General features: G+C 56.8%; 48 protein-coding genes and 1 tRNA gene (1 of these 49 running past the window's edge). 18 read left to right on the top strand and 31 right to left on the bottom strand.

What is annotated here, in order from left to right; translation table 11 throughout:
* Together AC2FI8_RS14950 and AC2FI8_RS14945 are read left to right on the top strand one after the other, a co-directional pair.
* A protein-coding gene (locus tag AC2FI8_RS14950; RefSeq protein WP_496736937.1) for a GNAT family N-acetyltransferase crosses the window boundary here: on the top strand, window positions 1–267 show its 3' portion. The gene continues 240 nt to the left of window position 1, outside the view; 267 of the gene's 507 nt are visible here — the last part of the coding sequence; its start codon lies off the left edge, out of view; the stop codon is at window positions 265–267.
* 113 nt (window positions 268–380) lie between these two features.
* Window positions 381–935, top strand: coding sequence for a GNAT family N-acetyltransferase (locus tag AC2FI8_RS14945; RefSeq protein ID WP_496779887.1), 555 nt, complete (start codon window positions 381–383; stop codon window positions 933–935).
* 134 nt (window positions 936–1069) lie between these two features.
* Here the strand turns inward: AC2FI8_RS14945 and AC2FI8_RS14940 are convergent, their stop codons facing one another.
* The 6 genes from AC2FI8_RS14940 to AC2FI8_RS14915 form a co-directional block, all read right to left on the bottom strand.
* Window positions 1070–1537, bottom strand: a complete 468-nt coding sequence (locus AC2FI8_RS14940; RefSeq protein ID WP_496769585.1) for an Hsp20 family protein — start codon at window positions 1535–1537, stop codon at window positions 1070–1072.
* 122 nt (window positions 1538–1659) lie between these two features.
* The gene (locus AC2FI8_RS14935) at window positions 1660–2475 is read right to left on the bottom strand and encodes a trypsin-like serine peptidase (RefSeq protein ID WP_496740034.1); all 816 of its coding nucleotides are present in this window, start codon (window positions 2473–2475) and stop codon (window positions 1660–1662) included.
* Window positions 2472–3266, bottom strand: a complete 795-nt coding sequence (locus AC2FI8_RS14930) for a trypsin-like serine peptidase (protein WP_496779885.1) — start codon at window positions 3264–3266, stop codon at window positions 2472–2474. The genes AC2FI8_RS14935 and AC2FI8_RS14930 overlap by 4 nt, the downstream gene beginning before the upstream one ends.
* Before the next feature lie 118 nt (window positions 3267–3384).
* Complete coding sequence (gene glcF / locus AC2FI8_RS14925) at window positions 3385–4701, bottom strand: glycolate oxidase subunit GlcF (RefSeq protein ID WP_496779883.1); 1317 nt, start codon at window positions 4699–4701, stop codon at window positions 3385–3387.
* A gap of 4 nt (window positions 4702–4705) precedes the next feature.
* A complete protein-coding gene (locus AC2FI8_RS14920) occupies window positions 4706–5806 on the bottom strand; it encodes an FAD-binding protein (RefSeq protein ID WP_496779881.1) in 1101 nt (366 codons plus the stop codon).
* A gap of 25 nt (window positions 5807–5831) precedes the next feature.
* Complete coding sequence (locus AC2FI8_RS14915) at window positions 5832–7280, bottom strand: FAD-linked oxidase C-terminal domain-containing protein (RefSeq protein ID WP_496769575.1); 1449 nt, start codon at window positions 7278–7280, stop codon at window positions 5832–5834.
* A gap of 80 nt (window positions 7281–7360) precedes the next feature.
* Between AC2FI8_RS14915 and AC2FI8_RS14910 the strand changes: the two genes are divergently transcribed.
* Both AC2FI8_RS14910 and AC2FI8_RS14905 read left to right on the top strand, forming a co-directional pair.
* Window positions 7361–8071 (top strand): DUF599 domain-containing protein, encoded by a 711-nt coding sequence (locus AC2FI8_RS14910; protein WP_496779879.1) that lies wholly within the window; start codon window positions 7361–7363, stop codon window positions 8069–8071.
* Window positions 8072–8106: 35 nt separating this feature from the next.
* Window positions 8107–8454: a hypothetical protein gene (locus tag AC2FI8_RS14905; RefSeq protein ID WP_496779877.1), complete on the top strand. Its 348-nt coding sequence runs from the start codon at window positions 8107–8109 to the stop codon at window positions 8452–8454.
* Window positions 8455–8457: 3 nt separating this feature from the next.
* On the opposite strand, the gene AC2FI8_RS14900 is transcribed toward AC2FI8_RS14905, so the two are convergent.
* From AC2FI8_RS14900 to AC2FI8_RS14885, 4 genes are all read right to left on the bottom strand, one after another.
* Window positions 8458–8943 (bottom strand): flavodoxin family protein, encoded by a 486-nt coding sequence (locus AC2FI8_RS14900; protein ID WP_496779875.1) that lies wholly within the window; start codon window positions 8941–8943, stop codon window positions 8458–8460.
* A gap of 1 nt (window position 8944) precedes the next feature.
* Entirely contained in the window at window positions 8945–9415 is a 471-nt protein-coding gene (gene rlmH / locus AC2FI8_RS14895; protein WP_496779873.1) for a 23S rRNA (pseudouridine(1915)-N(3))-methyltransferase RlmH, read from the bottom strand.
* A 44-nt stretch (window positions 9416–9459) separates the two neighbouring features.
* The gene (rsfS, locus tag AC2FI8_RS14890) at window positions 9460–9819 is read right to left on the bottom strand and encodes a ribosome silencing factor (protein ID WP_058276550.1); all 360 of its coding nucleotides are present in this window, start codon (window positions 9817–9819) and stop codon (window positions 9460–9462) included.
* A 164-nt stretch (window positions 9820–9983) separates the two neighbouring features.
* The gene (locus AC2FI8_RS14885) at window positions 9984–11336 is read right to left on the bottom strand and encodes a mechanosensitive ion channel family protein (RefSeq protein WP_496779871.1); all 1353 of its coding nucleotides are present in this window, start codon (window positions 11334–11336) and stop codon (window positions 9984–9986) included.
* A gap of 253 nt (window positions 11337–11589) precedes the next feature.
* Here AC2FI8_RS14885 and leuC point away from each other — a divergent pair, with 253 nt between their 5' ends.
* From leuC to leuB, 6 genes are all read left to right on the top strand, one after another.
* Window positions 11590–12993, top strand: a complete 1404-nt coding sequence (leuC, locus tag AC2FI8_RS14880) for a 3-isopropylmalate dehydratase large subunit (RefSeq protein WP_058276552.1) — start codon at window positions 11590–11592, stop codon at window positions 12991–12993.
* A 37-nt stretch (window positions 12994–13030) separates the two neighbouring features.
* Entirely contained in the window at window positions 13031–13585 is a 555-nt protein-coding gene (locus tag AC2FI8_RS14875) for an HdeD family acid-resistance protein (RefSeq protein ID WP_282152873.1), read from the top strand.
* Between the two features lie 42 nt (window positions 13586–13627).
* On the top strand, window positions 13628–14233 hold the full coding sequence (gene leuD, locus AC2FI8_RS14870; RefSeq protein WP_058273030.1) for a 3-isopropylmalate dehydratase small subunit: 606 nt from the start codon (window positions 13628–13630) through the stop codon (window positions 14231–14233).
* Between the two features lie 331 nt (window positions 14234–14564).
* Window positions 14565–15395, top strand: a complete 831-nt coding sequence (locus AC2FI8_RS14865; RefSeq protein ID WP_496726728.1) for a hypothetical protein — start codon at window positions 14565–14567, stop codon at window positions 15393–15395.
* Window positions 15392–16423, top strand: a complete 1032-nt coding sequence (locus AC2FI8_RS14860; protein ID WP_496779868.1) for an endonuclease/exonuclease/phosphatase family protein — start codon at window positions 15392–15394, stop codon at window positions 16421–16423. The genes AC2FI8_RS14865 and AC2FI8_RS14860 overlap by 4 nt, the downstream gene beginning before the upstream one ends.
* 166 nt (window positions 16424–16589) lie before the next feature.
* Window positions 16590–17693, top strand: coding sequence for a 3-isopropylmalate dehydrogenase (gene leuB / locus AC2FI8_RS14855; RefSeq protein ID WP_496769567.1), 1104 nt, complete (start codon window positions 16590–16592; stop codon window positions 17691–17693).
* 50 nt (window positions 17694–17743) lie between these two features.
* Here the strand turns inward: leuB and AC2FI8_RS14850 are convergent, their stop codons facing one another.
* Window positions 17744–19930, bottom strand: coding sequence for a transglycosylase domain-containing protein (locus AC2FI8_RS14850; RefSeq protein WP_496779866.1), 2187 nt, complete (start codon window positions 19928–19930; stop codon window positions 17744–17746).
* Window positions 19931–20189: 259 nt separating this feature from the next.
* Here AC2FI8_RS14850 and AC2FI8_RS14845 point away from each other — a divergent pair, with 259 nt between their 5' ends.
* A complete protein-coding gene (locus AC2FI8_RS14845; RefSeq protein WP_058273036.1) occupies window positions 20190–20528 on the top strand; it encodes a P-II family nitrogen regulator in 339 nt (112 codons plus the stop codon).
* A gap of 33 nt (window positions 20529–20561) precedes the next feature.
* Window positions 20562–21872 (top strand): ammonium transporter, encoded by a 1311-nt coding sequence (locus AC2FI8_RS14840; protein WP_496779864.1) that lies wholly within the window; start codon window positions 20562–20564, stop codon window positions 21870–21872.
* 68 nt (window positions 21873–21940) lie between these two features.
* On the opposite strand, the gene AC2FI8_RS14835 is transcribed toward AC2FI8_RS14840, so the two are convergent.
* A complete protein-coding gene (locus AC2FI8_RS14835; protein WP_496769563.1) occupies window positions 21941–23125 on the bottom strand; it encodes an amino acid aminotransferase in 1185 nt (394 codons plus the stop codon).
* The gene (gene sseA / locus AC2FI8_RS14830; RefSeq protein WP_496769561.1) at window positions 23125–23979 is read right to left on the bottom strand and encodes a 3-mercaptopyruvate sulfurtransferase; all 855 of its coding nucleotides are present in this window, start codon (window positions 23977–23979) and stop codon (window positions 23125–23127) included. The genes AC2FI8_RS14835 and sseA overlap by 1 nt, the downstream gene beginning before the upstream one ends.
* A 608-nt stretch (window positions 23980–24587) precedes the next feature.
* On the opposite strand from sseA, the gene AC2FI8_RS14825 reads away from it, so the two are divergent.
* Complete coding sequence (locus AC2FI8_RS14825) at window positions 24588–25694, top strand: peptidoglycan-binding protein LysM (protein WP_496726735.1); 1107 nt, start codon at window positions 24588–24590, stop codon at window positions 25692–25694.
* Between the two features lie 130 nt (window positions 25695–25824).
* Here AC2FI8_RS14825 and AC2FI8_RS14820 read toward each other — a convergent pair whose 3' ends face one another.
* Window positions 25825–26379, bottom strand: a complete 555-nt coding sequence (locus AC2FI8_RS14820) for a helix-turn-helix domain-containing protein (RefSeq protein ID WP_496769559.1) — start codon at window positions 26377–26379, stop codon at window positions 25825–25827.
* A 107-nt stretch (window positions 26380–26486) separates the two neighbouring features.
* Here AC2FI8_RS14820 and ilvD point away from each other — a divergent pair, with 107 nt between their 5' ends.
* Together ilvD and AC2FI8_RS14810 are read left to right on the top strand one after the other, a co-directional pair.
* Window positions 26487–28319, top strand: coding sequence for a dihydroxy-acid dehydratase (gene ilvD / locus AC2FI8_RS14815; protein WP_496779863.1), 1833 nt, complete (start codon window positions 26487–26489; stop codon window positions 28317–28319).
* 115 nt (window positions 28320–28434) lie between these two features.
* Window positions 28435–28884 (top strand): NUDIX hydrolase, encoded by a 450-nt coding sequence (locus AC2FI8_RS14810; protein ID WP_496779861.1) that lies wholly within the window; start codon window positions 28435–28437, stop codon window positions 28882–28884.
* A 9-nt stretch (window positions 28885–28893) separates the two neighbouring features.
* On the opposite strand, the gene AC2FI8_RS14805 is transcribed toward AC2FI8_RS14810, so the two are convergent.
* Window positions 28894–29712: a sulfotransferase family protein gene (locus AC2FI8_RS14805; RefSeq protein ID WP_109311313.1), complete on the bottom strand. Its 819-nt coding sequence runs from the start codon at window positions 29710–29712 to the stop codon at window positions 28894–28896.
* Window positions 29713–29856: 144 nt separating this feature from the next.
* Here AC2FI8_RS14805 and AC2FI8_RS14800 point away from each other — a divergent pair, with 144 nt between their 5' ends.
* On the top strand, window positions 29857–31434 hold the full coding sequence (locus tag AC2FI8_RS14800) for a DUF5928 domain-containing protein (protein ID WP_496779859.1): 1578 nt from the start codon (window positions 29857–29859) through the stop codon (window positions 31432–31434).
* A gap of 45 nt (window positions 31435–31479) precedes the next feature.
* Here the strand turns inward: AC2FI8_RS14800 and amaB are convergent, their stop codons facing one another.
* Both amaB and AC2FI8_RS14790 read right to left on the bottom strand, forming a co-directional pair.
* Complete coding sequence (amaB, locus tag AC2FI8_RS14795) at window positions 31480–32976, bottom strand: L-piperidine-6-carboxylate dehydrogenase (protein ID WP_496779857.1); 1497 nt, start codon at window positions 32974–32976, stop codon at window positions 31480–31482.
* 18 nt (window positions 32977–32994) lie between these two features.
* Window positions 32995–34101, bottom strand: a complete 1107-nt coding sequence (locus AC2FI8_RS14790) for a saccharopine dehydrogenase family protein (protein WP_496779855.1) — start codon at window positions 34099–34101, stop codon at window positions 32995–32997.
* 417 nt (window positions 34102–34518) lie between these two features.
* On the opposite strand from AC2FI8_RS14790, the gene AC2FI8_RS14785 reads away from it, so the two are divergent.
* Window positions 34519–38145, top strand: coding sequence for a flavoprotein (locus AC2FI8_RS14785; protein ID WP_496779853.1), 3627 nt, complete (start codon window positions 34519–34521; stop codon window positions 38143–38145).
* Here AC2FI8_RS14785 and AC2FI8_RS14780 read toward each other — a convergent pair.
* From AC2FI8_RS14780 to AC2FI8_RS14745, 8 genes are all read right to left on the bottom strand, one after another.
* Complete coding sequence (locus AC2FI8_RS14780) at window positions 38142–39305, bottom strand: hypothetical protein (protein WP_496779851.1); 1164 nt, start codon at window positions 39303–39305, stop codon at window positions 38142–38144. The genes AC2FI8_RS14785 and AC2FI8_RS14780 overlap by 4 nt on opposite strands.
* Window positions 39306–39321: 16 nt before the next feature.
* A complete protein-coding gene (locus AC2FI8_RS14775; RefSeq protein WP_496779849.1) occupies window positions 39322–42585 on the bottom strand; it encodes an adenylate/guanylate cyclase domain-containing protein in 3264 nt (1087 codons plus the stop codon).
* A gap of 132 nt (window positions 42586–42717) precedes the next feature.
* The gene (locus AC2FI8_RS14770) at window positions 42718–44427 is read right to left on the bottom strand and encodes an ABC transporter ATP-binding protein (RefSeq protein ID WP_496779847.1); all 1710 of its coding nucleotides are present in this window, start codon (window positions 44425–44427) and stop codon (window positions 42718–42720) included.
* A 4-nt stretch (window positions 44428–44431) separates the two neighbouring features.
* Entirely contained in the window at window positions 44432–45382 is a 951-nt protein-coding gene (locus AC2FI8_RS14765) for an ABC transporter permease (RefSeq protein ID WP_058273051.1), read from the bottom strand.
* Window positions 45379–46356, bottom strand: a complete 978-nt coding sequence (locus AC2FI8_RS14760; RefSeq protein ID WP_058273052.1) for an ABC transporter permease — start codon at window positions 46354–46356, stop codon at window positions 45379–45381. The genes AC2FI8_RS14765 and AC2FI8_RS14760 overlap by 4 nt, the downstream gene beginning before the upstream one ends.
* A 174-nt stretch (window positions 46357–46530) precedes the next feature.
* Window positions 46531–48096 (bottom strand): ABC transporter substrate-binding protein, encoded by a 1566-nt coding sequence (locus AC2FI8_RS14755; protein WP_496779845.1) that lies wholly within the window; start codon window positions 48094–48096, stop codon window positions 46531–46533.
* Between the two features lie 126 nt (window positions 48097–48222).
* On the bottom strand, window positions 48223–49803 hold the full coding sequence (locus AC2FI8_RS14750) for an ABC transporter substrate-binding protein (protein ID WP_496779842.1): 1581 nt from the start codon (window positions 49801–49803) through the stop codon (window positions 48223–48225).
* Window positions 49804–49972: 169 nt separating this feature from the next.
* Entirely contained in the window at window positions 49973–50944 is a 972-nt protein-coding gene (locus AC2FI8_RS14745; protein ID WP_496769531.1) for an alpha/beta hydrolase, read from the bottom strand.
* Window positions 50945–51356: 412 nt separating this feature from the next.
* Here AC2FI8_RS14745 and AC2FI8_RS14740 point away from each other — a divergent pair, with 412 nt between their 5' ends.
* Complete coding sequence (locus AC2FI8_RS14740; protein ID WP_496779840.1) at window positions 51357–52517, top strand: nucleotide sugar dehydrogenase; 1161 nt, start codon at window positions 51357–51359, stop codon at window positions 52515–52517.
* A gap of 51 nt (window positions 52518–52568) precedes the next feature.
* Here the strand turns inward: AC2FI8_RS14740 and AC2FI8_RS14735 are convergent, their stop codons facing one another.
* From AC2FI8_RS14735 to AC2FI8_RS14710, 6 genes are all read right to left on the bottom strand, one after another.
* Complete coding sequence (locus AC2FI8_RS14735) at window positions 52569–52835, bottom strand: spike base protein, RCAP_Rcc01079 family (RefSeq protein WP_496769525.1); 267 nt, start codon at window positions 52833–52835, stop codon at window positions 52569–52571.
* 188 nt (window positions 52836–53023) lie between these two features.
* Window positions 53024–54472, bottom strand: a complete 1449-nt coding sequence (locus AC2FI8_RS14730) for a mannose-1-phosphate guanylyltransferase/mannose-6-phosphate isomerase (RefSeq protein ID WP_496769523.1) — start codon at window positions 54470–54472, stop codon at window positions 53024–53026.
* Window positions 54473–54654: 182 nt separating this feature from the next.
* A complete protein-coding gene (locus tag AC2FI8_RS14725; protein ID WP_496779838.1) occupies window positions 54655–55386 on the bottom strand; it encodes a metallophosphoesterase family protein in 732 nt (243 codons plus the stop codon).
* A 111-nt stretch (window positions 55387–55497) separates the two neighbouring features.
* On the bottom strand, window positions 55498–55941 hold the full coding sequence (locus AC2FI8_RS14720; protein ID WP_496779836.1) for a hypothetical protein: 444 nt from the start codon (window positions 55939–55941) through the stop codon (window positions 55498–55500).
* Window positions 55942–56844: 903 nt separating this feature from the next.
* Window positions 56845–57018, bottom strand: coding sequence for a hypothetical protein (locus AC2FI8_RS14715; RefSeq protein ID WP_496779834.1), 174 nt, complete (start codon window positions 57016–57018; stop codon window positions 56845–56847).
* A gap of 576 nt (window positions 57019–57594) precedes the next feature.
* Window positions 57595–57671 (bottom strand) — tRNA-Met (locus AC2FI8_RS14710).

Raw genomic sequence — 57671 nt, 5'->3', positions numbered from 1 at the left:
GGCTATGCCACACGCCTGATGGAAGAGGCGGAACGACAACTTGATGCAGATGTGATCTTTGTGATGGGGGAACCTTTCCACTATGGGAACCGATACAACACCCCCCACAAAGTCCTGCCACCTGTTAGAACTCGGGCTCCGCTTGAGTGTTGGTTTGCGCGCGAACTTACACCGGGCGCTATGGATGGCATCGGAGAAAGCACTTCCAGCGTGACAGGCCCATATGCTGCGCCGCTCATGTGGGGTCATCCAAGCGAGCAAGTTTAGAGCCGATTTCTGAAAACCAGAAAACGCAACTCTGCTTCGCGCACTGGAACTTGAGCTCACGACTATGGGGGCATTTGGTGCGCGAATAAACTCACTAAATCTAGGAATGAACTATGAAACAATCAGAATTCGACGCCATTTTGGAAGTCCACAGACTTGCGTTTGGCGAAGCAGAAGGCGAGGAAACCGCTCGACTCGCAAAAGACTTCCTTGATCACCCAGACACAATCTCGATCAGTGTCAGACGTGACGGGCGGATCGTAGGCAACGTGCTGTTCACACCGTTTGTCTTCGAGGATCACCCAGAAGCAAAATGCTACCTACTCGCACCTTGTGGCGTGTCGCCGAAATATCAAGGTTTTGGCATCGGCAGGGAGTTGATGGAAACCAGCATCGAACACCTAAAGTCCATTGGAACGGACGCTGTGTTCGTTCTGGGCGTCCCGACCTTCTACCCGCGATATGGTTTTGTCCCAACTGACAAACAGACGCCTTATCCTGATCTGTTGACGGCGCATGAAGCATGGATGGCCCTAGAGCTGACAGCCGGAACGGTCGAGTGCTTGAACGGCACGACGATGGCGATCCCTCAGTTCATGCAAGCGCATTGGTGGGACACCTCAGGGCGCGAGCGACGCGAATACCGAGAACCAGACATTGGGCATTGATTGTTTAATGTCTGGTTTGTCCGCAGAGCAGACATCCCGGTCTTACAAAAACAACGCCCCGCGTCTGGAGGAACGCGGGGCGTATGGTGCGATAATCCAGAGAGGAACGATTATCGCGGCGTATTGCCGTCGCCTTAGTTCACGGCTTTGGCGTCGACCACGTCCTTTTCAATGGCATTGGCCGAAGAAATCTCGATCCGGCGCGGTTTCAGGGCCTCAGGCACTTCGCGCTTCAGGTCGATGTTCAGCATGCCGTCTTCGTGGTTGGCACCGGTGACACGCACGTGATCGGCCAGCGCAAAGCGGCGTTCGAACGCGCGGGTGGCGATGCCACGATGCAGATAGCTGCGCTCTTTGTCCTCGGCGGCTTTTTTGCCAGCAACGATAAGGGCGTTTTCTTTCACTTCGACCGACAGGTCATTTTCCGAAAAGCCGGCGACAGCAACCGAGATGCGATAGGTGTCGGCATCGGTCTTTTCGATGTTGTAAGGCGGGTAGCTCGGCTGAGCCACATCATTGGTCAGCACGCGATCCATCATATCGGCGATCTGGTCGAAACCAACGGTGGCGCGGTGCAGGGGTGCAAAATCAAAACTACGCATGTGTCATATCCTCATATCAGAGCGATCTGTGTTCTGCCCTCCGTTCGGACGGGCATCTGGTTGATACGGGCCCCGTTCGTGGCGACCCGACACAGTTCACATGGGTAGCATTTTGATCGAGTTCAACCCCCGCCCGAGCTGATGAATTTTGCGCCGGAATTCGACTTGTCGGATCCGACTTGCAGCCGGCGGATCGTTGCCTGTGGGCGCGGGGCATCGCGCCGCAAGTCCGCCTTGAGTTCGGCAACAATTCCAGACAGTTCCATCCCGTAGCCGGCCACGCGGCCCCCGTAGGTTCCGATTGCTGAGACAACTGACAGGATCTGCCAGCGCGGGCCATTTCTGGCCAGCAATGCCGAACCGGACGAGCCAAAAGTGATGTCGCAGTTGAAGGTGATCAACCCTTGCTGGCGACCCAGGATACGGCAGGACCTTTCCCGCGTGATCGCCTCGGACCGGCCGCGCCCGTATGAGGCTAAGCTGACCTCGGTTCCGGCAACGCGCCCTGTGTGCAAGGCAAACGGATTGGCGATAGAATAAGGGATCGGCTGTTCCAAACGCATCAGCGCAACATCGGCGCGGACATTATTCGGTGACAGCGGGGCATTGCTGACATATTCCGGGTTCACGGCAATCTGCGTGACTTTGCGATCTGCCAGCGCCTCACCATGGCTCAAACCAGCGCGGAACGTCACCTTTCCCGGCTCGTAGGGTTTGCCGCTGGCCTTGTCCACCGCACAGTGCGCAGCAGTCAAAACCAGATCCTGCGCAATCAGCGTGCCGGTGCAAAACCCCTGATCGCCTATGTCCAGGCGTCCAACCGCCTCCCATCCGTAAAGGTCATCGCGATCCGTCAGCTTTCGCTTGGCGGTTTGGGCGTAAGTTGCGGTGGCGGAAATTGAAAGGAACAAAAGAAAATTCAGAAGAAAACGACTCATGGTTTTATGAACCTTGCTCCAATATTGCGGCGTGCCCCACCTTGAGAGGAAGACACGCCAAATCCGCGGCCAGCCGACAACTCTGCCTGCAGCAGTTCCAGTGAATCCTCGACCGCGGTGCCGATCGCCACGCGCTGCCCGTTGAATTCGGCCTTGGCCGCAACGACCGAAACGATGCGCGGCCGGTCCCCTTCAAAGGAAAAGACCGGCGCGCCGGACGACCCGAATTCGACATCACAGGACAACACTAAAACGTCTGATGTGCGCGTCATGACCGAGCACACTTCTTGCAGCGAGGGCGCCTCGGCCCGGTCCTGCGCATAGGACACGACCCCCACTTCGGCACCTCGGGCCGGGCGGTCTCCGGTCTCGAACGGAATTACGCTTGTGTTTCGGATCGGTTGCCACAACTCGATCAGCGCGATGTCATTGTATAGCCGCGAGGCCGTTGCTTCGGTGCTGTATTCGTAGTCCGGGTGAACAACAGCGCGACGCGCAGGTCGATAGGCCGATGCACGCCCAAGACGCCATGCGGCCAGAAACTCGACCTCTGCGAGGTCAACTCGCTGACCGGTCACCTTATCAAACAGACAATGAGCGGCCGTCAAAACCTGGGTCGGAGAAATCAGCGTCCCGGTGCAAAACCCGGCGCCGTCCCTGATGTCCAGGCGCCCGACCGCCATCCACGCGCGCCCCGCATCGGTGGTGTCCAGGCTTTTCAACCCGGTATCCTGGGCTGCGGCGGACAATGGCGTCAAAGCCAGTGCCAATGCTGTGATCCAGTTTCGCAAACGGCACTCCGGCTTTGCTGTTGACGTATTTTCCTACGTCTCCGGTGCGGCAAAAATAGGGCGATGACGCCCGCGTCCGTTTAACGTGGCGAGTGGTGCGCAGTTGCATCAGCATGGTCTATCTAAGGACCGGAACCTCAGATTTGGCTGGTTCACGCAAGGCCCGCGGCACCGGCCCGCCGGTTGCCCAATCCAAAAGCTCGACCGTGTGCAGCACGGGAATGTTCGTGCCAGAGCCGATCTGCATCATGCATCCGATATTGCCTGCCGCGATCACGTCCGGCTTTTTGGCTTCCAGCGTTGTGACCTTGCGGTCCTTCAGCTTGCCCGAAATCTCGGGCTGCATCAGGTTGTAAGTCCCTGCGCTGCCGCAGCACAGGTGGCTATCTGCAGGCTCTAACACGGCGAAACCAGCCTGTTTCAGCAGAGTTTTGGGATGAGCTTTGATCTTTTGACCGTGCTGCAGAGAACACGCTGCATGATATGCAACGGTCAGGCCCTTGTCTTCGCCCTGTGGCAGCTCCAGCTGGATCAGCAGTTCGCTGATATCCATTGCAATCGACGACACCCGCGCCGCGTCTTCGGCCATGGGATCATTGCGAAACATATGGCCATAATCCTTCACCGTCGTACCGCAGCCCGAGGTGTTGATGACGATGGCGTCCAGCCCGTCGCCGTTCATTTCTGCGGTCCAGGCCCTGATATTGGCTTTTGCGGCCTCATGACTTTCGCGAGTCTTGCCCATGTGATGGGTCAGGGCGCCGCAGCACCCTGCCCCTTCGGCCACGACGACTTCGCATCCCATCCTCGTCAAAAGTCGAATAGTTGCGTCGTTAATGTCTGTATTCAAAGCTTTTTGCGCACAACCCGTCATCAGCGCAACGCGCTTGCTCTGCGGTCCTTTAGCCGGAAATCTCTGCGGGTCGTCATTGCGACTAACGGGCGGGATATGTTTGGGTGCCATGTCCAGCATGGCACGCAACCGGGCATCAGGCATCAGAAAGCGGAATGGCCGCCCCAGCTTCGCCCCGATCAAAGCCCAGCGGAACCGCGTCGGATAAGGCAGGATCTGAGCCAACACCCAACGCAGCGCACGATCCGAGAAGGGGCGTTTGTAGTTCTCTTCGATGTATTCCCGCGCGTGGTCGACCAGATGCATATAGTGCACCCCCGATGGACATGTGGTCATACAGGCCAGGCAAGACAGGCAGCGGTCGATATGCTTGACCGTTTTCTCATCCGGCACACGCTCGTTTTCAAGCATGTCCTTGATCAGGTAAATGCGCCCCCGTGGGCTATCCAACTCGTCCCCCAGCACCTGATATGTCGGGCAAGTGGCTGTGCAAAACCCACAATGCACGCAGTTTCGCAGGATTTCATTTGATCTTTGGATCGCGGGATCTTGCAACTGCTTTTCGGTGAACATCGTCTGCATCGGCTTACCCCATCAACCCCGGATTAAACAAACCGCGGGGGTCGAATCTTTGACGAATACCTTTGGTTAGAGCCGCAATACCGGGCGCCTCCGGTTGAAAACGCCCCAGTTCGGTAAGTGTTTCCTGCCCTGCCCGCACGATGTTAGCGTGACCGTCAAACGCGCCTAATTGCGCCCGCAGATCAGTACCAACCGGCACCAAGGCCCAAATCAACCCGCCGCCCCAATCAAACAACGTCCGCTCTGCCCGGATGCGCGCAACGATGTCCGGCGCATCCGTTGGTTTTACTGAAATGCGCCAGACATCACCGCTTTGTTCATGGAAACCGGCTGCGTCGCGCAGGTCGGCCCACAATGTGTTGGGCTGGTCAAGTTCGGCAACCTCGCCGAAACCAGACAATAGGGATTTCAGTTGATCCGATCGGTATGTCACCGAACCCGCAAATCCTTCGAGGCGCAGTAAGGCGCTTCCCATATCCGGGTCGTACGCCGCTCCGCTGACGTCAAAAGGGGATTTCAATGCGGCGGACAGCGCTGCAACTGCCGTGGTCACATCGGGCACCTGAACGGACAGCGTAGCCGAGATTTCGGGCTTGGGTAGTACTTTCAACGACACTTCGGTCAAAACACCCAAAGTGCCCCAGGATCCCGCCATCAGCTTGACCAGATCATAGCCGGTGACGTTCTTCATGACCCGGCCGCCATTCTTGACGACCTGCCCCATGCCATCGACATAGCGCACGCCCAAAAGGAAATCACGACATGCCCCTGCCTGTATCCGCCGTGGCCCTGATATGTTGGCCGCCACGACACCGCCTATGGTCGGAATGCCGCTGGTCCCCAACAGTCCCCGATGATCCATAGGCTCAAAAGCCAATTGCTGACCTTCTGCATCTAATGCGGCCTCGATCTCTGTCACCGGCGTGCCGGCTTTCGCCACCAGCGTTAGCGCACCGGGTTCGTAAAGTGTGATGCCGGTTATTCCGCTTGTTTCAATCACCGCATCTTGTCCCGCAACACCGCGCGTACCGCCTCCCTTGATGCGGACCGGTTCGTTCAGCCCGGCCACCAACTCGGCCAGTTCGGCTTCTGTCTTTGGTTTCATGACAATTCTTCTTTGTTAGAGCCGATTATTCAGCGGCAATCTGCGCGATGCGTCGGGATTCAGACGCATTCAACGGAAAAACCTTGGCGGGGTTCAGCAACCACTTTGGATCGAACACATCCTTTACGGCCATCTGCGCCTCAAGGTCCGCAGGCGCGTATTGATGGTGCATCAGATCGCGCTTTTCGATCCCAACCCCGTGCTCACCTGTCAGGCAGCCACCCACATCAACGCAAAGCTTCAGGATATCGGCTCCGAACGCCTCACATTTCTCCAGATCACCCGGCTTGTTGGCATCAAACAGGATCAACGGGTGCATGTTGCCATCGCCTGCATGAAACACGTTGCCGACCGGCAGGCCGTATTCTTCGCTCATTTCACCAATCCGGCGCAGCACTTCCGGCAAGGACGATACCGGGATCGTGCCGTCCAGGCACATGTAGTCGTTCAACTGCCCCATCGCACCAAAGGCCGACTTGCGCCCCAGCCAGATTTTCGCGCTTTCCTCAGCCGATTGGCTTTCGCGCAGCTCCACCGGGTTATGGCGCTTGGCGATGTCGATGATTTTTGACAATTGATAGTCCATCTCGGCCTCGGACCCTTCGACCTCGACAATCAGCAAAGCGGTGCAGTCGGGGTAGCCTGCATGGGCGAAGTTTTCGCAGGCCTTAATGCACAGGGTATCCATGAATTCGATTGCAACCGGCAGGATGCCCGACTTGATAATGTCCGAGACGCATTGCCCGGCAACTTCGTTGTCATCAAATCCCATGAGCACGGGTCGTGCACCTTCGGGTTTTCGCAATATCCGCAATGTGGCTTCGGTCACCACGCCCAACTGCCCTTCTGACCCGCAGATGACTCCCAACAGGTCCAAGCCGCCAGAGTCCAGGTGCGCGCCGCCAATCTCGACCACGCTGCCATCCATCAGCACCATCTTTACGCCCAACAGGTTGTTCGTGGTCACGCCGTATTTCAGACAATGCGCCCCGCCCGAGTTCATCGCGATGTTCCCGGCAATGGCACAGGCAAGCTGTGAGGACGGATCCGGCGCATAAAAGAAGTCGTCTTCCTCGACCGCTCCAGTCACACTCAGGTTGGTGCGGCCTGATTGAACGCGAATGAAACGGTTGTCATAATCGACCTCCAGCACCTCATTCATCCGGGCGACGCCAAGGATGACGCAATCCGCCGTTGGCAAGGCGCCACCGGCCAATGACGTACCCGAACCGCGCGGAACCACAGGAACACCTTCTTCATTACAGATGCGTAATACGTCCGAGACCTCTTGCGTGGTCGACGGCAGAACCGCCAGCATCGGAGGGCACCGATATGCCGTCAGCGCGTCACATTCATAAGCACGAGTCTCGGACGGTTCGTGAATCACCGCGTCCTCGGGCAACACTTGCAACAAACGTTGTAGAACCACGGTCTTGCGGCGCAGAATGTCAGGGTTTGGCGTTGGCATTTCCATGGCTGATCCTCTATTTGGTAAAATAATATTACCAATTTCCCCATCTGGCAAGTTCTCATGTCTGGCCCTAAGGTCGCAGCATGACTTGGATTGATCGGGCACAACTGTTTTCACCGCTGGATTATGCGGCCATTGCCGTGTTGCTGATCACTTGGCTGTGGATCGGATGGCGGATCGAAAACCCGTCACCCAACAAACATTCCGTCACAGTGATGATGGATGACTATCGTCGAGAATGGATGCGGGAAATGGTCACCCGGCAACCCCGAATGTTTGACGCGCAGGTGGTCGCGGCGATGCGGCAGGGCAGTACGTTTTTTGCATCGACCACGATGATCGCCATCGGGGGCGGGTTGGCCCTGCTAGGCAATACCGAACGCCTTGCCGGTGTCGCCAATGACCTGGCCATCGGCAGCGCACCGGCCATGGTGTGGGAGATCAAGATTCTGATCATCATCCTTTTTCTGGCCAATGCATTCCTGAAATATGTCTGGGCGCACCGGTTGTTTGGCTATTGCGCGGTTCTGATGGCCTCGGTGCCCAATGAATCATCGGACCCACAAGCCTATCCGCGTGCAGCACAAGCGGCCGAGATTTGCGTCACCGCGGCGCGCAGCTTTAACCGAGGTTTGCGCGTGACCTATTTTGCCCTGGCTTCCGTTGCCTGGATACTTGGGCCTGTGGCGCTGTTGCTGGGCACTGGGATCACGTTTGGCGTTCTATACCGGCGCGAGTTTGCGTCGCATTCCCGGCTGGTCCTGCTGTCCCAGCCGCGCGACACGAATTCGTGATCGCGAAGCCGACGGACACAGCCTAGGATCGCCTCATGCGGTATTTGATTCTCAGCCTTTTTCTCGCCAGCCCAGCGCTTGCCGACCCTTCTATGATTGAAAACGTGGCGGCCAGCCAAAGCGGCGACACGTGGCGATTCGACGTGACGATCCGCCATCCCGATACCGGGTGGGATCACTATGCCGATGGCTGGCGTGTTCTGGACATGGACGGCAATGAACTGGGTATGCGCGTATTGCATCACCCGCATGAGAATGAGCAGCCCTTTACACGCTCACTATCCGGTGTTGCGCTTCCAGATGGCGTGACACAGGTTCAGATTCAGGCGCGGTGCAGTGTCGATGGCTGGGGTGACGAGACCACGCTGGTCCTGCTGAACTGATCTTCAGAACACACCCAGCGCCAGACCCGCACCCAACGCAGCCCCAATATCATGGCACTCATCCAATTGGTTTTGCGGAATGGTCTTTTCGGCCAGAATAGCCTCGGGCGTCTGCGCATGGGTGCAGATGATCAGCGGCGGCTGAACCTCTTTCAAACGCCAACCAGTTGCAATGCGCGCGGTTTGGCGGGCCGCGTTCTCGCCATCGGACCCGGCACAGATCATCTGCGCATAAGGCCGTCCTTCGATCTTGCCCAGCACAGGGTAGTAGCAGCGGTCAAAGAACTCTTTCATCAGACCTGAAATTGCCGCCAGATTCTCGGGCGCGCAGAAGATATACCCATCAGCGGCCAGCAAATCCTCAGGGGTCGCCTGATCTGCAGTTTTCAGAACCGTTTCCGCTTCGTCCCGCGCTCCAGCCGCGGCGGCTTGGGCCATTTGACGGGCTCCGCCGGTGCGCGAATGGTAGACGATCAGAAGCTGCGCCATATCAGACTCGGTGATAGGGACCGCCCGACAGGATGGTCGCGGCCCGGTAAAGTTGCTCGGACAGCATCACACGGACCAGCATATGGGGCCAGACCATCGAACCGAATGAGATGGAAAAATCGGCCTCGGCCCGTAGATCAGGGTCTATTCCGTCCGCACCGCCAATGATCAATGCCAGATCCTGCCGCCCGGCATCACGCCAGCCCCCCAGTTTCTTGGCAAAATCGGGCGAGGACATCACCCGCCCGCGTTCATCCAGCGTGCAGATCACCGCGCCTTTGGGCAGGGCCTTGCGCAGCAACGCGGCCTCGGCCCCCATGCCTGCGTTTTTCTTGTCTTCGACCTCGACCACGCGCGCAGGACCAAGGCCCAGCGCGCGGCCGGTCCGGTCAAATCGGGTCAGATAATCGTCAAGCAGGGACTTTTCCGGTCCGGCACGCAATCGCCCGACCGCACAAATGCTTATACGCATATTTCTCTCGCCTCCGGCCTGTTAATGCAGGCCGGGATGGCGCCTCAGTTGGCCGAGGCGCTGCCGCCCTGAGGCAGCCACATCTTTTCCAGCTGATAGAATTCACGCACTTCGGGGCGGAAGATATGGACGATCACGTCGCCCGTATCGATCAGCACCCAGTCGCCGGCATCTTTGCCTTCGACCTTCGAGGTGAAACCGAATTCCTGCTTGATGCGATCCGTCAGCTTTTCCGCCATAGCTGAGACCTGACGGGTCGACCGACCCGAGGCAATCACCATGTGATCCGCAACCGACGATTTGCCTTGCAGGTTGATCTGCACGACGTCTTCGGCCTTGTCATCGGAAAGTGAGGAAAGGATACGTTCAAGCAGCTTGTCGCTGATTGACTGAGAGTGGGCCATTACATTGGCCCCATCATCGGCGGGCAAACCCGCCTGTGTATGTAGAGACAGGACATAGTCCTCCTTTGTTGCGCGCCGCCAAACCCCGGCGCAGGGGTACTAATAAGGTAACAAGGGGAATGCAACATTTCAATGAACGGGCGCTTTGGGGGCCGCACAGGCGTTCACTCTTTGGCGATCTGTTGCTGCTCTGCGCCGTCCGACAGCAACCGAACCTCGCGCTGAGGGAAGGGAATCGATATCCCTTCGGCCTTGAAGGCGTCCCAGAGGGCGAGGTAAACATTGCCCCGAATATTGGTAAGCCCCTTGGTCGGATCGCTGATCCAGAACCGCAGCACATAGTCCACGCTGCTGTCGCCGAACCCGGTTATATGGCAGACCGGCTCATGTGAACCGCCGCTGAGAACACGTTTCACCGATTTAACTGCCCGGATCGCGGTTGCGCGCACCAGGTGCGGATCGTCGTCATAGCTGGTGCCGAAATCCAGATCCAACCGCACATATTTGTCCGAATGCGACCAGTTCACGACCTGATTGGTGATCAGATCCTCGTTCGGGATCAGGTATTCACGCCCATCTCGGGTGACCACTGATACATAGCGCGCGCCCAGCGCGTTGATCCATCCGAAGGTGTCGCCCAACGAAATCACGTCGCCCGGTTTGATCGAGCGGTCCATCAGGATGATGATCCCAGAGATCAGGTTCGACACCACCTTTTGAAGACCAAAACCGATGCCCACGCCGATCGCGCCTGACAACAGCGCGATCCCAGTCAGATCAAACCCAAGCGTGCGGATGGCCGCCATAAAGACAGCGCCGTACAGCAGAACCTGAATGCCTTTGGCCAACAGAACCTGCATCGAAGGCGTGATATCGTCGTTCCTCTGCAATCCCCGCTCGGCCGTGCGGGTCCCGATGCGGGCCAACGTCAGCAGCACGCCGATCAGCAATGCGGCCTTGAGAATTCCCAGTGCCGAGATGTGCAAATCACCGATGGAGATCGCTACGCCGTCCAGAAACTCGGCTACGTCATCGGTCAAATTCAGCGCAACCAGCGTTGCATAGACCCACATTGCCCATTTGAAGATCCGCCGCAGCGTACGGTTGCGGACAAGTCGCGCCACCAGCGCAATCGCCAGCCATGCGGCGGCCAATGTCGCGATCACGCCGATAATGTAACTGTGCGACGGCCAGGTCACATTCTGCATGAACAGGTACAGCGTCCAGGACAACAGAACGAAATAGACCAGTGTTAGGCGCTGCATCAGCTGAACCAGAGTGCGCAGCCGCCATTTGGGCCAGCCGGTGCGGGCACGTGCCCAGGCCTCCCACCGGTTTTGCGTAACCAGCTTGAGCACATATGCCAAAGCCCACAGGGCGAGGATGATGATCAACTGGTGCCGCCGCCAACCCGGCGTAACGATCAGATCGGCAAGTTTGCCGAACTGCACGGAAAACCCCGCGACCATGTTTTCATAGAGTTCCGACAGCGAGCTGGGGATCAGGTCTTGGTTCATACAGGTCTCCTGAACCGCAGCTTGGACAGCAACTCGGGGTGATGCAAGCCCGAGGCCGGATTGAACCTTGATTGACGGGCACACGCGATATATCTGAGGCGCATGAGAGTCTATTTGGCCCCTGCTCCGACACTGCAAGACCGCACGCGCCTGCGTGAACGGTTCTTTGGGGCCGCCCGCACGGTTCTGGCCCGCCTATAAGCGGCGCCCAGCCACTCGCCAGCTATTTCTCATTAAATACGGGAGAGGACCGATGTCCCCCAAAACACTCTATGACAAGATCTGGGATGCCCATGTCGCGCACGAAGCCGATGATGGCACCTGCCTGCTTTATATCGACCGCCATCTGGTGCACGAAGTCACCAGCCCGCAAGCCTTTGAAGGCCTGCGGATGGCGGGTCGTCCAGTACGCGCGCCGGAAAAGACCATCGCCGTGCCGGACCACAACGTTCCGACCACTGCGGATCGGGTGAACGGGATCGAAAACCCCGAATCACGCATTCAGGTCGAAGCGCTGGACAAGAACGCGAAGGATTTCGGCATTCACTATTACCCGGTGAATGACGTTCGTCAGGGCATCGTGCACATCGTCGGCCCCGAACAGGGCTGGACCCTGCCTGGCATGACCGTTGTATGTGGCGACAGCCACACGGCCACTCACGGCGCGTTTGGTGCTTTGGCCCACGGCATCGGCACGTCCGAGGTTGAACATGTTCTGGCCACGCAAACCCTGATCCAGAAGAAATCCAAGAACATGAAGGTGGAAATCACCGGCAAGCTGCAGCCGGGTGTGACCGCCAAGGACATCACTCTGGCTGTGATCGGTGAGACCGGTACTGCCGGCGGAACCGGCTATGTTATCGAATATTGCGGCGAAGCGATCCGCGATCTGTCGATGGAAGGCCGCATGACCGTCTGCAACATGGCGATCGAAGGCGGTGCACGTGCAGGCCTGATCGCGCCGGACGAGACCACCTATGAATATGTCAAAGGTCGCCCCCACGCGCCGAAAGGTGCCCAGTGGGAAGCCGCTCTGACATGGTGGAAAACGCTGTTTACCGACGATGACGCGCATTTCGACAAGGTCATCACCCTGCGCGGCGAAGACATCGCACCTGTCGTGACCTGGGGCACCAGCCCCGAGGACGTACTGCCGATCACCGCAACTGTACCGAACCCCGAAGATTTTGAAGGTGGCAAGGTTGACGCAGCCCGCCGCTCGATCGAGTACATGGGTCTGGAAGCCGGTCAAAAGCTGAGCGACGTCGAGATTGACACCGTTTTCATCGGGTCCTGCACCAATGGTCGCATCGAAGACCTGCGCGCCGCGGCCGAGATCCTGAAGGGCAAAAAGGTCAAGGACGGCATGCGTGCCATGGTCGTGCCAGGTTCGGGTCTGGTTCGGGCGCAGGCCGAAGAAGAGGGTCTGGCCGAGATTTTCAAGGATGCCGGTTTCGAATGGCGTCTGGCCGGATGTTCGATGTGTCTGGCGATGAACCCCGACCAACTGCAGCCGGGCGAACGCTGTGCAGCGACCTCAAACCGCAACTTCGAAGGCCGTCAGGGCCGGGGCGGACGTACCCATTTGCTGAGCCCTGCAATGGCTGCCGCTGCGGCAATCACAGGACGGCTGACAGACGTCCGTGAATTGATGTAAGGTCCCATCACATCTAGATATTTGAGGGATTGAAAACATGAGTGACTGGGTCAAATGGCTCCTGCTGGGGCTTCTGTCCATAGCGTTCGGTATCTTTGTACTGGGCGCGCCAGTTGTGGCGTCTGTCGCCGTGACGGTTGTAACCGGTGTGTTGCTGCTGGTCTCGGGCGCGCTGCAAGTTGTTGGCGGCTTTACGGTTGAAGGTACCGGCAACAAAATTCTGTCACTCATCATGGGTGCGGTGATGCTGTTTCTGGGCTGGTCCTTTCTGGATCACCCGCTGCAGGGAACCCTGACACTGGCAACCGTGATGCTGATCCTGTTCATGGCAGGCGGCATCGCGCGGGTCATTCTGTCGTTCCAGATGAAAGGAACACAGTTTTTCTGGCCCACGATGATCTCGGGCGTCTTGTCGATCGTCCTCGCGGGTATCATCTGGACATATGTGGGAAGCGATCCTCAGGTGCTGCTGAGCATTTTGGGCATTTTCCTGGGCATTGAGATGCTGTTCAACGGGTTCGGATTGGTCTTCATGGCGTTCTTCATCAGAAACGCACCCAACGACGCAACAACAGAAGCGAAACAAGCTTAAACGCGGGATACGGGCGCGGCCCTCTCTCGCAGGAGTGTAGACATGGAAAAGTTTGACAAAGTCCACGGGGTGGCCGCCCCAATGCCGCTGATCAATATCGACACCGATATGATCATCCCGAAGGTGCACCTGAAAACCATCAAACGGTCCGGCCTTGGTGTCGTGCTGTTTGATGAGATGCGCTACCATGAACATGGTGGCGAAAACGAAGACTTCGTGCTGAACAAACCCGCCTATCGTCAGACAGAGATTCTGGTTGCCGGTGACAATTTCGGCTGCGGCTCGTCGCGCGAACACGCACCCTGGGCAATCAAGGATTTCGGCATCAAGGTTGTGATCTCGACCAGCTTTGCCGACATCTTCTTCAACAACTGCTTCAAGAACGGCATCCTGCCCATCGTGGTCGAAGAAGAACACCACGCGATCCTGATGGAAGATGCGCATAAAGGCGAAAACGCCCGCATGACCGTGCATCTGGAAGATCAGCAGATCACCACCTCGGATGGCGTTGTGATCGAATTCAGCGTCGACCCACATCGCAAGCATTGCCTGCTGAATGGTTTGGACGATATCGGCCTGACGATGGAGAAAGATCACCACATCGACAAATTCGAGGACCACGCAAGCCAGGCCCGCCCCTGGGTGTGATTCCAAGAACGAATCTGTGGATACTCAACCTATCGGGGTCGCCTAGGCGGCCCCTTTCGCGTTCTTGGGGTTGAAGTCCCGGCAATCACAACATGTAGCGGCCACTCCCCAATACACGCCTAATTTGCGGCACGGATGATGCAAAGGTGCACCAGTTTTGCCATCATTTTGCCCAAAATCACATGTTTTCTACGCCTTGGCTTGAGCGGATTGTCGCTTATCGTCAATGTTGGCGGTATTGGTGGTCTCTGGCAAAAAATGTCGGATGCAAGATGGGACAAAGCCGTCAAAGAAATAGAAACGGTCAATCCGTTTTGAAAGGGTTTGGATAGTGATTGCGCGCACAACAGGGGCGGCGATTCGGGGAGTTTTGGTCGCACTACTGGTGCTGACACCTGCGTTGTACCTGCCAGTAACGTCTACGAATGGGACCGAGATTGTCGTCTTTCTCGCCATTCTCGCGTTTTTCCTGACATTCGCTGAATACAACTCTGCCTTTCCCAGCTTTATCGAGTTCCGCGACGCGCCGCCCGTGAACCGTTTGCGCTTTGTCGGGCTGATGTCGATGGTCACCTTCCTGACGTTGATCTGCAAAAATGCGTATACGCCGACCGGCCTGACGACGACCTTCTATTCCTTTGGCTTGGGCGTCGCAAATGTGGTCGACTTTCCCTATTCGCCAGTGCGGCTGATCATCCTAATGCTGCCGACTGATGCAAGCGCGCCCCTGATCGAACTTGTCCGTATTTCTGCCAGCGTCGCGTATGTCGCTGCTTTGGTGACGATCGCCAGCTTTGCCTACGCGGTGAAAGTGCGCGGCTGGCCGACCGGAAACGGCGCCTTCAATGTCTGGACTAATCTTCCGCTGTTCGACCCCACCAAAGGCGGTGATGTGGTAACGCGCCTGCAGCGCGACGGACGACTGAACATTTGCATCGGCATTCTGCTGCCGTTCCTGATCCCGGCCCTGATCAAACTGCTGACTGACTATGCCGATCCGATCTCTCTGAGCAATCCTCAGACGCTGATCTGGACGCTCAGTGCTTGGGCTTTCCTGCCCGCCAGCATGATCATGCGTGGCATGGCGACCCTGCGCATCGCCAATTTGATCGTCGAAAAACGGCGCGCTTATTCCACAGCCGAGTCTACCCAGACCGCATGATCCGCATCCTGATCTTGCTGCTGTTGCCCGTTATGGCGCAGGCAGAGACGATCCGTATTGCCACCTTCAACACAGAGCTCAGCCGCGATGGCCCGGGGTTGCTGTTGCGCGATATTCGCCGCGGTGATGATCAGGTGATGGCGGTTGCTGCGGTTCTAGCGGAAACCCGCCCCGATATCATTGCTTTGCAGGGGATCGATTGGGATTTTGAGGGGCTGGCGCTGGCGGCACTGGCAAATCGGCTGCGCGAGGCCGGATTGGACTATCCCCACACACTCACAGCCCAACCAAATTCCGGCCTGGAAACGGATCTTGATCTGGACGGAGATGGTCGAACCCACGGCCCCGGCGACGCGCAGGGTTGGGGTCGCTTCACCGGACAAGGTGGGCTGGCCGTGATGTCTCGTTACCCCATCACTTCGGATCAGGTTCAGGACCTGTCCAACGTGCTATGGCTGGAACTGCCCGGCGCTGAACTGCCCCAACATGACGCAGGCCCCTACCCGTCAGAACCGGCGCAGAATGTCCAGCGGCTTTCATCCGTGGCGCATTGGATTGTGCCCATTGAAACTCCGGCGGGGCAGCTGGATTTGATGACTTTTCATGCCTCACCCCCCGTGTTTGACGGACCCGAGGATCGCAACGGCCTGCGAAACCGGGATGAAATTCGCCTTTGGTCCGCAGTCATGGACGGGCAAGTCGGGCGCAAACCCGGTCGTCTGTTTGTCATCGCGGGTGACGCCAATCTGGACCCAGTGCGGGGTGATGGACGCAATGAGGCGATCCAAGAGTTTTTGAACGACCCCCGCCTTCAGGACCCGTCACCCGAAGACCCCTCAGGCGACTTGACCACGGTGGTCTGGAAAACGGTTGGTCCAATGCGGGTCGATTACGTCCTGCCATCCGCCCAATGGCAAGTGTTGGATTCCGGGGTGCACTGGCCCGCCGCAGGCACTGAAGAACGCAAAACCGCCGAACGCGCAAGCCGTCACCGGCTGATCTGGGTCGACCTGACACTGCCTCGCTAATACGGCCTTTTGCGCCATGATCTGGCCCGCAAAACAGACCTGACGCAATTTTCAGACGCTAACGGAAACAAACCTGTATTTTCCTTGCCCTCTGGCGGGATCGTCTCATTGACCCGATGCCGAACAGGCGCTAGGGCCTGTGCTGTAAAACGCAAGGAGATCCTTCATGTCCAACCCCTCGCTCCTCATCCTGCCCGGAGACGGAATTGGCCCCGAAGTCATGGCCGAAGTGCGCAGAGTCATCGACTGGTTTGGTGCGAAACGCGGCCTGGAATTCGACGTGAGCGAGGATCTGGTCGGCGGTGCAGCCTACGACGCGCATGGCAAGCCCCTGTCGGACGAGACCATGGCCAAAGCGCAAGAGGTCGACGCGGTTCTTCTGGGTGCCGTTGGCGGCCCGAAATATGACGATCTAGACTTTTCACTGAAGCCCGAGCGCGGCTTGCTGCGCCTGCGCAAAGAGATGGACCTGTATTCCAACCTGCGCCCGGCACAGTGCTTTGACGCGTTGGCCGATTTCTCGTCGCTGAAGAAAGACATCGTTGCCGGTCTCGATATCATGATCGTGCGCGAGTTGACCTCGGGCGTCTATTTCGGTGAGCCGCGGGGCATCTTCGAGGAAGGCAATGAGCGTGTTGGCATCAACACCCAGCGCTATACCGAATCTGAGATCGAGCGCGCCGCGCGCTCGGCATTTGAGCTGGCAATGCGCCGGAACAAAAAGGTCTGCTCGATGGAGAAGGCCAACGTCATGGAATCGGGCATCCTGTGGCGCGAAGTTGTGAACCGTGTGGCCAAGGATTACCCCGAGGTCGAGCTGAGCCATATGTATGCCGACAATGGCGCGATGCAGTTGGTGCGTGCGCCCAAGCAGTTCGACGTCATCCTGACAGACAACCTGTTTGGCGACATCCTGTCGGATTGCGCGGCGATGCTAACCGGCTCGCTGGGTATGCTGCCGTCGGCAAGCCTGGGTGCCCCGATGGCGAATGGTCGCCCCAAAGCGATGTACGAACCGGTCCACGGTTCGGCCCCGGATATCACCGGTCAGGGAAAAGCTAACCCAATCGCCTGTATCCTCAGCTTTGCCATGGCGCTGCGCTACAGCTTTGATCAGCTTGAGGAAGCAGATCGTCTTGAAACAGCGATCGAGAAAGTGCTGGCCGACGGTGTTCGCACGGGCGACCTGCTGGCAGATGAAGGCGTCACGCCGGTTTCGACCACGGAAATGGGTGATGCGATTTTGGCCGCCCTTGACGACAGCCTCTGATCAGGCGCTCATTCAATTCAAAAGGCGGTGCCCAGCGCACCGCCTTTTTTTTAATTTCCACCGAATATGTTGTTCAGCAGATTGTTGATGGCCCGATCCAACCCGGTTTGGGTCTTTCGGCGCTGCTGCTGCGGTTGCGCTGTTCTGACCGGTGGGTCCGGCGCCAACATCGGCAACGGCGTCGGTGTCATGCCTTCGGTCACGCGCAGCATGGTTTCTTTCCAGATTTCAGCCGGCAACCCGCCTCCGGTCACACCGGATAATGGGGTGTTGTCGTCATAGCCCATCCAGATGCCCGTTACGTAATCGGCCGTGAACCCGATGAACCACGCGTCCCGCGCAGCCTGCGTCGTGCCGGTTTTACCCGCCACCTGCCAACCAGGCAATTGTGCACGCGCACCGGTTCCCTCGGACACAACACGCTCCATCATCCAGGTCAGTTGTTTGGCGGCTTTGTCGTTGATGACCCGCTCACCAATGCCGGTTGTCGTCACCATGACCGGGGTTTGATCGCCCAACAGCTTCAATTCGGTCAGCCCATAAGGTTCCACCGCCGAGCCACCGTTCAGGATGCCGGCGTAAGCCCCCGTCATCTCGATCAGCGTGCTTTCCGACGCGCCCAGCGCCAGAGCGGGGCCTTGCGCCAGATCACTATCGATGCCGAATTCGCTGGCCACCGTGCGGACATTGTCCAGTCCTGCGATCTCAGCCACTTTCACCGCCGGGATGTTTAGCGAGTTTTTCAATGCATCTGCCAGTGTGACGCGCCCGTAAAACTTGTTGGTGTAGTTCTTGGGACACCATTGGCCAGAGCCTGGAATGTTCACGCAGTAGGGCTCATCCACCACCGTATCCAATGGCGAATAGCCAAGCTCAAGCGCGGTGGCATAAACGAAAGGTTTGAAGGAAGACCCCGTTTGCCGCAGCGCCTGCGTGGCTCGGTTGAATGCGCCGGACACGCGGGTCTTGCGCCCGCCAACCATGCCGCGCACAGCCCCGTCCGCCGACATCACCACGATCGCGGCTTGCGCCTTTGATCCTTCGCGGACCTTCTCCTGAAAGATGAACTTCAGCGCCTCTTCGGCCGATTTTTGGATACGTTGATCCAGTGTGGTGCGGATCACCACATCTTCGGTCGTGTTGCGTGTAAAGAACTCGGGTCCGCTGGCCATCACCCAATCGGCGAAATAGCCCCCCGCCCGCGCAGCAGCGGCTTCGGACAGTTGCGCGGGATTGCTGCGCGCACTGCTTGCTTGTGCCGAGGTCAGATACCCCTGTGCCTCCATCAGGCCAACCACCAGCCGCGCTCGATCCTGCGAACGTTGAAGGTTATTCGTCGGTGCATAGCGCGTCGGTGCCACCAGCAGACCAGCCAGCATAGCAGCCTGCGACGGGCTGACCTCAGCCGCCGAAATCCCGAAATAGCGTTGGCTTGCGGCCTCGAACCCGCGCGCACCCGCGCCCAGGAAGGCCCGGTTCAGATAGATGGTCAGGATCTCGTCCTTGGAATACTTGACCTCCATCGCCATCGCATAGACCGCCTCTTTGGCCTTGCGCCAAAGCGAGCCTTGACGGCAATCGGACTCGTAGGCAGCTTCGGATTCCCATTCACTGGGCTCATAAGGCACACCCAGACACAACAGCTTGGCCGTCTGCTGCGTGATGGTCGACCCACCATGCCCCGACAGTGGTCCGCGCCCTTCGCTCAGGTTGATGCGCACAGCGCTTGCGACACCGCGCGGGCTGACGCCGAAATGGCGATAGAACCGCTTGTCCTCGGTCGCGACGACCGCGTTTTTCAGATGGGGCGATACGGTATCGGCCGTGATGACACCACCGAACTGATCACCGCGCCAGGCGAAGACCTTGCCATCACGATCCAGCAGGGTCACCGACCCGCGTGCGCGACCATCCAACAAGGCATCGACATCTGGCAAAGAGGAGTAGACAACGCCGACCGCCAAAGCCAACAGCATCGCGGCCACGGCGCCCACACGCCAGGTCACACCCCAAATCAACCGCCAGATCCAACGGAACATGCGTCGAAAGAAGCCGCCGCCACCACCGGACGTCTTGCGGGTCTTCTTTCGGGCGGTTTTGCGAGTCGACGTCTTGCGCGCCGTCGCCTTTTTGCCGGCGGGCTTTGTCGTCCGCTTTGTTGCAGCGGGTTTACGCCCCTTTGAAGGGTATCTTTTGTCTGCAACAAGCGATGTCTTGCGGCGCCTGGACTCAGTCATGCTCAAACTCTGCCCGGTTATCATTTTGAGGCACCATACCCTGCCACCGGCGCGAAGTAGAGGTATGAAATTCCGCTAACCGGCCTCAATAGTTCGCCTGATTTTTGGGCATCAACATTTTTTTGTGCAAAAATTGTGCACCTAACCCCCCTTTTCCCCTGCGTTCTCCCACCCTGACCGTTTCTTACTGCGGTCAGTCACGCTCTCTTTCTGCAGGTGCAAACAAACCGGTTCCGCCGGAAAGGAAGAGGGGACAGACGTGAAACTGATCATTGCGACAATCAAGCCGTTCAAGCTGGAGGAGGTGCGCGAGGCACTGACCGAAGCCGGCGTGCGCGGCATGATGGTGACCGAGATCAAGGGCTTCGGCTCGCAATCGGGCCACACCGAAATCTATCGTGGGGCCGAATACGCGGTGAATTTCGTGCCCAAGATCAAGCTTGAAATCGTGGTGCCCGCGACGATGGCCGACCAAATCGTCGAGACCATCACCAAAACCGCCAAGACCGGCAAGATCGGTGACGGCAAGATTTTCGTCCTTGATGTCGAGCAGGCGCTGCGCGTGCGGACCGGGGAAACGAACGAAGAGGCGCTGTAAGCGCCGCCACTCACATACATTCGAGGAAGTCACATGAACCTGATGAAATCTCTCATCCCAGCCGCCGCGCTTGTCGTGCTGCCGCAGATGGGTCTGGCGCAAGAGGCCGCCGAGGGCGAAGCTGCGCTGCACACCCAGTATATTTTTACGACCCTGCTGTTTCTTATGGCAGGCTTCCTTGTCTTCTTCATGGCTGCAGGATTTGCCATGCTCGAGGGCGGTCTGGTGCGTTCCAAGAACGTCGCCATGCAGATGATCAAGAACATCGCGCTGTTTTCGATTGCCGCGATCATGTACTGGCTGGTCGGCTTCAACACGATGTATCCGGGCGACTTTAATGGTTTCTTTGCCCTTGGCGGTCCGACCGTACTTGATGCCGTGGGTGTTGCGCCCGCAGACGCGGCGTTAGACTACGCGTCTATCGGTTCGGACTTCTTCTTCCAGCTGGTCTTTGTGGCGGCAACCGCGTCCATCGTGTCCGGTGCCGTGGCCGAGCGCATAAAGCTGTGGCCCTTCCTGGTCTTCGTCATCGTGCTGACTGGTATCCTCTACCCGATCTCGGGGTCGTGGAAATGGGGCGGCGGCTGGCTGGATGCCATGGGCTTTTCCGACTTCGCCGGTTCGACAGTTGTGCATTCGGTCGGCGGCTGGGCCGCTCTGGCGGGCTGCCTGATCCTTGGCCCGCGTGTTGGCAAGTATAAGGACGGCAAAGTCCACCCTATGCCCGGTTCCAATCTTGCGCTGGCAACTCTGGGAACGTTCATCCTGTGGCTGGGCTGGTTCGGTTTCAACGGCGGATCGCAACTGGCGATGGGCACCGTAGGTGACGTATCCGACGTGTCGCGCATCTTCGCCAACACCAACATGGCCGCCGCATCTGGTGCTATCGCAGCCCTGATCATGACGCAGGTGCTGTACAAGAAACCTGACCTGACCATGGTGCTGAACGGCGCGCTGGCCGGTCTGGTCTCGATCACTGCAGAACCGCTTGCCCCGACCCTGTTCGGAGCGCTGTGGATCGGCGCAGTTGGCGGCATCATCGTGGTCTTCGCGGTTCCGATGCTGGACAAGTTCAAGATCGACGACGTCGTCGGTGCCATCCCGGTTCACCTGTTCGCAGGCATCTGGGGCACCATCGCCGTGATCTTCTACGGCGAAGCAAACCTGATCACACAGCTGACCGGTATCTTAGCTTATGGTGTGTTCACATTTGTTGGCGCGTTGATCCTGTGGACAATTCTGAAGGCGACGGTCGGCATCCGCGTCAGCGAAGAAGACGAGATCAACGGCCTCGACATGGCAGAACTGGGTATGGAAGCTTATCCAGAGTTTTCGAAAGGCTAAGAGCCTGCCACTCGAAAACAAAAAAACCCGGGCGTTCGCGCCCGGGTTTTCTGATTTATTGGCTTGAATCAGACACCGACGTCAATGATCGCCTTGGCCAGAATCGGAACTGTCGTCGCGTTCAAGCCGGCAATGTTCAACCGGCTGTCACCGACCATGTAGATGCCGTGGTCCGCGCGCAGCTTTTCGACCAGTTCCGGTGCCGCCCCCAGACGCGAGAACATGCCGCGGTGCTGGGCGACAAACCCAAAGCGATCGGACCCACTTTGGGCCTGCAGCTCGTCTGCCAGTTGTTGGCGCAAGCCCAGCATGGACAGGCGCACCTCTTCCAGCTCAGCCGCCCAGTCAGCGCGCAGGGCTTCATCATTCAGGATCGTCGTCACCACCCGTGCGCCGTGATCCGGCGGGAACGAGTAGTTCTGACGGTTGAGGAATGCCAGCGTGGACTGGTTCAGAGCTGTCTGCGCCGGGTCATCACTGATGGCCATCAACAGGCCGGTCCGCTCGCGGTAGACACCGAAATTCTTCGAGCAGGACGCTGCAATCAGGCAGCGCTTGACCGACGAGGCCACCAGTCGGGTTGCCTGCGCATCCTCTTCCAGTCCGTCGCCAAAGCCCTGATAGGCGATATCGATCATTGCCACGAGGCCGCGCTCGTTGATCAGGTTCACGACCTCCTGCCACTGCACCATGTTCAGGTTGGCGCCTGTCGGGTTGTGACAGCAGCCGTGCAGCAGGACTACGTCGCCCGCATTCGCGGTTTTCAGGTCCTCGATCATTCCGTCGAAATCAACGCCACGGGTTTCGCCGTCGAAATACCGGTATTGGACCGTCTCCATCCCCAGATAGTTCAGGATCGACAGATGATTGGGCCATGTCGGGTTCGACACGAACACGCGGGCCGAGGGGTTGGCCATGCGGATCATCTCGAATGCCTGACGGCAGGCACCGGTTCCGCCGGGCGTCGCCACGGCAGCGATGTTGCCGCGTGGAACCGAGGTGCCTAGGATCAGGCCAATCATCGCATCGGCATAAGCCGGGTCGCCCGCCAATCCGGTGTAGGCCTTGCTCTCTTGCTCTTCCAGGATGCGCTTTTCGGCCGCTTTCACCGCACGCATCACCGGGGTCACGCCCTCGGCATTTTTGTAAACACCAACTCCCAGGTCGATCTTTTGATCGCGCGGGTCTTCGCGATACGCCTGCATCAGCGCCAGAATCTTGTCGGCAGGCTGCGGTTTGAGGTTTTCGAACATCAGTTCTCTCCGGTTGCGACGGGCAGGGTCGGGAAGGCACCCCATTCGGCCCAGGAGCCGTCATAAAGCGAGTGGTCTTTCTTGCCCATGCGCTCAAGCGCAAGGCTGAGGATTGCGGCGGTCACACCCGACCCGCAGGATGTGATAGCCGGTTTCGACAGGTCCACACCTGCGGACTCGAAGATGGCGCGGCATTCCTCGGGGGATTTCATCGTGCCATTCTTGTTCAGCAAAGTGCCAAAGGGCACGTTGCGCGATCCGGGAATGCGGCCCGTTCGCAGACCTTCACGCGGTTCTGTTCCGGTTCCGGCAAAACGGTCGGCAGAGCGTGCGTCGATGATCTCATGATCTCCCAGCTTGGCGGCGGCAGATACCTGCGTGACGTCACGGACCAGATGGTTCTGGACCCGGACGGTCATGTGGCGGTCGCGGATCACCGGCGGCAGATCTTCGATCTCATGCCCCTCGGCCTGCCATTTCGGCAGACCACCATCCAGAACGGCGATGTTTTCCTGCCCCATCAACCGGAACAACCACCAGACGCGGGCGGCAGACATCAAACCGGCCCCATCATAGACGACAACCTGATGGCCGTCGCCCACGCCCATCGCCCGCAGGCGGGACATGAACTTTTCGACCGGGGGCGCCATATGCGGCAAGTCCGAGCGGTGGTCCGAAATGTCATCGATATCAAAGAACCGTGCGCCGGGGATATGAGCGGCGGCGTATTCGGCCTTTGCGTCGCGCCCTTGCTGTGGCAGATACCATGACCCGTCCAGTACCCGCAGATCCGGGTCCTTGAGATGGGCAGCAAGCCATTCGGTAGAAACGAGGGTTTTCGGATCGTCCTGCATAAAAGCCTCCCCTAAACGCGTTTGGTTTTTCCCTATACGCGCGCGCATGCGGGTTCAAGGCTGGATGGGATGATGACGCTAACGGACGCCTCTGAACCTGCATGTGCGAATGATTGGGACTATGTTGGGCAAAACCAACTGACGCGAGCGCTCTCAGGAACCAGACCTGCGCGCGCACCCGTTTGACCACATGCATACTCTGGGTTGCAAACACCCCAAATAGTGATGCGTGTAAGACTAAAGCCCCGCTTATCGGGCTTATGTCCGTGTGTAATTTATCACTCCACCAAGGGTTGAACCCAAAAAAACGCACTTTCCGCCCCAAAAAGGTCGGTTTTCCCCACGTCAATGTACCCCGGAGTATCTGTGAAAGCGCCCGAACTCAGGCCGTGGAAACAGCCAATACAAATCGGCGCTGAAGCAAAGGAAACGGGCAATCAGGAAAAGAACAAACGCTTTCCCCCGCAGTCTGTAAAATTTTAATCGGCGCGGCACATCTTTCCTACCATTTTGTAAGCGAAAGAAAAAACACAACGTCACTAGGGTGATAGAACAAAAAACCGGGACCCTGGTGCACGTTGAAAAAACTCACTCTACAGGAGAACGAAATGAACACCCCTGGAATTAAGTTTGGCCTCATGACCCTGGGTCTGGCTGCCTTGATCTCACCGATAAGTGCTGCGGCGCAGGTCGCGTGCGAATCGTACACAGTAGAAGCAGGCGAAACGCTGGCGACTATTTCCGAAACGGCATATGGCTCTCGGGATTACCAGATCATCTTCAACGCAAACAGAAACGTCATTGCCGGAAATCCGAACAATCTGACCCCTGGTACAATCCTGAACTTGCCATGCGCTGACGGCCGACTGACCGCCACATCGCAGTTCAACGAAGTTGTTGAGCGAGAGGAAGAAAAAGCCGCAAAAATTAAACCCAGAAACGTTTACGAGCCGCCGATTCGTCTTTTGGCCGGTAACGATTGGGCACCCTATACGGACGAAGGTCTTTCGGGTGGCGGCTTTTTGATGCGGTTGTCGACAACGGCCCTGCATCGTGCGGGCAACAAGCGCGAATACAACCAGGGTTGGGTGAACGATTTCAACTCGCATCTTTACACACTTCTGCCCGCCGGAGCGTATGACATCGCCGTTGCCTGGGTTGTGCCAGATTGCGCAAAAAACCCCGATGCCATGGGTGAAGACAGCCTTTATCGCTGTAACGGGTTCTACGCATCACAGCCATTGTATGAATCGGTCGTTGGGTATTTCACACTGCCCGACAGCAAATATGCTGGCGCAGCCTCCATCGAAGAGCTGGAAGGGGCCGTATTTTGTCGTATGGACGGGTTCTTTACCAATGACTTGGAAGAGGCCGGCCTGGTCGAACCCAAAATCACGCTTGTTCGCCCCCGCACCCCGGAAGAGTGCATCGAGGCGGTCATGAACGGAACCGCGGACGCCACCGGGATGGCTATTCAGCAAGCCAATGGGGCAATTGCGGCTTTGGGTATGGAAAACGAGGTGGTTCAGAATGAGAACTTCACCCATCTGTCCACCATTCGCCTGCTGGCCCATAAATCCAACCCATACGGGCTGCAGTATATCTCGATGCTGAACAATGGCCTGAACGAAATGCGGCAGTCGGGCGAGTGGTACGATATCGTTTCCAGCTCGCTGTCCGAGTACAGCTCTAAGCTGCAATCTGCGTCGAACTGATCGGTTCGTGCAAAAGAACCCGTACACAGCGCGACCCGCGCTGTGTACCACCTCGACATAAAGTCATAGCTTTGTACTTGGGTTACATAATTGTTTCATGTCGCCCACCCTTTCCAGCGAGCGCGTTGCCTCAGGTGACTTCGGCTGGTTGTGCATAATGATGCATGTTCAAAAACGCAGCGCCATTCGTCCCCGCCCTGTAACCATGCGGCAGATCGGCTGCAAAGCGCAGGCCCTGCCCGGCCTGTAGCGGTACCCAGTCACCATCACGCAGAATCTCAAGCGATCCGTTCAGCACAAAAACTTCTTCGGTCACCCCTGCGGCATGGGCTGCGGATTCGTGGCTTTGGTTTGGGGCAAGGTCGACGTGAAACGTTTCGGCGCCCAGCGCCGGATCGAAGGGAAAGACGATCTTGACCTCAATGCTGCCGGGAAAGGTCACCGTGTGAAACACGTCGGTCATGGCGGTATCCCGCAGGGCCGCCGTTCCGATCAACGCACTCAGCGGCAGTTGAAACCCTTTGGCGATTTTCCACAGCGTTGCGATGGTCGGGCTGGATTCGCCTCGTTCGATCTGACCCAGCATGGCTTTGCTGACACCCGTCATCTCGGCCACTTTGGACAGGCTCAACCCCGAGGCCGCCCGCACATCGCGTAGTTTTAACGTAATTTCGTCCGGTGCCATCTTGATCGTCTCTCGAATCCTCTTGTGCGTTATAGCGCACATGTGGTACGTGCGCTATAACGTACGCAACCCGAATATCGCAACCGGGGCAAAAGGGAAACAGCATCATGCCAATGTACCGATCCAGAACCTCAACCCACGGCCGCAACATGGCCGGTGCTCGCGGCCTGTGGCGCGCCACCGGCATGGGTGACGACGATTTCGGCAAACCGATCATCGCCATCGTCAACTCGTTCACCCAGTTCGTACCCGGCCACGTGCACCTGAAGGATCTGGGCCAGATGGTCGCGCGCGAGGTTGAGGCCGCTGGCGGTGTTGCGAAAGAGTTCAACACAATCGCGGTGGATGACGGTATCGCCATGGGCCATGACGGGATGCTGTATTCCCTGCCCTCGCGCGAAGTGATCGCGGATTCGGTCGAATATATGGTCAACGCTCACTGCGCTGATGCGATGGTCTGTATCTCGAACTGCGACAAGATCACTCCCGGCATGCTGATGGCTGCGATGCGCCTGAACATCCCGGCGATCTTTGTCTCGGGTGGGCCGATGGAGGCCGGCAAGATCGACATCGCCGATCTGGACGCCAAGAAGATCGACCTTGTGGATGCGATGGTCGCCGCCGCCGACGACAGATTCACCGACGAACAGGTCCAGCATATCGAAGAAAACGCCTGCCCAACCTGTGGCTCATGTTCCGGTATGTTCACCGCAAACTCGATGAACTGTCTGGCCGAAGCTCTGGGACTGGCGCTGCCGGGCAACGGTTCCACGCTCGCAACGCATGCCGACCGTAAAGAGCTGTTCCTTGAGGCCGGTCGTCGGATCGTTGAGATCACCAAGCGTCACTATGATCTGGATGAAAAAGGCTTCCTGCCACGCGAAATCGCAACGTTCGACGCGTTCGAGAACGCGATGTCGCTGGATATTGCCATGGGCGGTTCGACCAACACGGTTTTGCACCTGCTAGCTATCGCGCATGAGGGTGAGGTGCATTTCACCATGACCGACATGGATCGCCTGAGCCGTCAGGTGCCGTGCCTCTGTAAAGTCGCGCCCAACACCGAAAACGTCCATATGGAGGATGTGCACCGCGCCGGTGGCATCTTCTCGATCCTTGGCGAGCTTAGCCGTGCCGGGCTGCTGCACGAACACTGCAGCACCGTGCATTCAGGCACGATGGGTGAGGCGATTGCCAATTGGGACATCAAGGTAGCCAACAACCCCAAGGCACAGGACCTGTTCAAGGCCGCGCCCGGCGGCGTGCGCACCACGCAGGCCTTCAGCCAGTCGAACCGATACAAGGAACTGGACACCGACCGCGAAGGTGGCGTGATCCGGTCCAAGAAACATGCTTTTAGTCAGGATGGCGGTCTGGCGGTTCTGTTCGGTAACATCGCGCGCGATGGCTGTATCGTAAAAACGGCAGGCGTTGATCCCAACAGCCTGACCTTCACCGGCTCGGCCTATGTTTGCGAAAGCCAGGATCAGGCGGTCAACGACATCCTGACCGGCAAGGTCAAAGAAGGCGACGTGGTGGTGATCCGCTATGAAGGCCCGCGCGGCGGTCCGGGGATGCAGGAAATGCTGTATCCGACGTCTTACTTGAAATCCAAAGGTCTGGGCAAAGCCTGCGCCCTGCTGACCGATGGGCGTTTCTCGGGTGGCACCTCGGGCCTGTCGATTGGCCACGTTTCACCTGAGGCCGCCGAGGGTGGCGAAATCGGGCTGGTCAAGCAAGGCGACAAGATCGAGATCGACATCCCCAACCGGACAATTCATCTGGCCGTGTCTGATGAAGAACTGGCCGCCCGCCGCGAAGAGCAGGACGAAAAGGGATGGGTGCCTGCCGCACCGCGCAAGCGCAAGGTGTCAACCGCGCTTAAAGCCTATGCCAAGCTGGCGACAAGTGCCGCGAAAGGTGCCGTGCGCCAAGTCTGAAGAAGCGGTTTCCAAACCACCCAAACTGCAATAACTTCAAAGGTCTCGCCAGCTCGTATGGCGAGACCTTTTTCTTTTGTATTCAACGACATCCATAGCACAATCGGTGAGAAGCATGACATTCTGGCGCCCGCATAACGGTATCCGTGTCAAAGCCATCGGCTTGCATTGGCGGGGGGACCGCCTTCTTGCTGCCGAAGTCCCAAAAGACGACGGTCGCATCAAGGGTGTTCGTCCTTTGGGCGGATCGGTCGAATTCGGCGAAACATGGCGTGACGCGCTGAAACGTGAGTTCCGGGAAGAGCTCGATGTGACAGTTGAAGTCAGTGGGCAACCGCTGGTGATCGAGAACCTGTACCAGCATGAAGGGCATCAGGGGCATGAGATCATCTTTGTGGCCGAGATTCAGTGCCCCGAGCTTTTGAATTGGCCCGACGCGCCGATTTCATTCACCGAAGACAATGGTCTGAATTGGACGGCAAGATGGTTCAGTCTGGATGCTCTGGATATCGGCGGTCCAGAGCTATACCCGACCGGCCTGAAAGAGCGCCTGATCGATCGCTGATCCGTTCGTCTAATCGCCCAGCTTGGCGTGAACTTCGTCCAGATCAATCTCACCGATTGGCATCTTGTTGCCCGGGTTTTCAAAATCGTATTTGAACAGCTCGAAATCGTGTTTGTAGATCTCGTAGACCAGGTGCATCGAAAGATCGTCAAAGTAGTCCTCGACCGGATGCGCACGTTTGGGCCCGTGGCCTTCGGATTCATTGAAACGCGGGATTTCGGACAAATTCACAGCGTGCGGTGTCTCTAACCGATCAAGGACACTTTGCATTCCTTCATTGAACTGTTCAGTCCAGAAAATCTGATCGTATTGCCCACCATTCACGATGAAGGTCGAAACATGGCCGGACATGGCCGACCAGTGAATGTCAGGATCCATCGGACGCCGCCAGCGGATCGTATCACGAGCAAACAGCAAAAACCGGCGGAAACTGGCGATCTGATCAAACTCACCCTTACCGTCATCACCGCCAACCTCGATCCCGTAGTTGTAGATCAAGGTCGGCACCAGATTGCCCCGATACCGCTTGCCATTGCGCTGAATGCCGCAGATCTTGTCAAAGAATGAGCTTAGAATTCGGGTGTAGGGGTTGCGCACGCACGTAAAGGCCAGGGATTTGTGGTCCCGCACATTGCCCGAGATCTGATCCTGACTTGGGCCGAAGGCCCATTTGTGCATCCCGTCCTTCGCGTCATGGATATCACCGTCAAAAAACTGCCCGTGATCCGAATAAAACATGATCTGACCAATGGTCGAACAGGCGCATTTCGGCACCACACGGTAAACCATGCTCTCGCTTTCGGTCATCCATGTTCCGGGAAAACCCATCTGCTGTGCCTCCTTTGCTGATCTGGTCTCAATATTGACGCGCCAGCATTTGAAACCAAAAAACCAAAAATATTCTATTTATTCAATCGCTCATCCTCAGTATCACGGTTGGAAACGGGCAGAAACGGAAAACAATAGGCCAATATGGCAAGAATTGCCTACATTTTGCTATGTCACAAAGACCCTGACGCGATCATCGCGCAGGCAGAGCAATTGACCGCAGCCGGGGATTGCATGGCGATCCACTTTGACGCGCGGGCCAGTGCGACTGCTTACGCACGCATTCGCGAGGCTTTGAGAGACAATCCAAATGTCACCTTTGCCGCCAAGCGAATCAAATGCGGCTGGGGCGCGTGGTCACTGGTTCAGGCCACGCTGAATGCCCTGCAGGCCGCTGTGGATGCGTTTCCCCGCGCCACTCATTTCTACATGGTGTCGGGTGACTGCATGCCGATCAAATCGGCTGAGTACATCCACGACTTTCTGAACCAGCACGACGTTGATTTCGTCGAAAGCCATGATTTCCTGGAAAGCAACTGGATCAAGACCGGCATGGTTGAGGACCGGCTTATCTATCGGCACTATTTCAACGAACGGACACAGGCCAAGCTGTTTTACGGGTCTTACAATCTGCAAAAACGGTTTGGTCTGACGCGCGAGATTCCGTCAGACGTTCAGATAATGATCGGCAGCCAATGGTGGTGCCTGCGCCGCAGGACCATCGAAATGATTCTGGATTTTCTGCAAAAGCGCCCCGATGTAAAACGGTTTTTCTCGACCACCTGGATTCCGGACGAGACCTTTTTTCAGACTTTGGTGCGCCATCTGATCCCCAAGACTGAGATCGACAACCGCACGCCCACATTTCTGATGTTCTCGGATTATGGCATGCCTGTGACGTTCTACAACGATCACTATGACTTGCTGCTGTCCCAAGATTACTTGTTCGCCCGCAAGATCAGCCCCGAAGCCCATGAACTGAAGGACAGGTTGGGTCAGATGTACGCAACCGAAGGGATGACGTTTCACATCTCGGACGAAGGCCGCAATCTTTACAGCTTTCTGACCGGGCGCGGCCGGGTGGGGCGGCGTTATGCGCAGCGGTTCTGGGAGGCGGGCAATTCACTGGGCCCCGAGCGCGAAGTGTTTCTGATCGTGAGCAAGAAGTGGCATGTTGCCAAGCGCCTGGTGGATCAGATCGTCTCGGAAACCGACATTCCATGCGTCGAATACCTGTTCAACGAAGAAGACACTTCTTTGCCTGATCTGGGCGGCATTGAATCGTCTCTGGCCAAGCGCACGCGGCACCGGCGCGCGGTGGCCCGCATGCTGTTTGAAAGCTTTGATTCCAACAAGCTGGTCTTGTGCGTGGATCCCGCAGATCTGGATATCATTCAGGATTTCTGCTCGGTTCAGGCCCGCAGCCATGTTCTTGAAATCGAGTGCGAGTATTCCGACGACTATCTGATCGGTCACGCTCGCCGGGTTGGGTTGGCCGGGGACAGCAGTCCTCGGGAAACCGTGGCCCGTCTGATCCCGGCGCTGCGCAGTTCACTAGTGCACGAATCCGAATTGATCCGCGAGGCAGAGTTTGACGGATACCTGCGTATCCGCGAGACCAACTCAAATATTGAGAATGAGACCGCGATTGCCGAGTTTCTGGGCGTGTCGCGGGACAAGGCGCAAGCCATCATGAGCCTTGATTATCTTTTTGCCGATTAATCTGAAACGTCCAGCGGCGCTTTAAAGCGCCGCTGGATAATTGGTTCAAATGTCGAACTTGACGCCCTGCGCCAAGGGCAGCTCAGCCGAGTAATTCACAGTGTTCGTCTGACGACGCATATAGGCTTTCCACGCGTCCGAGCCGCTTTCGCGCCCGCCACCGGTTTCCTTCTCACCGCCGAAGGCTCCGCCGATCTCGGCACCCGACGGGCCGATATTGACGTTGGCGATGCCGCAATCCGACCCGGCTGCGGTCAGGAACTGCTCGGCCTCGCGCATGTTCAAGGTAAAGACGCAAGAAGACAGGCCTTGCGGGACGTCATTCTGCAGCTCAATCGCATCATCAAAATCGTCATAGCCCATGACGTAGAGGATGGGCGCAAAGGTTTCAGTTTTTACCACCGCCGTCTGGCCTGGCATTTCGACAATGGCCGGTTCCATATAGACGCCCGCAGGCACACCCTCGGTTACACGACGTCCACCGTGTACGGTGCCGCCTTCAGTCTTTGCGGCCTCAAGCGCAGCGGTCATGGCCGTGCCCGAGGCTTCGTCTACCAACGGGCCTATCAGCGTGCCTTCGACCAGTGGGTTGCCGATGGGCAATCCCGCATAGGCTTTTTTCAAACGGCCGACCAATTCTTCGCGGATCGAGTTGTGTACGATCAGGCGACGCAGCGTGGTGCAGCGCTGACCGGCCGTACCGACGGCCGAGAACACAACCGCACGGACAGCCATTTCCAGATCGGCCGAGGGGCCAACGATCATCGCGTTGTTGCCACCCAGCTCTAGAATGCACTTGCCAAAGCGTTGCGCCACGATGGGCGCAACGGCGCGACCCATACGGGTGGACCCTGTGGCCGAGATAACCGGAACGTCTTCGCTTGCGACCAAGGCTTCGCCCAGCGCTGCGCCACCGATCAGGGTTTGCAGCAGATTGTCCGGCGCATCGCCAAACCGGGCCAACGCGCGTTCAAAGATTTTCTGGCACGCCATCGCGGTCAGCGGAGATTTCTCGGACGGCTTCCAGATCACCGGGTCACCACAAACCAGCGCCAATGCCGCATTCCACGACCACACTGCAACCGGGAAGTTGAAGGCCGAGATCACGCCGACCGGACCTGCCGGATGCCACGTCTCCATCATCCGGTGACCCGGGCGTTCGGACGCAATGGTCAGGCCGTACAATTGACGCGAAAGACCAACGGCAAAGTCGCAGATGTCGATCATCTCTTGCACTTCACCCAAGCCTTCCGAGGTGATCTTGCCAGCCTCCCAGCTGACCAGAGCACCCAGATCGTCCTTGGCGGCGCGCAGTTCCTCTCCCAACAGGCGGATCAGCTCACCCCGGCGCGGGGCCGGTACTTTCCGCCATTCTTTGAACGCCGTTTTAGAACGGGCAAAGATGGCTTCCATGTCGGCAACGGGCGTCTCATGCACGTCGGCCAATACGCTGCCATCAATCGGAGACGTCACTTTGAGCGTGCCGCCGGTCAGTTCGGCCTCGGTCAGATCCAGATTGGCGAGGGTTGTTTGGGCTGTCATCACGATGTCTTTCATATCTCAGGCCGCCTTGTTCTGTTCGGTTACGTCGCCGGCGCGATAGAGCCGGCCAAATTCGGTGTTCAGGAAATCGGACAGATTCACCTGTTCCTGCCGGACAAAGCCCTTCGAAGGCAGCGCGCCGGTCCGCATCAGATCAACCACGCCCAGAACGCCTGCGGCTGTGGTGACCTGAATGGCGCTCCAGATCTGTCCGTTAATCGTGCGGGCAAAGCTCTTGTTGATCAGGGATTTCTCGCGCAGCGCGCCATCGATCATGCCTTTTGCGGTGCAATAGACCAGCACCACATCCTGATCGGTGCGCGGCAGCGCGGTCTCAAAAATATCCTTCAGCAGATCGCGGCGATGTTCCAGGCCAAGGTCCTTGAGAAGCAGTTTCAGGATATCGCAATGGCCCGGATATCGGATTGAGCGGTAGGACACCGCCCGCGCCTTGCCGTCCAGTGTTTCGGGCAAAGTGCCCAAACCGCCTGAGGTGTTGAAACATTCGTACTCCACCCCGTCATGGCCAAGCAGCTCATAATCCTCCAACGGAGCGGTTTTGACTCGTTCACCATTCACAATGGCATCGCAAGGGTTGCAGTATTCGTTGATCAACCCGTCCGTGGACCAGGTCAGATTGTATTTCAATGCGTTGGTCGGATAGAGCGGCAGCGCCCCCACCCGCATATGCAGGCTGTCGATTTCATCGAACTCTGCTGCCAGCGATGCCCCTGCGATACCGACAAAACCCGGAGCCAGGCCACATTGCGGTATGAATGCAGTTTCACTGTCCTGCGCCAGTTCGCGCACGGCATTGGTGGCCGCGACATCTTCGGTCAGGTCAAAGTAATGCGCGCCAGCGGTCTTGGCCGCCTTGGCAATCTTCGGCGTCAGAAAGAACGGGGCCGCCGAGATCACGGCATCGAACTCACCCAGACCTTCGGTTAGTTGCGCTTCGTCGCTCACATCGATTTGCCGGGTCGAAATGCCCTGCTTGTTCAATGCTGATAACGCAGCCAAATCCCGATCCGCCACCGTGACCGAGTAGTTGGCCGATGACTTCAGCAAGGTCGCAATCATCTGACCGATCTTGCCTGCTCCGATGACACAAATGTTCCAGCTCAAAACGCGCCTCCTCTTTCATTTTTAAAAGTATGAGGCCGCTTCTGTCCGAAACGCAGGGGCAATCTTGACGAAATCGCGGTCATACCTGTCATATTGACGGAGATCTTGTCAATTTGCCGTGTTACCTGTGCGACCCTCCGCACTCGGCGGTACGATGAACGACGTGATCACCCCATGGCAGCAACGCAATTGGTCCAATCAACAACGTCAGTGATTTTTATATTCAGATATTATACAGTGCGCTCAATTGGACCCTTTTGTTCGCGCATATCAATGTGTTCAATCGGTCCGCCCAGCGCGGGAAATTACGTCAGGCCGGTTTTCTATTCTGTATGACCGATGGGTGCCTGACCCAAAAACAAGCTACTGCGTTGGGTCTTTGACAATTTTCACGCCGAAGTTCAGGGGGGACCAGACGTGCCTAAAGATCCAATTGAAAGCTCTCAATCATTCAATCCATCCCAAGATGATCTGAAATTGATAGATGAGGTCCTGCCATCCAAAGATCCATCAGTCATTCATTCGAAATTAGAATTCTACGAAGTATCCGAAGAAACAGTCCTGCCCTCAGAGGGTATGTTTGTGGTCCTTGGCGGCATGGTTCAGCTAAGGCAGGACAAAGCGGTTTTGGCGACCGCAGACAGCGGGGATTATTTTTACGAAGAACATCTCGAAATCGAGGACATTCCCGTCAGTCTTCAGGCGCTGGCCACCCCGGGCACCCGATTGGGCTATCTGCCCAAACACCAATGGAAGGCAATCCCGAAAAAGATCAAAGACGCCTGTGAAGATACGCTGTTTGGCGATCTGGTCAGTGTGCATCTGAAGAACTATCAACAGCCAATCAATTGCTGCAGCGTGACCGCCGCAGCCCTTAGCATGTCGGCGCTTGGATTCAGCTACGAAGTCAATGACATCTTTCGCGAATGCGGCTTGCCGACCTCGTTTGTCGTGAACGACGGAATATCGCTGGGCGAGCTATTCGATGTCGCCTGCACATTCATCCATACCCAGGACCTGCGCGATGTCATTCAGGTGCAGGCCTATTTCATGGATGAGGCCACGACATCCGTGGATCTGTTGCTTGAGGCAATAGACGAATCCAATCGGCTGGGTGGAAAGAACGATATCCTTGTGGCGAACTTTCAAGTCGGTGTCGCACATGGCAAGGAAAACATGCCGGGCGGCCATTTTGCCATTATCGCAAAGTGCAACCCCAGCACCGGCCTTGTGCATATGATGGACGTTCACCCGGAAAAGTACGGCAAGCTATGGGTGACAACCATCGATCGGTTGTGGGCCGGGATGACGGACCGCGATGGGACCTCGATGCGATCACGGGGGATGCTGCGGTTTTCGGCACGGGACGCTGTCAAAACATACCTGCAAACCCTGAAGCAGGACTGCAATTATGTCGACAGTACGCAATACCTGGCCAAGGACCCCAAAAAGCGGCGTAACCTGTTCCGACGGGCCAGCCCGAACATGAACTCGATGGGCGTTCTTGCCGAAAGTCTGGCCATCCTTGGGGATGAACAGGTTGACGAGGATAAACTGCTGAGGGCAACGCAAACCGATCTGGCCGAGGCGCTTAGCCGCGTGTCAACAGCCCGGCAAATGCACGCGATGGCGCAACGGTACCTCAGCCAGGAACCGGACGTGCATCTGGGCAGCACTTTCCGCAGCTATGCCAATCGTTCGGACAAAAGCATCAAATCACCCGAAGACTGGTTCCGCCACCAATTGCTAAGCCTGAACGATGACAAAGGTCGTCACCTGATGATCAATATCGATTTCAACAAGGTACTGGGGTCTGAGGTCATTCGCCCCCCGAAGAATGCGTTCCGCGAAACGGCCCTGTTGGAGGAGTTCTGGTGCCTGTGTATCGCATATAAAGAGGCCACCGATATGGTGACGGTTGTGGACATGAGCCCCGCGACCTCACAAGTCTGGCAAGCGCCACGCGGACATTTGTTCCGCGGTCTTCGGGACATTACGAAACCTGCGTTGCTGGTAATCGAAGAACGTGAAGCCCCAAAAGATCCGTCCGACGTAGACCATATCACCGAAAAAAACCCGCTTGTTCTGTTCTATGCGGATGAAGACCCCTGGTCCTACATGCTGCGCAGTATTCTGGCCAATATCGGCATCACCGACATCAAGCTGGTTGATGTCGAGGGGCACGGGGCAAATGTCATGAAAATGCGCAGGCAATTGATCGCTAGAACCGGCAAGGAAACGGTTCCATATCTGTTTTTCCAGAATGTGTTTCAGGGCACGCGCAAGGACATCGTAGACAGAATCCTTAATGGTCAATTTCAAAAAGACATCAAGAAGGCCGGATTGCCGGTTCTGCTGCGCAATGAATCTCCCAGCCTGGACAAGAACATCTTTGGCTATCCCAAGGGTGGGCTGACCGATGCCCCCAGCGAAAAACGCAACGTATTGCTGTGTGCCTGCGGGTCTTCTGCCGCAGACAAGGTGCCGCAACTGGTAAAGAAAATTACCGCCGCTGGCCACAACGTGAAACTGATCCCGTCGGTTTCCGCTGAGAAGTTCTTTCGCGATATCGAGATCGAAAAGGGCGTCGAGATTGAACGGGGGTACGAGCCGGAAAAGGTCGAGGACTATATCTCGCACAACGACTATTACCGCGACGACGACGAATGGAACTTTCGATACACCAAGTTCGGCATGCCCCTGCGCGCCTCGCACCTTGCGTTGTGTGACTGGGCCGATTGCGTGATCGTGGCGCCCGTGACCTGCAATACAATGGGTAAGATCGCCAATGGGATTGCCGACAACCTTCTGACCTCGGTCTTTGTTGCCTGGCAGTACCGGAACAAACCGGCGATCCTTTGCCCGGCGTGTAACACCAACATGTGGAACAACGTCACAACCCAAAGGAATGTCGAAAAGCTGCGTGATCTGGGTGTTGATTTGGTCGGTCCCCGCAAAGGGCGTCTGTCAAATGGCATGATGGGGATCGGCATGATGGCGACCCCGGACCAGATCATGGAGGTTCTGGACGAAGCGTTCGAAGAACTGGCCGATCAGGAACACAACATCTGCAAATGGGCGCAAGAAGCCGCCGCATCGGATGAGTTCGAACAATGGAATCGTGTGTTCGAGGCGATCGATAATGGCATGGCCGGGATCGACATCGTGGATGACCACAATGGCGACACGCTGTTGCACTACGCAGCAGGCGGCGAAGGCGAGCTGAACGAAAACGGACAGAACCTGGGCAAACCTGATCTGGAGGCTGCGCAAGAGCTGATACGGCGCGGTATCAACGTGAATGCGACCAACGATCATGGATTTACCAGCCTGCACGTGGCGGTGATGAACAACTCGGTCGAAATGGTCAAAACTCTGCTGGCAGCGGATGGCATTGATGCCAGCGCTTGCATCCATTTCCTGCAAAACGCCCATGACATCGAAGACGCCAAAATATCAAAAGACGTGCTGGCCATGCTGGATGACTGGGCCAACAGCCACACGCTGACCGAGATTGAGGAAGAGGGCGAAGACGATGTGGTTGATGACCGTGAGCGCACCTATCTCTACTTTACCTATGGTTCGTTGAAGAAAGGCTTCCCGAACCACGAAGCCCACGCCGATGTGCTGGATGATTTTGTTGGCAAGGCCGTGACGCGACAGCGAATGCCTCTGATCGTGCCGCATGAGCCGCATTGCGACAATCCGAACTGTGGCTTCCTGCACAGGATGGCCACGCTGGTCGACCAGAAAGGGCGCGGCCATCCAATATGCGGAGAAGTGTATCGGGTGACCTCATCGGGCCTGAAACAGCTAGACCAGCTCGAAGGTTACCACGGACCCGGATCACCCGAGAATGTCTATGTCCGCAAGCGGATCAATGTGCTGATCAACGGTGTGAAAAAACCCGCCTATGCCTACGTGATCGCGCAGCCCACCAAGTATCTGGACCAGTTGGATCAGGGCGCAGCCGGGGTTGTCGGGGAATACACGCTGGACATGGCGACAGGCACACAAAAGCCCGGTTGGCAGCCGCCCGCCTAGTTTTGAACCTGAATCCCGGCCTCATCCTTAGGGATGTCCTTGAGGCTGAGGTTATAGGCCGTGATGATCACCATGCACGACAGGACAAAGGGCCAGAAGCAGGCCTTGGGAATCAGGTTGTCTTTATAGTGGATGAACCACAGGGACGGCACGGCCTCGGCCGCAAAGAAGTAGGTGTTTACCGACACTGCCAGCAGCAGGAAATACATCAGGAAAAAGAACGATTCCATGTAGATCACGGGCGATCCGGCGAACCCTTCGCGCAGTTGTACATGCGCCAGCAGGATCACGAAAAACAGGACCGAACAGGTGCCGATAACGCTGGACGTACTGAAATCGTGCCGTTCCACCAGATTGGGGCGTCGCGTGACCGTCATGACGGCCCCGAACAGCAGCATCGTCACAACAATCAGGGGGATCATGTGAACGATAAAGGCATTCGCAAAGTTCCGTTTGATGACGAAATTATAGTGCAGCTCAGGCAGGTTGGTCTGATATTCGTTCTTGCCGATGCCCAGGGTCGTATCCAGATCGGACAGGCGATAGTCGAAATATGTGTTTTCACGCTCCCATGTTCCCATGACAATCCGGTTGTCGATGCCAAAGATATCGTCCGGCCCCGTGGCCGGATAGGCCGAAAAGTCAGGGATTAGAGCCACATTTACGTCAAACTCACCCGGCCAGAAACGGACCCAGACGGTTTTGTGGTCAAAAGGATAGCTGGTATAGTCAAAGGCCTGGCGCAAGGTCTGCTCAAAGTACCAGCCGATCAACTCGGACCCGCCCTGATCTATCCTGTAGGCTTCTTCAATCAGGCCACTCGCTGCCTCGGCAGCTTCCGGCAGGATGAACCCCACTTCGCCTTCGGCTGGTTTGATGGCGTCATGCACACCATCCTCATAATGCTGCCAGATATAGCCGCTGACATGCACATCGCTGGCACCGGTAAAACTGAAAGATTTGATGAATATGCCAGTTTTGACCTGATAGCCTGGCAATTTGGGAAGGTCTTGCAGATAAGCGTCGACCGACGCCTGATCTGGCAGTTGCGTCGGATCCTCGTCAAAATAATTCAGTTCAATCCAGAGTTTGAACAGAACAAGGGCCAGACCCAGCGTAACAAAACCCGAGATCAGCCAGACTTTCTTTTCTATGCTCATTCAGCCCCTCACCTGATTAGTCCAGCGGCCCGACCAGCGATTGTTTGATGCCCAGGTCCTGAAACCGCGCCTTCAATTCATCGAACCCTTCATGTGCCGTCAAAGGAATACCCCAACCCCCACATTCAGCCAGTGTTCGAGCCTGCAGGATCGACAGATCGACCATCGGCAAAGGCTCATCTGCAGTGAAAGCGGCCAGGGCATCCGCGTATCGCGTGGCTTCGTCCCACTGCTTTCGCGCCAGCATGACGGCAGCGGCGTCCGTATAGAAATGAAGATGGCTATGGCCAACACAGCCTTCGGCGATGATCTTCTCGCCAAGCTTTAGGTTATCATCTTGCGTCGCGGGGTCCTCTTCGGCCATGGCCAAAGCTGACAGCGCTTTTGGTCCGACGAAATTCCGACCGTGTTCAAGGGCAATGCCGACCGCGCGGCGACCGGTTTCACGCGCCTGTTCCAGCTGCCCGGCATAAACCTGCGTGCGGGCAAGATGTTCCAGCGCCTGCGCCTCTAGGCGTTTCGCTCCAACGCGGTTCGCGATCTCGGCAGACAGGGTAAAGACGTCCAGCGCCTGATCTATTTCCCCTAAGAAAGTGTGCGCAACGCCCAAACAGGTCTGCGCCACGCATTCTGGAACAAAGGCGAAGTACTTCTGTGACACTTCAATGGCTTCCTGCGCATCCAACTTTCCTTGCGCTACATCACCGGTATAGCTGCGCGCGACGCTCAGATTGTGCAGGTTCGCGGCCAAATCGCGGACCAAACCCTTTTCTCGCGCCCGTTCGACTGCCTGCGTGTAGAACCCTGTCGCAGTTTGCATCGTGGCATTCATGAAATTGGCATCGCCAAATCCACTGAGCGCACCAACCTCAAGCCGCGCGGATTCAAGCTTTCTGGCCAGTGTTAGAGCCTTTTCGTTACTCTCAAGCGCCTTTGTCACCTGCCCCAGCGGGAAGTATACATTGCCGCGCACATAGTTGATCTGAGCAATGTCGCGGTCAGACCCGCAGCGTTCCGCAGCTGCCTCGGCAATGTCCAGACTTTCCAGAGCTTCCTGATACAGGCTGGCCTGCCGCGCGGCCTGCGCCAAGCCGATTTGCGCCCGGCAGATTTGTTCATCCGTCTCGGCCAATTCTGCGGCCTCTTTGAATTCACGCAGGGCATCATTGGACAGGCCCTGCAACCGGTGCGTCTCACCCCGGGCGCAGAACAGATCAAAGCGAACCCCTGCGGGTGCTGGCAGTTCCAGCCCCCGTTCGATCAACGGGCTGGCATCGTCGAACTGAAAAACCTGTATCAGCTTGTCCGCGGCTTCCAGATAAGCCTGGGCCGCATGGGTCGCACCCGCGCGATCCAGATGCTGTGCCCGCAGAGTGGCGTCACGGTCCTCAAACCAACTCGCGGCCTGACGATGCAGGCGGGCGCGTTCAGATTTCACCAAAGTTGCATAAGATCCGTCGCGGATCAGCGCGTGGGCAAACATCAGATCGGCCTCAGCCTCGCGGATCAGGGCAGAGCGGATCAGGGTCGAGGTATCCAGATGCCCTTCACCCAGAACAAAATTCAAAACTTCGGGCGAGAACCTCTGCCCCAGCACGGATGCCGCCTGAATCGACGTTCGGCTGGTCCGGTCCAGCGAATCCAGACGGGACTGAACAATGCCCTGAATGCTGCCGGGAACGGATTCCTGTTTCAGCACATCGATATTGCGCAATAACTGTTCAAGAAACAGCGGATTGCCTCCGGCGCGTTTCACGCAGGCGTCTAACAGTTCCGGGTCGATCCCGGTGAACTCTTCGACCAGTTGTCGGGCTTGTTCGTCCCCCATTGGCGCCAGTTCCAGCTTGGATATCAGGGCACCATCCGTCGCAAGTTGCCATTCGCGGTCGATCGGATCGCCTTCCACGCGGCTGGTCATTAGCAACACGCAGGGCAGATTGCGCGTCATCGCCGCGATATGGGCGCAAGCTGTCAGGATCTCGGGTGAAGCCCAGTGGATATCCTCGATATGGATCAACAAAGGCGTTTTTTGGCTGCGGGCCGAAATCAGGTCGTCTATAACCTGACGTCGCCCCCGCAGACGGGTTGCATTGTCCATCACCGCATAGACCTCAGCCAGACCGGGGTCTTGTTCAAGCTCCAGCAGCGCATTCAAGTGCGCGGCATTCGCCGCTGTCACCCACCCCTTGCTAATCGCGTCCTTTGCTACAGAGGCACAGGTTTCCGTATCATCCGTCGGCTCCAGCCCCAGAATACTGCGTGTCACGGATTGGATGGCTGAATGCCCCTCGCGCGTACCGAAATCCATGACCACGCCATTGTGGACGGAATAGGACAGGCTGTCAGCCAGCTCAGCCACCTGTTCGGACAGGTGCGTTTTGCCAATGCCCGGCTCGCCCAGTACGATATGGACTTCACCCTTACCGTGCCGCTGGCATCGATCGAACGTTGCCGAAAACAGGGATAGCTCTCGTTCTCGGCCCACAAAACGATGCCTGCGCGACCGGATGTTGCGCGCCATCCGGTCCAGCCGCCACAGCTCAACCGGATCACCAAGGCCTTTGATCGCCTTTTCGCCCATCGACTCACCGACAAAAAGCGGCCCTAACGCTCGCTGAATGTCATGTGAAACCAAAGTTTCCCCCGGCGCCGCCATGTCGGTGATGCGCGATGCCAGGTTCACACCATCACCGGTCACGGTGTATTCCGTATGCGCCTGACTACCTGTCGTACTGGCAATGACCTGTCCTGATGCAATCCCGATATGGCAGGTCAGCGGCGGGTTCAGGCCGGGCAGAACCGTGTGAATTTCCAGCGCGGCCCGCGCGGCCCGTTCGGTATCGTTTGTGTGCGAGATCGGCGCGCCGAACACGGCCATGACCGCATCGCCTATATGCTTGTCGATCCGGCCACCGTATTTTTCGACGACCTTGTCCACCCTGGTGAAGAAAGCGTTGAGCAGCGCGTGCATGTCTTCGGCATCCAATTCGCTGGTCAACCGGGTAAATCCGGTCAGATCGGCGAACATGACTGTCACCTGTCGCTTCGCAGGCTCCAGCGATTCCTCAGGCAGAAAGGGCGGGGCGGTTTCGAACGTCTCAAGCTCGGCAATCGCGCGCAAAAGCCGCCGGCGGTCGCCGACAGCAGTGACTCCGATTTCGATCAGGTCTTCACCCGTTAAATCGGGTAAAATTCCAAAATCAATTTTGTTATCCAAAAAGGCTTGCGCGTAGTCAGATAATCCAAGTGCGCTTAGCCAGTCCCTAAGGTCCTGAGACATTTCGCCCCTCTGAAGCCCCCAACTCCAAAGACAGACGTAGCACAACAAACCCGGATGAGTCTGCAAAGTTTGAATATTTTAATGTATATGCACACCCAATTGCCCGCGTGACGGGCAATTGGGTCTTTGGAGTTAGGTCTCGGCCTCTAGCCCGTCCGTGGACAGATCGTCCAGTTTCGGCATCAACCGCAGCAGCTCGCTTGCATATTCGGTCTGCGGATTGGCGAAGAGTTCGTTGGTTTCTTGAAGTTCAACCACCTTGCCCTGCTTCATCACGGCCACCCGATCACACATCTGACGCACCACCGGCAGGTCGTGGCTGATAAATAGCAGCGTCAGACCCAGATGTTCCTGCAAATCCTTCAGGATGTTCAGGATTTGCGCCTGAATTGACACGTCCAGGGCGCTGGTCGGTTCGTCACAAATCAGGAACCGCGGCTGCGTTGCCAGCGCGCGGGCAATCGAGATCCGCTGTCGCTGTCCGCCCGAGAATTCGTGCGGGTATTTCAGCCCGGCCTCATGGCCCAGCCCGACCTGATCCAACAGCTCGTCTACGCGGCGCTTGATGTCGGACCCTTCCATCAGCTTGTGATGGCGGATCGGTTCGGCCACAATATCGTCGACCCGCATCCGGGGGTTCAGCGACGAATAAGGGTCCTGGAAGATCATCTGGATGTTCTTGCGATAGGCATCCAACGCGGCCCTGTTGGTCAGATCACTAACCAACTGCCCCTCAAAGGTGATCGTACCGCCATCAACCGGGTACAACCCCGCGATCATCCGCGCGATGGTAGACTTGCCAGAGCCGGATTCACCCACCACCCCGAATACCTCACCCGCACGAATGTCGAAGCTTACGTCGTCAACGGCGGTGAAATAAGTGCGGTCCCACGGCAGCAGGCCTTTGCGCTGCAGGAACTTCTTGGTCAGATTGCGAATCTCGAACACCGGTTTGCTGGTGTCGTTGTCCACCTTGGGCCAGTGCCGGGCCATATCCTCGATGGCAAAACGGGTCTCACGCCCACCATAACTGATCTGCGGAAAGCGGTGCAGTTTCAGGGTCGGGCGCGGAACAGCGGCGATCAGTGACTTGGTGTATTCGTGCGCGGGCTGACCCATGACCTGAGACGTCGGGCCGGTTTCCACCACCTTGCCCGCATACATGACCGTCACCTTGTCCGTGGTATCCGCGATCACGCCCATGTCGTGAGTGATCAGGATAACGCCAACCTGCCGTTCCAGCGCCAGCTCTTTGATCAGGTCTAGGATCTGCGCCTGAACGGACACGTCCAACGCCGTCGTCGGTTCATCCGCGATAATCACGTCCGGCTCTGTACAAAGCGCTAATGCGATGACCACGCGCTGCCGCATCCCGCCCGAGAACTGGTGCGGATATTGGTCCAACCGCGTGTCCGGGTCAGGAATGCCCACCCGGTCGATCAGATCACGGGCACGCTGGTTCGCCTCGGCATCCGTTCCGCCCAGATGGGCCTGGATCGTCTCGGTCAGCTGTTCGCGCACTGTAAACAACGGGTTCAGCGAGGTCAGAGGATCCTGGAAGATCATCGAGATTTTCTTGCCACGCAGGCCGCGCATTGCGACGGCATCCAGACCGCTGATCTGGTCACCGCTCAGCTTGATGGTGCCACTGGCAATCCGGCCGGGCCGGTCCAGCAGACCCATGATGGCCGCTCCGATTGTGGATTTGCCTGCACCGGATTCGCCCACCAGACCGTGGATCTCGCCCGGTTCAACGGACAGGTCCACGTGGTCCACGGCGGTAAACAGTTGGCGGCGCGTCGGGAATTCGACCGTCAGGTCGTTGATCGTCAGAAGGCTCATGTAATCACCGCAGCTTGGGGTTCAGCGCGTCGCGCAGCCAGTCGCCCAGCAGGTTGACAGACAGGGCCAGCGCCAGAAGGGTGCAGGCCGGGAAGAACAGGATCCACCACTCACCCGAGAACAGGAAGCCCTGCCCGATACGGATCAGTGTTCCCAGCGACGGCTGGGTCGGCGGTGCACCCACGCCCAGAAAGCTGAGCGTCGCCTCGGCGATAATCGCCAGCGCCAGCGAAATCGTGGCAATAACCAGAACCGGGCTGAGGACGTTGGGCAGTATATGGCGGAACATGATCGGAATTGGCCCGCGCCCGATCAGACGGGCGGCCTGTACGTATTCCTTGTTCTTTTCCACCAGCGCAGCGCCGCGTACGACCCGCGCAAATTGCACCCAATCAGACAGGGCAATCGCGATGATCAGAACATAAATCGCCATCTCGTTGCGGTATTCGGGGGGCGTAACCCCCTTGGCGATACCAAAGATGAGCATCGCAACCAGAATGGCCGGGAAAGTCAGCTGCACATCGGCAATTCGCATGATGAGCGTTTCGACCCAACCGCCAAAATACGCCGCAACCAGCCCAAGGATGACACCGATGATCAGCGCCAGCATCACCGCTGACACGCCAACAAACAATGAGATGCGCATGCCATATAGAATGGTCGAGAATACGTCGCGTCCCTGATCGTCGGTCCCCAAAAAGAAGGTTTCCTGCGTAAAGGCATTGGGCGTGCCCGGCGGCGTAAAGCCGTTCATCAGGTTCAGCGATGCCGGATCAAACGGATTATAAGGTGCGATGACCGGGGCAAAAACGGCGGCCAGCAAAAGGATCAGCACCACCAGTGAGGCGATCAAGGCAACCGGAGAATGCCGGAAGGACCACGCAAAATCGCTGTCCCAGAACTTGGCAAATCGCGATTTGGTGGGGGCGGTCGGGGTTTCGATGGTATCGGTCATGTGGCCCTCGCGTCGACACGCAGGCGCGGGTCAATGGCATAATAAAGAAGATCGACGATCAGGTTGATCGAAACGAACATGACCGAAATCAACATCAGATAAGCGGCCATGACAGGGATATCGACAAACTGGATCGCGTTGATGAACAGCAGGCCAACGCCAGGCCACTGGAATACGGTCTCGGTGATGATGGCGAACGCGATGATCGAGCCCAGCTGCAGACCGGTGATCGTGATCACGGGAACCATAGTGTTCTTCAGCGCATGGCGGAAGTTGATCACCCGGTCCGACAAACCGCGAGCGCGTGCAAACCGGACATAATCGGCGCGTAACACCTCAAGCATTTCCGACCGGACCAGGCGCATGATCAGGGTCATCTGATACAGACCCAGCGTAATCGCGGGCAGGATCAGCGCCTTGAGACCAGAAGTCGTCAAGAAGCCGGTGGACCAGTTGCCAATCATAACGGTCTCGCCCCTCCCGAAGCTGGGTAAGAGGTCTAACTCAACCGAGAAAATGTAGATCAATAAGATCCCGATCAGGAAGGTGGGTAGGGACACCCCTATCAGGGAAACGGTCATGATGACATTCGCAGCAATCCCTTGTCGTCGGATGGCTGTGAACACGCCCAGCGCAATCCCCATGGTGATTGCCAGAAAGCCGGAAACAAAAGCCAGTTCCAGTGTGGCCGGCGCGCGCTCGGCTATGATGGTCGAGACAGGACGTCCCTGACGATAAGACACACCGAAATTGCCTTGAACGGCATTTTTCAGAAACTTGTAGTACTGAACCGGAAACGGCTGATCCAGCCCCAGTTCAGCCCGCAGCCGGTCGATATCGGCTTGCGTACGCTCCTGACCCAGCATGTTGTCGATCGGATCGCCGACAAACCGGAACATAGAAAATGCGACCAGACCCACGACCAGCAGTACGATCACGGATTGGAGCATCCTTCGGACGATATATGCGAACATTCACTTTCCCCATTGATCCGCTTCTCTATGCACGGGCTGACCAAATGGTCAAGGTATCGCTAACGGGCAGGTATCAAAGCGATCCCAGTTTCTGCGCTATAGGATTTGTATGCAGTGTAAGATGTGGATTGGCGCAACCGTTCCTGTCCGCGCCAATCCCAATATCATGCGCCTTCAGTTCACCGTCACCCAGCGCAGCAAAAAGAAGTTGTCGGGGCGTTGTGTCAACTCGATATTGCTGCGTGTCCCCCAGACCAAAGGCTGCACATACATCGGCACATAGACCTGTTCGTCCTGAATGATCTTGGCTACTTCATCCAACATCGCCTGGCGCTTGGTCTCATCCAGCTCAGACTGGATGGCAGGCAACAGCTCATCTACACGCGCGTTCGAGAACCCACCGAAATTCCAGCTGCCCAGCTTTTTCTCTTCGTTCGGGGTCGCGACAAGGAACCGAACGGGGTGTTCGGCATCAAATGTGCCCGGGCTCCAGCCCAGCAGGTACATGTCATAGTTATCCTCGCGCAGCTCGGGCCAGTAATTGCGCACAGGCATCGCCTCCAGCTCGGCGGTGATCCCGATCTGGGCCAACATGCTGACAACGGCCTGACAGACAGCCTCGTCATTCAGATAGCGGTCATTGGGGCATTTCAGCCCGAATGAGAACCCGTCGGCATATCCTGCCTCGGCCAAAAGCGCCTTTGCACCTTCGAGATCAAAAGCGGGACGTTCGGCATGGGCCGATGAATAGCCGCTCATGGCTGGGCTCACCAATTGCGATGCCGCCTCGGCATTACCGCGCATGATGGTGGCCAGAATGGCATCCACATTCACGGCCTGCGCTACCGCCTTGCGCACACGTGGATCGCGGAACGGGTTGGGCTTGCCTTCATCGTCTGTGTATTTCAGCGTCTCGGCTTCATGATCAAAGCCCAGCATGATTACGCGGGCCTCGATCCCCTTGATGACTTCGACCTCACTGTCTTCTTGCAGGCGCGCGACGTCCTGAATAGGCACTGGATTGATCATATCAACGTCGCCCGACAACAGCGCCGCAACAGCGGTGGCCGGGTTCTGGATCGGGTTAAACTCGGCGCGGGTGATATTGTGTTCGACGTCTCCCCACCAGCCCTCGTGAGGCTCCAGTACGGTTTTCAGACCCGGCTCACGCTCGGTGACCTTGAATGCACCGGTGCCATTGGCATTGATCGTCGCATAATTGCCGGTCTCTTTGTCTGGGACGGCGGCATCATTCGCCTCGGTCCAGCCTTGATCCATGATCATCCAGTTGGCAATCGAAGACGGGAACAACGGGTTCGGCGCGGTCGTCATGATATCGACAGTATAATCGTCGACCACGATCACCTCACTGACCGGCGCAAACCAGCTGCGGGTATCTGCGGCCTCGCCCGAGGCACGCTGATAGCTGAACAGAACGTCCTGCGCATCAAAGGTACTGCCGTCGTGGAAGGTCACGCCCTCGCGCAGCTTGAAGCGCCAGCCGTCGCCTTCGCCAATCGGCTCCCAGCTGACAGCTAGGGCGGGCTGAACGCTCATGTCCTTGTCGCGGCGGACCAGTCCTTCGTAGACGTTGTTAAGAAATCCCAGAACCGGAGCCGAATTGACCGCGTGCGGGTCCATTGTTTGCGGGTCCGTGGTGGAGGCCCATTTGAAATCTGCAGCTTGAACACTGGTGGCAGCCAGCATTGCAATGCCAATGGCGCTGTTCCTGAGGATCATTGTTATGTCTCCCTGTTTCTGGGGTCGAGTTTTCTTGGTTTTTGCCGCATGCGCAAGGAAATCTCAGATCGCAACAAAAAACAGGGCGCGAAAATCGCGCCCTGTCTGATCGTCAAAGGTTTTGACTTACTTAATGGTGAAGTATTTGACCTTGGGCTGGTCTTCGGCATCCACTTCGATGCCGACACCGTCAGCCATACCCCAGTTCAGAACCTGGTGATGAATGGGGATGTAAAGCGCTTCGTCCTGCACCACACGCCAGATGTCGGCGATGTCGGCATTACGGGCGTCCAGGTCGGTGTTCGAGGCGAGCGACTTGATCTTCTCGTCCAGAGCGTCGTCCTGATAGCCGGTTCCGTTCCATGTGCCGATGTCGTCTTCGCGACCGTGGACAAGGAAGTTGAAGATGTATTCCGAGTCATATGTCGGAACACCCCAACCCAGCATGTAGAAATCTGTCTTGCCGTCGGTGATCAGCGGGAAGTGCTGGGCCTTGGGCTTTGCGTCCAGATTCACGGTCACGCCGATCTGGCCCAACATCCCAACGGCCGCCTGACAGATCCCTTCATCGTTGATGTATCGATCATTCGGGCAGTCCAACCGGAGCGAGAAGCCATCGGCATAACCTGCCTCTGCCATCAGTTCCTTGGCTTTTTCCAGATTAGTGGCGGATTCGCCGTCCATCGCTTCGGTCCAGCCGTTCACGAATGGCGGTGCGATCATGCCCGCAGGCTGCGATTGGCCGCGCATCACGACCTGCTTGATCGCATCACGGTTGATCGCCATCGACATCGCCTGACGCACACGCACATCGGCCAGAGGATTCTTGCCGTCTACGTTGTCTGCTTCGATATCGTCCGCACCCTGGTTCATGCCAAAGAAGATCACACGGTTCTGTGGGGCTTGCTTGACCATCAGGCCATCGGCACCATTGACGCGGTCAATGTCTTGCACCGGCATATCCTGCAGGAAGTTCACCTCACCCGACAACATCGCCGCGACACGGGTCGCAGCGTTCTGGATCGGGGTATAGACAATCTCGGTCACTTCCATGGGGAACTGGCCGATGCCCCAATAGTTGTCGTTGCGCACCATCACGGTTTTGACGTCAGGCTCGCGGCTTTGAAGGACATAAGGCCCCGTACCGTTGGCATTGGTGGTGGCATAGGTGATCTCGCCGCCTTCGAAATCCTGCACATTGACTGTGTCATTCGCCTCGGCCCAGCCCTTGTCCAGAATGAACAGGTTGGTCAGGTTCGATGGCAGGATCGGGTTCGGACCGTCTGTGACGATCTCGACGGTATAATCGTCAACCGCACGCACTTCGGTGATCGAGCCGATCAGCTCTTTCATGTCGGAATTGGGTTGCTTGGCCCGTTCAAAGCTGAACACCACGTCTTCGGCGTTGAAGTCTGCGCCGTCATGGAATTTCACACCCTCGCGCAGCTTGAAGACCCAGACATTCGGGTCATCAGCCTTGGGACCCCACTCGGTCGCCAGTGCAGGTTCAAACGCGCCTGTTACGTCGCGGATGATCAGCGGCTCGTACATCTGGTGACGTATTGTGTGTGACGGGCCTTCGTTTTGCGAGTGCGGATCCAGCGTCAGCGCGTCACCAGCACGCGCCCATCGCAGCGTTTCCGCCGAAGCGGCACCCGCCATCAATGCGGTCGCACTGGCAGCGATCATCAGGTTCTTCAGGATCATTATAATCTCCCCGTTTTTTCGTTAGTACCGTTCCATGAAACGGCAGACCGGTTTTGCCGGTCTTGGTAGTGCTGATCATCCAGATCATTCTGAAGGTTGCAACACCAGATTGTGAACTATTTGGATTTCTGATCAAATTTGAAAAGCCGACATATCGCGAACGCCTGATTCAGCGCAAAATGACCGAGCGCTGATGCGGATCATCCGGGAAAACGCGCCCGGATTGGACGCATTGAAAAATATGCCGGAACACAAGGCCCGCCTCGCCACCCGGCGAAACCGGACCAAAATATTTGTGGCCGGTAGGCGTGTCATAGGCCGTATTGATATCGTCGCAATCAACCTGAAATATGTTGTGCGGGGTTCGGTCGATGTTCTCTGGCCCGGTATGACCCAACCGGCGAGACGCAACTTTGTTCTTGAGGTTCGCAGCCTTACTGGCCCGCAACGCCAGATCGTCAGAGGCGAAATAGACAACCACATTCCGCGAAGCATGGCTGACCAGCACACCGGGCTCATTTTCATGCACGGATTCATTAACGACATCTGCAGCGACCATGAAGGTATTGCGAAACAACAGGGGCACGCCCGACGCCAGATCGTACCGATCCCATTCTATCAGCGTTTGGCGCAAAACCCGATTGCCCATCGAATGCGCCAGAAGGTTGATCCGTTTCAGACAGGGGGCGATTTCGGGCTCGTTATCCTCACTGTTGCGCCATTCCAGAAATCGCTCCAGCACCCGCGCAAAGGAAAACCCGCTTTGGTCCGCGGATTTCTGGTCATCCCAGTATTTCTGAACGATCCCTTGCTTGGCGTCGCTGGGCCAGATCAGGGGTAACACCATCACTTCACTGGGTTTGGCCTGATCGCACAGACGCTGAAGCTCAGCCGTGGTTTCGAACACATCCTCCGGCAGGTTGTTGAACCCGTGAAGATACAGCAGGATCTGGCGGCAATTGTTGTCACGCACACGCCGCAGCAGCTCTTTACTGGTGATTTCGGTGTGATGCTCATCTTCGCCCTTTTCACAGTAAAACACCGAGTTTGAAGGCGCGTTATTGTCCAGATCAAAGGTAAAACGGCGTCCTTTACGGGTGCGAATACTCTGGGTCGGAAATCTGTTCGTGATAAAAAGCATGAAACCCCCTCTTTTTCAGGATGGAATCAGCCTAACAAGAGAAGAGACGCTTTGATCATCCTGAATCTCCTAAATCAAGTGTTGGCTGACCGTTATCATACCAGCTTCAACCTGAGAATGCCGAATTCCAGAAAATCATCCATATTATTATCATTACCACTAAATTGTTTTTTTTCAGTATCTTGATTGATTTCATCTCATTTGGAGTCATGGAACTGACTTGGCTTGAAGCGCCTCAGATCAGAACGAACGCCTTAGATGGCCAGCATTTGGTTCGGACCTGCATCCAACGGATCGGAACCTCGAATAATTTCGTAACGATGGGGTTTTCGGCACACACACCCGCATTTACAATCGGCAAGCAATAAAGCAGGTGAAGTACACACCGGTTTGCGAGTATGAGGGCAAAGGAATGAAGATTGCAGTTGTAGGTCTTGGATATGTGGGATTGTCCAATGCGGTGCTATTGGCTCAAAACCACGATGTCACTGCAATCGACATTTCAAAAGAGCGGGTTGAAATGGTCAATTCCGGCCAGTGCCCCATCGTTGATGCCGAACTGGAAGACTTTCTTGCAAACCGAGCCCTTTCGATCAGGGCAACCACAGAACCGGCCTTCGAAGACGCCGAGTTTGTGATCGTGGCGACCCCGACGAATTATGATGCCAAATCCAACTACTTCGACACCTCAAGCGTCGAAGCCGTTGCCCGGCAAGTGAACGCGATCAACCCCAAGGCCACGATCATCATCAAATCGACGATCCCAGTGGGGTATATTCAGGCGCTGCGCGCCGATCTGGACAGCGACAATTTCATTTTCTCACCGGAGTTCCTGCGTGAAGGGCGAGCGCTTTATGACAACCTCCACCCGTCCCGCGTGATCGTCGGCGAACGTTCGGACCGGGCGCGGGTGTTTGCCGAGCTTTTGCTGGAAGGTGCCGTGACCAAAGATGTGGACGTCCTGTTCACCGACCCGGATGAGGCCGAGGCGATCAAGCTGTTTTCCAACACCTACCTCGCCATGCGAGTGGCCTTTTTCAACGAGCTCGACAGTTACGCAATGGCTGGTGGCATGAACACCCGCCAGATCATCGAAGGCGTTTCACTGGATCCGCGCATTGGTGGCCATTACAACAACCCTTCCTTCGGGTATGGAGGCTATTGCCTGCCAAAAGACACCAAACAGCTTTTGGCCAACTACAACCATGTTCCGCAAAACCTCATTCGCGCCATCGTGGACGCAAATCGGACGCGAAAGGATTTTTTGGCCGATCAGATTCTGATGCGAGGCCCGCGCGTCGTTGGTATTCACCGGTTGGTCATGAAAGTGGGCAGCGACAATTTCCGTCAGTCCTCGATCCAAGGGATCATGAAGCGACTGAAAGCCAAGGGAGTCAAGGTCATTGTTTATGAACCGGCGCTGGAGGGGGAGGAGTTTTTCCGGTCTCGTGTCGTGCGGGATCTCGAAGCCTTTAAGTCCGAAGCCGATTTGATCGTTGCCAACCGGCACAGCCCCGAACTTGAGGATGTCGCGGGCAAGGTGTTTACCCGGGATTTGTTTGGCGCAGACTAAACGGTTGTCACTGGCTGCGCGCCTTCGAACCTTGACTTGATTGACCTGCGTTTAGGCCAATACCATCGCATGGATACCGGACGCTGTAGTTCCGGTTGCATGTACACGCGTTGTCCCCACCGGCAGGATCGAAAAGTCCGACACCTGAACTGTACGGGTTTCGCCCCGAACGGTGGTCAGAACAATCGCTCCGCCGAATTCGACGTAGAGACCGATTGCTACATCGGCCAGATCCGAATTGTCCGAAGCGACAACGGGAACAATGTCACGCGCAGGGCCGGACAGGCTGGAGGCTCGGTTGCTGAATGGGTTGGTCATCTTGATTCATGTCTCGCTGTCTGTGTCAGTCAGCGGCACGTTAGGATTATCAGTTTAACGATCCGCCAGCGCACCGCGCGTTGCGCCGTCAGACCCCCCCCCCCGCGCAAAGAAAAATTGCGCGGCGGAGTACTTGATCCTTGCCGCGCAGTTTTGAATGAACATTACACTGAAACTTCAGGCGCGGTTCAGCCTTTGGCCCCCTGCCCCCGCGCGTATTTGTCTTCGTAGCGCACAATATCATCCTCACCCAGATATGTGCCGGTCTGCACTTCAATCAGGACCATCGGAACCTTTCCCGGATTCTCCATCCGGTGCGTGGCCCCGAGAGGGATATAGACAGACTGGTTTTCGGTCACCAATTGCTCACGATCATCGATTGTCACACGGGCGGTACCCTCGACAACAATCCAGTGTTCGGAACGGTGGAAATGGCATTGCAGGCTCAGCGATGCACCAGGGTGCACATGGATACGCTTCACCTGAAACCGCTCGCCAACCACCAGGCTTTCGAACCACCCCCACGGGCGGTGGTCCTTTGGGAATTCCGTCGCCTGGGGCGCGTTTTTTTCCTTAAGCGCGCTCACCGCCTTTTTGACGTCTTGCGCCCGCGATGCATCGGCAACCAAAACCGCATCATTCATCGCGACAGCGATGATATTGTCCAGTCCGATACCCACGATTTCCAGCTGCTCGCTATCCGACCGCAAAAGGGTGTTGTGGCAATCAATCGCTGTTGCGCCCCCGCTGGTCACCACGCCTTGTGCGTCAGGGCCGCTTTCGCGCCATACGGCGTCCCAGCCGCCCAGGTCCGACCATGCAGCGCCGAAAGGCACGACCGACAAGTTTGTTGCTTTTTCCATTACGGCATAGTCGATCGAAATGTCTTCGGCCTGCGCCCAGCTTTCAGGGTTGAGGCGCAGGAACCCCAGGTCCGGCGTTGCTGTTTCAACCGCTTCCTTCACCGGTTTTATCAGATCGGGCGCATGGGCCTGGAAGGCTGCGATGATATCTGCCGCACGAAACAGGAAAATGCCCGCGTTCCATTTGTAATTCCCGGCCTCCAGCATTTCGGTCGCACGGGCCAAGTTCGGCTTTTCGACGAATTTCTTCAACGGAACAGGCGCTCCGTCACCGCCCGAACCCGCGGCCAGCTCAAGATATCCATACGCCGTTTCCGCATGTGTCGGAGTAATGCCAAACGTCACCAGTTTGCCTTGTGCAACCGCCTCCAGACCACGGGCAACAGCAGCCTGAAATTCAGCAGCATCCGGTACAACGTGATCGGAAGGGGCAACCAGCAATACAGCGGCCTCATCCTTGGCATAAGCATACAGTGCCGCCGCAAGAACCACTGGCGCTGTGTTGCGACCCTCAGGTTCGATCATGATTGTTCCGGGATCAATGCCGATGGCCTGCAGCTGTTCCGCAACAATGAACCGAAAGTCCGAGTTGGTCAGAACCACCGGCGATTCAAATTCCAATTCCGCGTTTGTTCCGGACAACCGGCGGGCAGACGCCTGAAACAGAGTCTCTTCGCCGACCAATGGAACGAATTGCTTCGGGTAGCTCTTTCGGGACAAAGGCCAGAGGCGCGTGCCGGAGCCTCCACAAAGAAGGACAGGACAGATCAACATAAAAAGCTCTATGATTTAACGCGGTTCCTAATTTTCCTATTGAAACCGTCATGACCTGACAAGGCCCGGCTTGGTTTGACCGAAAAAAAGGATGCCTCGCGCCACGAACGCCGGTGAGGGTCCGAAACTGCGCACCTTTTTAATTTCCTTGTGTTTTCAACAGTGTATTTGCGTTAAACCCGCTAAGAGCCGGCACTGATGAATGTTGGCTCACCACCGTCCAGGCAGACCGCGCTTAATACGCCGGTGGCAAAGGCTCCGGTATCCACGGCAATCCGTCCACGCCGGACTGTAGGTTGATCGACAATTGTGTGTCCGTAAACAACCCACACTCCGTCCCGCCTGTCGGTTGTCCGAAATTCTGGGTCGCCCCATATCAGGGTTTTTTCGGGTTGCTGATCGGCGGGCGTATTCGGATTTGCACCAGCATGCGTCACAAGAACGTTTCCGGAATAGTCAAAGGCCCTTAGTTCCGATACCCATTGGACCAGCTCTGGTCCCATTTCCGCCAACAGATTGTCACGGCAGGCGACCAGCTCGGCAGCGGCCATTTCGGCGCGCACGTTCCGCACATCAAATGAAGCCAGCGTCTGCAGGCCGCCATAACGCAGCCAGCGCGGGCCATGTTGTTCAGGGTCACGCAGGAAATTCAACATCATGTCTTCATGGTTTCCCTTCAGACAGATGAATTCCGGGCGGTTTTGGATCAGACGCAGAACGTCAGCACTGTTTTCGCCGCGATCGACATAATCTCCGACAAGGATGACCCGATGATCCCTTGGGATCTTAGGTAACAGATTCTGCAACTGTCTTACGCAACCATGCACATCACCAATGACACAGGTTGGCCTGTCCGGCATCGGAGCGGCAAAGACCGCGCGTCGCCCGAAACGTTGAATCAGAGATGACAGCACGTTAGGGGGGCCTCCTAGGTGGCTACTGCGACCGGCTAGCACTGAATTCAAGAGCCGGTGGTCAAGACCCAAGGCGTCTAACATTTGCGCGCAGGTCTAAGCAAGCTTCATTCAGGCGGTCCGGCAGGCAGGAATTCCCATTCTGATGATCTCGGTGCCTTTTATCCTGAAAACGCCGTTGATGCGCTTACGCCCTTTTTCCATGAACCACGTCCTGAGCGGTTCTGGATAGTACGCCGCCATGACCTGACTGAAATAGTCAAAGTCTTCTGGAGCAAGCCGCCGACCACTGCGCGAAGGTCCATGGAATCCAAATGTCGTGTCAGGGTTCACACAGGTTCCAGGAAGGCCCAGAAACATCGTGCAGGTCGAAAAGCAGACACGTCCCCGAATTTCGACCTGAATGTCGTTTTTTTGCAGGTTTTCGATCTCGATCAAACGGTCATGCAGATATCCGCCTCGGTCGCTGCCAACAACCATCAGCCCGTCAGCTAACGTGGGCGAAGGGACAGAAGTCGCCGAAGTCAGTATTCCTGCAATCAGCGCCGCCACCATAGCTTTGATTCCGCGGTGCGTAGGTTTGCAATTCGCTCTGGCCGGCGCTCGCTGAGGGCGAAAGAGATTCCTTTTATCCAGCATTTCGAAGCCTCCGATTCCAGTTGCGGACCGGATCAGAGGTAAAACTGCGTGGTGCGTTCCCTGTGAGTGGGAAAAGTCAAAATTATGTTTTAAATCAAAATTTTAACTATATTTTTCTTAAACTTTTCTGATTGCCGACCGGCCTATCACCGGAGTTGGTTCAGCTCTGATTCACAAATGCAGTGGGGACTTCGTTCGTATCGGCAAAAGCGGCGCGGCAACTCGAACCCACATTGCACTTGGAGGACATGTTAGCAGAAATTTTCAATCGCGTCCAAAAGCCGGACGGGATGAAATGGGTTTTACCGCCCAAGCGGTGATCAAACGATCCTTCGTCAGCGTTCTCAAATCTCAAAAGCGACGTAAACGGGTCTGAGAAAGATGATCAGCTATAAAGTGGCTTGTTGTTCACCTGGTGGCGTTCCACCAACTTGCGCATAGCCGAATGTGCGAACGACTGTTTTGACTGATGCCGCGCAGCGGCAAAGAGAACTTGTCCAAGGTTTGGTTTGGGCCGACTGCGGAATTTTTTCCATATTGGCGCTACGCGGCAATATGGACCGCCCCCAATGTATAAGGGAGATCATTTCTTACGAGTTAGATTCAACACTTACGCATTGGCGCTCTCCACCCCTAGATGCGCCTATTCCGTAGCCGCAGCTGGTGCAGCTTCATCACCCCCTGCATCCTCGTCGCCTGACCTCATCATGAAGATAGCTAAGGCAAAAACAATCACTGCAGCGATTATTATGTAGTTCCTGTTCATCTCTATTCTCCTAGAACTGTGAGCAGCACTCACGGCGATGTGATACCACAGGTTTAGGCAATGGCGTGCTTGTCGGGTGCCGTGTTGGAAAGCTGCTCGTAGTGTTCGACCGCGGACAAGTACTCTTCCAGCCGCTTACCCTCGTCAGTATCAGGCTCAGAATCCCACAGGTATTCAATCTCCCGGAGCGCAGCACGGTACTCAGTTACGGTGCGAACAATGGTCATGGCATTACCTCAAAGAATAAATCAATGCTTGGACTCATACCTGAAAACGCGCGATTCTGGTAGGTGCTCAGCCAAGGGGTATGTAAAATACAGGTAATTCTCTAGCACGGAGTTCGATTTTCGTAGTTCTCCGATTTCTGTCCAGACTGTGTACCGGGACCTAAAAGAGGCACATGGAGACGTGCCGAACCAACCGGCCTGTTTCCAGATGACTTTGCCATCAGTTTTGTCGGTCCAGCAAATGATACAATAGACGGACGCAATCAACTTGCCCCAATCGCTTGTTCGATAGTCTTAAGCTGGTTGGAAAAGAATGAAAGTGGAGCTTCTGGGCCCCGATAGGACGCTTACGCATAGGTGACGACGGAACACGGGAAACTGAAACCCATGAGGCGGGACAGATCAGGCAGACTCAACACAGCATCATGCTACAACGGAAAACCCGTTTCGACGCCCTGACGATGCCCTACGACGTTGCAGGCTATTCGGCTGGCGAGTTTGAGACGTTAAGCGATTGATCTGGGGGATCAATTGCAGTCTGCCCGGGCTGCGTTGGGATTATCCGACCTTAAAGTTTGGTTGCGGGAGTAGGATTTGAACCTACGACCTTCAGGTTATGAGCCTGACGAGCTACCGGGCTGCTCCATCCCGCG

It is taken from the genome of Ruegeria sp. CDSB029 (genome assembly GCF_059611125.1).
This window is presented reverse-complemented; position numbering and strand designations above follow the sequence as displayed.

Coding starts and splice junctions, on each gene's coding strand:
- AC2FI8_RS14755 (WP_496779845.1), bottom strand. CDS start 48,096: ATGATCCTCAGGAACAGCGCCATTGGCATTGCAATGCTGGCTGCCACC.
- AC2FI8_RS14910 (WP_496779879.1), top strand. CDS start 7,361: ATGACTTGGATTGATCGGGCACAACTGTTTTCACCGCTGGATTATGCG.
- ilvD (WP_496779863.1), top strand. CDS start 26,487: ATGCCAATGTACCGATCCAGAACCTCAACCCACGGCCGCAACATGGCC.
- glcF (WP_496779883.1), bottom strand. CDS start 4,701: ATGCAGACGATGTTCACCGAAAAGCAGTTGCAAGATCCCGCGATCCAA.
- AC2FI8_RS14900 (WP_496779875.1), bottom strand. CDS start 8,943: ATGGCGCAGCTTCTGATCGTCTACCATTCGCGCACCGGCGGAGCCCGT.
- leuB (WP_496769567.1), top strand. CDS start 16,590: ATGTCCAACCCCTCGCTCCTCATCCTGCCCGGAGACGGAATTGGCCCC.
- rsfS (WP_058276550.1), bottom strand. CDS start 9,819: ATGGCCCACTCTCAGTCAATCAGCGACAAGCTGCTTGAACGTATCCTT.
- AC2FI8_RS14800 (WP_496779859.1), top strand. CDS start 29,857: ATGGCAAGAATTGCCTACATTTTGCTATGTCACAAAGACCCTGACGCG.
- leuD (WP_058273030.1), top strand. CDS start 13,628: ATGGAAAAGTTTGACAAAGTCCACGGGGTGGCCGCCCCAATGCCGCTG.
- AC2FI8_RS14720 (WP_496779836.1), bottom strand. CDS start 55,941: ATGGTGGCGGCGCTGATTGCAGGAATACTGACTTCGGCGACTTCTGTC.
- AC2FI8_RS14750 (WP_496779842.1), bottom strand. CDS start 49,803: ATGATCCTGAAGAACCTGATGATCGCTGCCAGTGCGACCGCATTGATG.
- AC2FI8_RS14875 (WP_282152873.1), top strand. CDS start 13,031: ATGAGTGACTGGGTCAAATGGCTCCTGCTGGGGCTTCTGTCCATAGCG.
- AC2FI8_RS14735 (WP_496769525.1), bottom strand. CDS start 52,835: ATGACCAACCCATTCAGCAACCGAGCCTCCAGCCTGTCCGGCCCTGCG.
- AC2FI8_RS14905 (WP_496779877.1), top strand. CDS start 8,107: ATGCGGTATTTGATTCTCAGCCTTTTTCTCGCCAGCCCAGCGCTTGCC.
- AC2FI8_RS14740 (WP_496779840.1), top strand. CDS start 51,357: ATGAAGATTGCAGTTGTAGGTCTTGGATATGTGGGATTGTCCAATGCG.
- AC2FI8_RS14885 (WP_496779871.1), bottom strand. CDS start 11,336: ATGAACCAAGACCTGATCCCCAGCTCGCTGTCGGAACTCTATGAAAAC.
- AC2FI8_RS14760 (WP_058273052.1), bottom strand. CDS start 46,356: ATGTTCGCATATATCGTCCGAAGGATGCTCCAATCCGTGATCGTACTG.
- AC2FI8_RS14780 (WP_496779851.1), bottom strand. CDS start 39,305: ATGAGCATAGAAAAGAAAGTCTGGCTGATCTCGGGTTTTGTTACGCTG.
- AC2FI8_RS14730 (WP_496769523.1), bottom strand. CDS start 54,472: ATGTTGATCTGTCCTGTCCTTCTTTGTGGAGGCTCCGGCACGCGCCTC.
- AC2FI8_RS14940 (WP_496769585.1), bottom strand. CDS start 1,537: ATGCGTAGTTTTGATTTTGCACCCCTGCACCGCGCCACCGTTGGTTTC.
- AC2FI8_RS14810 (WP_496779861.1), top strand. CDS start 28,435: ATGACATTCTGGCGCCCGCATAACGGTATCCGTGTCAAAGCCATCGGC.
- AC2FI8_RS14945 (WP_496779887.1), top strand. CDS start 381: ATGAAACAATCAGAATTCGACGCCATTTTGGAAGTCCACAGACTTGCG.
- AC2FI8_RS14920 (WP_496779881.1), bottom strand. CDS start 5,806: ATGAAACCAAAGACAGAAGCCGAACTGGCCGAGTTGGTGGCCGGGCTG.
- AC2FI8_RS14715 (WP_496779834.1), bottom strand. CDS start 57,018: ATGACCATTGTTCGCACCGTAACTGAGTACCGTGCTGCGCTCCGGGAG.
- AC2FI8_RS14915 (WP_496769575.1), bottom strand. CDS start 7,280: ATGGAAATGCCAACGCCAAACCCTGACATTCTGCGCCGCAAGACCGTG.
- amaB (WP_496779857.1), bottom strand. CDS start 32,976: ATGACAGCCCAAACAACCCTCGCCAATCTGGATCTGACCGAGGCCGAA.
- rlmH (WP_496779873.1), bottom strand. CDS start 9,415: ATGCGTATAAGCATTTGTGCGGTCGGGCGATTGCGTGCCGGACCGGAA.
- AC2FI8_RS14835 (WP_496769563.1), bottom strand. CDS start 23,125: ATGTTCGAAAACCTCAAACCGCAGCCTGCCGACAAGATTCTGGCGCTG.
- AC2FI8_RS14840 (WP_496779864.1), top strand. CDS start 20,562: ATGAACCTGATGAAATCTCTCATCCCAGCCGCCGCGCTTGTCGTGCTG.
- AC2FI8_RS14820 (WP_496769559.1), bottom strand. CDS start 26,379: ATGGCACCGGACGAAATTACGTTAAAACTACGCGATGTGCGGGCGGCC.
- AC2FI8_RS14935 (WP_496740034.1), bottom strand. CDS start 2,475: ATGAGTCGTTTTCTTCTGAATTTTCTTTTGTTCCTTTCAATTTCCGCC.
- AC2FI8_RS14775 (WP_496779849.1), bottom strand. CDS start 42,585: ATGTCTCAGGACCTTAGGGACTGGCTAAGCGCACTTGGATTATCTGAC.
- AC2FI8_RS14745 (WP_496769531.1), bottom strand. CDS start 50,944: ATGCTTTTTATCACGAACAGATTTCCGACCCAGAGTATTCGCACCCGT.
- AC2FI8_RS14765 (WP_058273051.1), bottom strand. CDS start 45,382: ATGACCGATACCATCGAAACCCCGACCGCCCCCACCAAATCGCGATTT.
- AC2FI8_RS14860 (WP_496779868.1), top strand. CDS start 15,392: ATGATCCGCATCCTGATCTTGCTGCTGTTGCCCGTTATGGCGCAGGCA.
- sseA (WP_496769561.1), bottom strand. CDS start 23,979: ATGCAGGACGATCCGAAAACCCTCGTTTCTACCGAATGGCTTGCTGCC.
- AC2FI8_RS14825 (WP_496726735.1), top strand. CDS start 24,588: ATGAACACCCCTGGAATTAAGTTTGGCCTCATGACCCTGGGTCTGGCT.
- AC2FI8_RS14770 (WP_496779847.1), bottom strand. CDS start 44,427: ATGAGCCTTCTGACGATCAACGACCTGACGGTCGAATTCCCGACGCGC.
- leuC (WP_058276552.1), top strand. CDS start 11,590: ATGTCCCCCAAAACACTCTATGACAAGATCTGGGATGCCCATGTCGCG.
- AC2FI8_RS14850 (WP_496779866.1), bottom strand. CDS start 19,930: ATGACTGAGTCCAGGCGCCGCAAGACATCGCTTGTTGCAGACAAAAGA.
- AC2FI8_RS14805 (WP_109311313.1), bottom strand. CDS start 29,712: ATGGGTTTTCCCGGAACATGGATGACCGAAAGCGAGAGCATGGTTTAC.